Annotated in this window: 69 protein-coding genes (1 of these 69 cut by a window edge); 43 read left to right on the forward strand and 26 right to left on the reverse strand. The window is 55.3% G+C overall.

What is annotated here, in order from left to right; genetic code table 11:
* From M0R30_RS00300 to M0R30_RS00315, 4 genes are all read left to right on the forward strand, one after another.
* A protein-coding gene (locus M0R30_RS00300; protein WP_292542046.1) for a hypothetical protein crosses the window boundary here: on the forward strand, nt 1–465 show its 3' portion. It extends 90 nt beyond the left edge of the window; 465 of the gene's 555 nt are visible here — the last part of the coding sequence; the start codon falls outside the window, past its left edge; its stop codon occupies nt 463–465.
* Between the two features lie 104 nt (nt 466–569).
* Nucleotides 570–842, forward strand: a complete 273-nt coding sequence (locus M0R30_RS00305) for an AN1-type zinc finger domain-containing protein (protein WP_292542048.1) — start codon at nt 570–572, stop codon at nt 840–842.
* A 58-nt stretch (nt 843–900) separates the two neighbouring features.
* Complete coding sequence (locus tag M0R30_RS00310) at nt 901–1,503, forward strand: hypothetical protein (RefSeq protein ID WP_292542049.1); 603 nt, start codon at nt 901–903, stop codon at nt 1,501–1,503.
* A 130-nt stretch (nt 1,504–1,633) separates the two neighbouring features.
* Entirely contained in the window at nt 1,634–2,290 is a 657-nt protein-coding gene (locus M0R30_RS00315; RefSeq protein WP_292542051.1) for a DUF4013 domain-containing protein, read from the forward strand.
* A gap of 97 nt (nt 2,291–2,387) precedes the next feature.
* Here M0R30_RS00315 and M0R30_RS00320 read toward each other — a convergent pair whose 3' ends face one another.
* Nucleotides 2,388–2,582, reverse strand: a complete 195-nt coding sequence (locus tag M0R30_RS00320) for a hypothetical protein (protein WP_292542052.1) — start codon at nt 2,580–2,582, stop codon at nt 2,388–2,390.
* 153 nt (nt 2,583–2,735) lie between these two features.
* On the opposite strand from M0R30_RS00320, the gene M0R30_RS00325 reads away from it, so the two are divergent.
* Complete coding sequence (locus tag M0R30_RS00325) at nt 2,736–3,014, forward strand: hypothetical protein (RefSeq protein ID WP_292542053.1); 279 nt, start codon at nt 2,736–2,738, stop codon at nt 3,012–3,014.
* 33 nt (nt 3,015–3,047) lie between these two features.
* Here the strand turns inward: M0R30_RS00325 and hisI are convergent, their stop codons facing one another.
* Nucleotides 3,048–3,416 carry a phosphoribosyl-AMP cyclohydrolase gene (hisI, locus tag M0R30_RS00330; RefSeq protein WP_292542054.1) on the reverse strand — a complete coding sequence of 123 codons (369 nt, stop codon included), beginning with the start codon at nt 3,414–3,416 and terminating at the stop codon, nt 3,048–3,050.
* Between the two features lies 1 nt (nt 3,417).
* Nucleotides 3,418–4,635: an A24 family peptidase C-terminal domain-containing protein gene (locus tag M0R30_RS00335; protein WP_292542055.1), complete on the reverse strand. Its 1,218-nt coding sequence runs from the start codon at nt 4,633–4,635 to the stop codon at nt 3,418–3,420.
* Nucleotides 4,636–4,653: 18 nt separating this feature from the next.
* Between M0R30_RS00335 and M0R30_RS00340 the strand changes: the two genes are divergently transcribed.
* From M0R30_RS00340 to M0R30_RS00355, 4 genes are all read left to right on the forward strand, one after another.
* On the forward strand, nt 4,654–4,782 hold the full coding sequence (locus M0R30_RS00340; RefSeq protein WP_292542057.1) for a hypothetical protein: 129 nt from the start codon (nt 4,654–4,656) through the stop codon (nt 4,780–4,782).
* Nucleotides 4,779–5,390, forward strand: coding sequence for a hypothetical protein (locus M0R30_RS00345; RefSeq protein WP_292542058.1), 612 nt, complete (start codon nt 4,779–4,781; stop codon nt 5,388–5,390). Before M0R30_RS00340 ends, M0R30_RS00345 begins: the two co-directional genes overlap by 4 nt.
* A 101-nt stretch (nt 5,391–5,491) precedes the next feature.
* Nucleotides 5,492–6,601 (forward strand): V4R domain-containing protein, encoded by a 1,110-nt coding sequence (locus M0R30_RS00350; protein WP_292542060.1) that lies wholly within the window; start codon nt 5,492–5,494, stop codon nt 6,599–6,601.
* Nucleotides 6,602–6,705: 104 nt separating this feature from the next.
* A complete protein-coding gene (locus M0R30_RS00355) occupies nt 6,706–7,479 on the forward strand; it encodes a response regulator (RefSeq protein WP_292542061.1) in 774 nt (257 codons plus the stop codon).
* Between the two features lie 67 nt (nt 7,480–7,546).
* On the opposite strand, the gene minD is transcribed toward M0R30_RS00355, so the two are convergent.
* The 3 genes from minD to M0R30_RS00370 form a co-directional block, all read right to left on the reverse strand.
* On the reverse strand, nt 7,547–8,341 hold the full coding sequence (minD, locus tag M0R30_RS00360) for a cell division ATPase MinD (protein WP_292542062.1): 795 nt from the start codon (nt 8,339–8,341) through the stop codon (nt 7,547–7,549).
* Nucleotides 8,342–8,412: 71 nt separating this feature from the next.
* The gene (locus M0R30_RS00365; protein WP_292542064.1) at nt 8,413–8,943 is read right to left on the reverse strand and encodes a hypothetical protein; all 531 of its coding nucleotides are present in this window, start codon (nt 8,941–8,943) and stop codon (nt 8,413–8,415) included.
* 77 nt (nt 8,944–9,020) lie between these two features.
* Nucleotides 9,021–9,626, reverse strand: coding sequence for a hypothetical protein (locus M0R30_RS00370; RefSeq protein ID WP_292542066.1), 606 nt, complete (start codon nt 9,624–9,626; stop codon nt 9,021–9,023).
* 257 nt (nt 9,627–9,883) lie between these two features.
* Here M0R30_RS00370 and M0R30_RS00375 point away from each other — a divergent pair, with 257 nt between their 5' ends.
* The 5 genes from M0R30_RS00375 to M0R30_RS00395 all read left to right on the forward strand — a co-directional run bounded on the left by M0R30_RS00375 (nt 9,884) and on the right by M0R30_RS00395 (nt 15,514).
* Nucleotides 9,884–10,231: a roadblock/LC7 domain-containing protein gene (locus M0R30_RS00375; protein WP_292542068.1), complete on the forward strand. Its 348-nt coding sequence runs from the start codon at nt 9,884–9,886 to the stop codon at nt 10,229–10,231.
* A 16-nt stretch (nt 10,232–10,247) separates the two neighbouring features.
* Complete coding sequence (locus M0R30_RS00380) at nt 10,248–11,009, forward strand: roadblock/LC7 domain-containing protein (RefSeq protein WP_292542069.1); 762 nt, start codon at nt 10,248–10,250, stop codon at nt 11,007–11,009.
* A 188-nt stretch (nt 11,010–11,197) separates the two neighbouring features.
* Nucleotides 11,198–13,543, forward strand: coding sequence for an ATPase, T2SS/T4P/T4SS family (locus M0R30_RS00385; protein WP_292542071.1), 2,346 nt, complete (start codon nt 11,198–11,200; stop codon nt 13,541–13,543).
* Nucleotides 13,536–14,459, forward strand: coding sequence for a type II secretion system F family protein (locus M0R30_RS00390; RefSeq protein ID WP_292542073.1), 924 nt, complete (start codon nt 13,536–13,538; stop codon nt 14,457–14,459). The genes M0R30_RS00385 and M0R30_RS00390 overlap by 8 nt, the downstream gene beginning before the upstream one ends.
* A gap of 2 nt (nt 14,460–14,461) precedes the next feature.
* On the forward strand, nt 14,462–15,514 hold the full coding sequence (locus tag M0R30_RS00395; RefSeq protein WP_292542075.1) for a type II secretion system F family protein: 1,053 nt from the start codon (nt 14,462–14,464) through the stop codon (nt 15,512–15,514).
* A gap of 93 nt (nt 15,515–15,607) precedes the next feature.
* Here M0R30_RS00395 and yciH read toward each other — a convergent pair whose 3' ends face one another.
* A complete protein-coding gene (yciH, locus tag M0R30_RS00400) occupies nt 15,608–15,913 on the reverse strand; it encodes a stress response translation initiation inhibitor YciH (protein WP_292542077.1) in 306 nt (101 codons plus the stop codon).
* A gap of 180 nt (nt 15,914–16,093) precedes the next feature.
* Between yciH and M0R30_RS00405 the strand changes: the two genes are divergently transcribed.
* Nucleotides 16,094–17,542: a cobyric acid synthase gene (locus M0R30_RS00405; RefSeq protein ID WP_292542078.1), complete on the forward strand. Its 1,449-nt coding sequence runs from the start codon at nt 16,094–16,096 to the stop codon at nt 17,540–17,542.
* Nucleotides 17,543–17,663: 121 nt separating this feature from the next.
* On the opposite strand, the gene M0R30_RS00410 is transcribed toward M0R30_RS00405, so the two are convergent.
* The 3 genes from M0R30_RS00410 to M0R30_RS00420 form a co-directional block, all read right to left on the reverse strand.
* Nucleotides 17,664–18,932 (reverse strand): cation:proton antiporter, encoded by a 1,269-nt coding sequence (locus M0R30_RS00410; protein WP_292542080.1) that lies wholly within the window; start codon nt 18,930–18,932, stop codon nt 17,664–17,666.
* A 171-nt stretch (nt 18,933–19,103) separates the two neighbouring features.
* On the reverse strand, nt 19,104–20,042 hold the full coding sequence (locus tag M0R30_RS00415; protein ID WP_292542082.1) for a radical SAM protein: 939 nt from the start codon (nt 20,040–20,042) through the stop codon (nt 19,104–19,106).
* 142 nt (nt 20,043–20,184) lie between these two features.
* Nucleotides 20,185–20,451, reverse strand: coding sequence for a hypothetical protein (locus M0R30_RS00420; protein ID WP_292542084.1), 267 nt, complete (start codon nt 20,449–20,451; stop codon nt 20,185–20,187).
* A gap of 108 nt (nt 20,452–20,559) precedes the next feature.
* Here M0R30_RS00420 and M0R30_RS00425 point away from each other — a divergent pair, with 108 nt between their 5' ends.
* On the forward strand, nt 20,560–21,738 hold the full coding sequence (locus M0R30_RS00425) for an NDP-sugar synthase (protein WP_292542085.1): 1,179 nt from the start codon (nt 20,560–20,562) through the stop codon (nt 21,736–21,738).
* Nucleotides 21,739–22,309: 571 nt separating this feature from the next.
* On the opposite strand, the gene M0R30_RS00430 is transcribed toward M0R30_RS00425, so the two are convergent.
* Both M0R30_RS00430 and M0R30_RS00435 read right to left on the reverse strand, forming a co-directional pair.
* Complete coding sequence (locus tag M0R30_RS00430; protein WP_292542087.1) at nt 22,310–23,095, reverse strand: CBS domain-containing protein; 786 nt, start codon at nt 23,093–23,095, stop codon at nt 22,310–22,312.
* Between the two features lie 70 nt (nt 23,096–23,165).
* Nucleotides 23,166–23,639, reverse strand: coding sequence for an Hsp20/alpha crystallin family protein (locus tag M0R30_RS00435; protein ID WP_292542089.1), 474 nt, complete (start codon nt 23,637–23,639; stop codon nt 23,166–23,168).
* Nucleotides 23,640–23,789: 150 nt separating this feature from the next.
* Between M0R30_RS00435 and M0R30_RS00440 the strand changes: the two genes are divergently transcribed.
* Together M0R30_RS00440 and M0R30_RS00445 are read left to right on the forward strand one after the other, a co-directional pair.
* On the forward strand, nt 23,790–24,482 hold the full coding sequence (locus M0R30_RS00440) for a hypothetical protein (protein ID WP_292542090.1): 693 nt from the start codon (nt 23,790–23,792) through the stop codon (nt 24,480–24,482).
* A gap of 43 nt (nt 24,483–24,525) precedes the next feature.
* Nucleotides 24,526–24,786, forward strand: a complete 261-nt coding sequence (locus M0R30_RS00445) for a thioredoxin family protein (RefSeq protein ID WP_292542091.1) — start codon at nt 24,526–24,528, stop codon at nt 24,784–24,786.
* A 6-nt stretch (nt 24,787–24,792) separates the two neighbouring features.
* Here M0R30_RS00445 and M0R30_RS00450 read toward each other — a convergent pair whose 3' ends face one another.
* Nucleotides 24,793–25,368 carry an HVO_0476 family zinc finger protein gene (locus M0R30_RS00450; protein WP_292542092.1) on the reverse strand — a complete coding sequence of 192 codons (576 nt, stop codon included), beginning with the start codon at nt 25,366–25,368 and terminating at the stop codon, nt 24,793–24,795.
* 33 nt (nt 25,369–25,401) lie between these two features.
* On the opposite strand from M0R30_RS00450, the gene M0R30_RS00455 reads away from it, so the two are divergent.
* Nucleotides 25,402–25,830, forward strand: a complete 429-nt coding sequence (locus M0R30_RS00455; protein WP_292542093.1) for a DUF371 domain-containing protein — start codon at nt 25,402–25,404, stop codon at nt 25,828–25,830.
* Here M0R30_RS00455 and xseB read toward each other — a convergent pair.
* Both xseB and xseA read right to left on the reverse strand, forming a co-directional pair.
* Complete coding sequence (gene xseB / locus M0R30_RS00460; RefSeq protein ID WP_292542095.1) at nt 25,814–25,999, reverse strand: exodeoxyribonuclease VII small subunit; 186 nt, start codon at nt 25,997–25,999, stop codon at nt 25,814–25,816. The genes M0R30_RS00455 and xseB overlap by 17 nt on opposite strands.
* Complete coding sequence (gene xseA, locus M0R30_RS00465) at nt 25,983–27,233, reverse strand: exodeoxyribonuclease VII large subunit (protein WP_292542096.1); 1,251 nt, start codon at nt 27,231–27,233, stop codon at nt 25,983–25,985. The genes xseB and xseA overlap by 17 nt, the downstream gene beginning before the upstream one ends.
* A 42-nt stretch (nt 27,234–27,275) precedes the next feature.
* On the opposite strand from xseA, the gene M0R30_RS00470 reads away from it, so the two are divergent.
* From M0R30_RS00470 to M0R30_RS00535, 14 genes are all read left to right on the forward strand, one after another.
* A complete protein-coding gene (locus M0R30_RS00470; protein ID WP_292542097.1) occupies nt 27,276–28,097 on the forward strand; it encodes a sugar phosphate isomerase/epimerase family protein in 822 nt (273 codons plus the stop codon).
* 88 nt (nt 28,098–28,185) lie between these two features.
* A complete protein-coding gene (locus M0R30_RS00475) occupies nt 28,186–29,493 on the forward strand; it encodes a hemolysin family protein (RefSeq protein WP_292542098.1) in 1,308 nt (435 codons plus the stop codon).
* A complete protein-coding gene (gene purN, locus M0R30_RS00480) occupies nt 29,490–30,095 on the forward strand; it encodes a phosphoribosylglycinamide formyltransferase (protein ID WP_292542099.1) in 606 nt (201 codons plus the stop codon). Before M0R30_RS00475 ends, purN begins: the two co-directional genes overlap by 4 nt.
* A 110-nt stretch (nt 30,096–30,205) precedes the next feature.
* The gene (locus tag M0R30_RS00485; protein ID WP_292542100.1) at nt 30,206–30,535 is read left to right on the forward strand and encodes a ribonuclease P protein component 4; all 330 of its coding nucleotides are present in this window, start codon (nt 30,206–30,208) and stop codon (nt 30,533–30,535) included.
* Nucleotides 30,516–30,935, forward strand: a complete 420-nt coding sequence (locus M0R30_RS14730) for a YhbY family RNA-binding protein (protein ID WP_366513068.1) — start codon at nt 30,516–30,518, stop codon at nt 30,933–30,935. Before M0R30_RS00485 ends, M0R30_RS14730 begins: the two co-directional genes overlap by 20 nt.
* A gap of 227 nt (nt 30,936–31,162) precedes the next feature.
* The gene (locus tag M0R30_RS00495; RefSeq protein WP_292542101.1) at nt 31,163–31,753 is read left to right on the forward strand and encodes a 30S ribosomal protein S19e; all 591 of its coding nucleotides are present in this window, start codon (nt 31,163–31,165) and stop codon (nt 31,751–31,753) included.
* A 9-nt stretch (nt 31,754–31,762) separates the two neighbouring features.
* Nucleotides 31,763–32,101 carry a DNA-binding protein gene (locus M0R30_RS00500; protein ID WP_292542102.1) on the forward strand — a complete coding sequence of 113 codons (339 nt, stop codon included), beginning with the start codon at nt 31,763–31,765 and terminating at the stop codon, nt 32,099–32,101.
* Complete coding sequence (locus M0R30_RS00505; RefSeq protein ID WP_292542103.1) at nt 32,101–32,691, forward strand: alpha hydrolase; 591 nt, start codon at nt 32,101–32,103, stop codon at nt 32,689–32,691. Before M0R30_RS00500 ends, M0R30_RS00505 begins: the two co-directional genes overlap by 1 nt.
* A 14-nt stretch (nt 32,692–32,705) precedes the next feature.
* Nucleotides 32,706–32,858, forward strand: coding sequence for a 50S ribosomal protein L39e (locus M0R30_RS00510; RefSeq protein ID WP_292542105.1), 153 nt, complete (start codon nt 32,706–32,708; stop codon nt 32,856–32,858).
* 3 nt (nt 32,859–32,861) lie between these two features.
* Nucleotides 32,862–33,128 (forward strand): 50S ribosomal protein L31e, encoded by a 267-nt coding sequence (locus tag M0R30_RS00515; protein WP_292542106.1) that lies wholly within the window; start codon nt 32,862–32,864, stop codon nt 33,126–33,128.
* A gap of 1 nt (nt 33,129) precedes the next feature.
* Nucleotides 33,130–33,792, forward strand: a complete 663-nt coding sequence (locus tag M0R30_RS00520; protein ID WP_292542107.1) for a translation initiation factor IF-6 — start codon at nt 33,130–33,132, stop codon at nt 33,790–33,792.
* Nucleotides 33,793–33,799: 7 nt separating this feature from the next.
* Complete coding sequence (gene rpl18a, locus M0R30_RS00525) at nt 33,800–33,991, forward strand: 50S ribosomal protein L18Ae (RefSeq protein WP_292542109.1); 192 nt, start codon at nt 33,800–33,802, stop codon at nt 33,989–33,991.
* 64 nt (nt 33,992–34,055) lie between these two features.
* Nucleotides 34,056–34,970: a hypothetical protein gene (locus M0R30_RS00530; protein ID WP_292542111.1), complete on the forward strand. Its 915-nt coding sequence runs from the start codon at nt 34,056–34,058 to the stop codon at nt 34,968–34,970.
* A 142-nt stretch (nt 34,971–35,112) separates the two neighbouring features.
* The gene (locus tag M0R30_RS00535; protein ID WP_292542112.1) at nt 35,113–35,862 is read left to right on the forward strand and encodes a hypothetical protein; all 750 of its coding nucleotides are present in this window, start codon (nt 35,113–35,115) and stop codon (nt 35,860–35,862) included.
* Between the two features lie 329 nt (nt 35,863–36,191).
* Here the strand turns inward: M0R30_RS00535 and M0R30_RS00540 are convergent, their stop codons facing one another.
* From M0R30_RS00540 to M0R30_RS00555, 4 genes are all read right to left on the reverse strand, one after another.
* Nucleotides 36,192–36,539, reverse strand: coding sequence for a hypothetical protein (locus tag M0R30_RS00540; protein ID WP_292542114.1), 348 nt, complete (start codon nt 36,537–36,539; stop codon nt 36,192–36,194).
* The gene (locus M0R30_RS00545) at nt 36,536–36,955 is read right to left on the reverse strand and encodes a hypothetical protein (RefSeq protein WP_292542116.1); all 420 of its coding nucleotides are present in this window, start codon (nt 36,953–36,955) and stop codon (nt 36,536–36,538) included. Before M0R30_RS00545 ends, M0R30_RS00540 begins: the two co-directional genes overlap by 4 nt.
* Complete coding sequence (locus M0R30_RS00550) at nt 36,952–37,848, reverse strand: hypothetical protein (RefSeq protein ID WP_292542117.1); 897 nt, start codon at nt 37,846–37,848, stop codon at nt 36,952–36,954. Before M0R30_RS00550 ends, M0R30_RS00545 begins: the two co-directional genes overlap by 4 nt.
* 212 nt (nt 37,849–38,060) lie before the next feature.
* Entirely contained in the window at nt 38,061–38,309 is a 249-nt protein-coding gene (locus tag M0R30_RS00555; protein ID WP_292542119.1) for a U32 family peptidase C-terminal domain-containing protein, read from the reverse strand.
* Between the two features lie 214 nt (nt 38,310–38,523).
* Here M0R30_RS00555 and M0R30_RS00560 point away from each other — a divergent pair, with 214 nt between their 5' ends.
* Entirely contained in the window at nt 38,524–39,375 is an 852-nt protein-coding gene (locus M0R30_RS00560; protein ID WP_292542120.1) for a UbiA family prenyltransferase, read from the forward strand.
* Here the strand turns inward: M0R30_RS00560 and M0R30_RS00565 are convergent.
* The 6 genes from M0R30_RS00565 to M0R30_RS00590 all read right to left on the reverse strand — a co-directional run bounded on the left by M0R30_RS00565 (nt 39,372) and on the right by M0R30_RS00590 (nt 44,355).
* The gene (locus M0R30_RS00565; RefSeq protein WP_292542121.1) at nt 39,372–40,151 is read right to left on the reverse strand and encodes a winged helix-turn-helix domain-containing protein; all 780 of its coding nucleotides are present in this window, start codon (nt 40,149–40,151) and stop codon (nt 39,372–39,374) included. The genes M0R30_RS00560 and M0R30_RS00565 overlap by 4 nt on opposite strands.
* Nucleotides 40,152–40,291: 140 nt before the next feature.
* Nucleotides 40,292–40,645 (reverse strand): hypothetical protein, encoded by a 354-nt coding sequence (locus M0R30_RS00570; RefSeq protein WP_292542123.1) that lies wholly within the window; start codon nt 40,643–40,645, stop codon nt 40,292–40,294.
* A gap of 146 nt (nt 40,646–40,791) precedes the next feature.
* The gene (locus M0R30_RS00575; protein ID WP_292542124.1) at nt 40,792–41,445 is read right to left on the reverse strand and encodes a type 1 glutamine amidotransferase family protein; all 654 of its coding nucleotides are present in this window, start codon (nt 41,443–41,445) and stop codon (nt 40,792–40,794) included.
* Between the two features lie 50 nt (nt 41,446–41,495).
* Nucleotides 41,496–42,719: a type III PLP-dependent enzyme gene (locus tag M0R30_RS00580; protein WP_292542126.1), complete on the reverse strand. Its 1,224-nt coding sequence runs from the start codon at nt 42,717–42,719 to the stop codon at nt 41,496–41,498.
* A 12-nt stretch (nt 42,720–42,731) separates the two neighbouring features.
* The gene (locus M0R30_RS00585) at nt 42,732–44,174 is read right to left on the reverse strand and encodes a saccharopine dehydrogenase C-terminal domain-containing protein (RefSeq protein WP_292542128.1); all 1,443 of its coding nucleotides are present in this window, start codon (nt 44,172–44,174) and stop codon (nt 42,732–42,734) included.
* Between the two features lies 1 nt (nt 44,175).
* Nucleotides 44,176–44,355 (reverse strand): hypothetical protein, encoded by a 180-nt coding sequence (locus M0R30_RS00590; RefSeq protein WP_292542130.1) that lies wholly within the window; start codon nt 44,353–44,355, stop codon nt 44,176–44,178.
* 100 nt (nt 44,356–44,455) lie between these two features.
* On the opposite strand from M0R30_RS00590, the gene pfdA reads away from it, so the two are divergent.
* From pfdA to rsmA, 9 genes are read left to right on the forward strand one after another with little or no spacing between them, the layout of a single operon-like run.
* On the forward strand, nt 44,456–44,908 hold the full coding sequence (pfdA, locus tag M0R30_RS00595; protein ID WP_366513070.1) for a prefoldin subunit alpha: 453 nt from the start codon (nt 44,456–44,458) through the stop codon (nt 44,906–44,908).
* 17 nt (nt 44,909–44,925) lie between these two features.
* Nucleotides 44,926–45,993, forward strand: a complete 1,068-nt coding sequence (ftsY, locus tag M0R30_RS00600; protein WP_292542131.1) for a signal recognition particle-docking protein FtsY — start codon at nt 44,926–44,928, stop codon at nt 45,991–45,993.
* Complete coding sequence (locus M0R30_RS00605) at nt 45,993–47,318, forward strand: signal recognition particle protein Srp54 (protein WP_292542132.1); 1,326 nt, start codon at nt 45,993–45,995, stop codon at nt 47,316–47,318. The genes ftsY and M0R30_RS00605 overlap by 1 nt, the downstream gene beginning before the upstream one ends.
* 12 nt (nt 47,319–47,330) lie before the next feature.
* Nucleotides 47,331–47,909: a tRNA (pseudouridine(54)-N(1))-methyltransferase TrmY gene (gene trmY, locus M0R30_RS00610; protein ID WP_292542133.1), complete on the forward strand. Its 579-nt coding sequence runs from the start codon at nt 47,331–47,333 to the stop codon at nt 47,907–47,909.
* A complete protein-coding gene (locus tag M0R30_RS00615) occupies nt 47,900–49,132 on the forward strand; it encodes a tRNA pseudouridine(54/55) synthase Pus10 (RefSeq protein WP_292542135.1) in 1,233 nt (410 codons plus the stop codon). Before trmY ends, M0R30_RS00615 begins: the two co-directional genes overlap by 10 nt.
* A gap of 1 nt (nt 49,133) precedes the next feature.
* Nucleotides 49,134–49,424, forward strand: coding sequence for a 50S ribosomal protein L21e (locus tag M0R30_RS00620; RefSeq protein WP_292542137.1), 291 nt, complete (start codon nt 49,134–49,136; stop codon nt 49,422–49,424).
* A 21-nt stretch (nt 49,425–49,445) separates the two neighbouring features.
* The gene (locus M0R30_RS00625) at nt 49,446–49,796 is read left to right on the forward strand and encodes an RNA polymerase Rpb4 family protein (protein ID WP_292542768.1); all 351 of its coding nucleotides are present in this window, start codon (nt 49,446–49,448) and stop codon (nt 49,794–49,796) included.
* A gap of 10 nt (nt 49,797–49,806) precedes the next feature.
* A complete protein-coding gene (locus M0R30_RS00630) occupies nt 49,807–50,370 on the forward strand; it encodes a DUF655 domain-containing protein (protein ID WP_292542139.1) in 564 nt (187 codons plus the stop codon).
* Nucleotides 50,367–51,134 carry a 16S rRNA (adenine(1518)-N(6)/adenine(1519)-N(6))-dimethyltransferase RsmA gene (gene rsmA, locus M0R30_RS00635; protein WP_292542140.1) on the forward strand — a complete coding sequence of 256 codons (768 nt, stop codon included), beginning with the start codon at nt 50,367–50,369 and terminating at the stop codon, nt 51,132–51,134. The genes M0R30_RS00630 and rsmA overlap by 4 nt, the downstream gene beginning before the upstream one ends.
* Nucleotides 51,135–51,151: 17 nt before the next feature.
* Here rsmA and thiC read toward each other — a convergent pair whose 3' ends face one another.
* A complete protein-coding gene (thiC, locus tag M0R30_RS00640) occupies nt 51,152–52,378 on the reverse strand; it encodes a phosphomethylpyrimidine synthase ThiC (protein ID WP_292542141.1) in 1,227 nt (408 codons plus the stop codon).
* Nucleotides 52,379–52,606: the final 228 nt, after the last annotated feature.

The raw sequence follows: 52,606 nt of genomic DNA on the forward strand, positions 1-52,606 counted from the left end.
ACAACCCCTACAGGCACTCCCACCGGGAATGTGCTCCCCATGAATACGCACACAACGCTGGGGTCCGGCAACAAGACGGTTGAGGTATACGTCCACAGCTTTGAGCTGGGCGAGGAGCGGAACGGTACGCGGGATGTCACGGTCTATGTGGCTGCCCGCAATACCGGCACCGAGCCCGTCATGATGGTCTGGTTCAGCAAACTGACCGACAATACCGGGACCTCGCATGGTGGCATCGGCCTGTCCCACGATGGAACCGGGGCCCGCAGCGGGTGGATCCTGCCGAACATGACCGAAGCGGCACGGGATTATGTCACCATCACGTCGAACCAGGACTTGCTCCAGCTCTCGAACGGAGCCGTGCTGGACGTGTACTTCATGGACAAGCCAACGGAAGACACGGTTGTGTCCAATATCCCGGACTACCATGTTACCTGGATGATTGATCCGGGTGCCATTTTCTGATTATTTCACCATCCAGATAACCACCAGAAAACGTGCGGGGATTTTCCCGCCCGATTCTTTTCCCATCGCAATTTATTTCGTCACCGACCCACGATGCACACGTGATGCGCTGGTGTCATTATTGCCAAAAGATCCTAAAGGAAGTCCCGTTCACGTGCCAGCGGTGCGGACACATCTTCTGCTTTGACCATTTCGTTCCGGAGAACCACCGCTGCTCACGGCTCCACCAGTATGACCATCAGCCCCATCTTAAAATCTGCCGGAACTGCAGGCGTGACCTGAAAGTGGGAGCGGTCCCCTGTCACCGGTGCGGCAGGCTCCTCTGCGATCACTGCCGGTTGCCGGAGAACCACGTGTGCCGGGATAAAACCGGGTAGTCATCCAGCCTATCTCAATTCAAAATTATTGTATATTATATGGATTATATACAGGAACATGTACGAGAACCTGATCTTTCCTCTCGTTGTTCTCATCTTCCTTGTTTTTGTCCTTATCATCCCGGTGCTCCTGTACAGGGGCCTGAAGAAGCTTGCAGATCCTGTGCCTCCCTGGATTCCTGTCGGTCTCGCGATCGTGACCTTGTTTTTACTTGCGGTTCTCCAGCGGGCTGACAAGGTACTTGACCTTGGTGCGCTGACCGGGACAACCGTCATGTTCGCTCTCATGTTCCTGCTCGTGTCGCTTGCCGTTGTCACCCCGTATTTTTATTTTGAGAAGAAGACCGGCACCGACGCGCCCTGGCTCATATTCTCCCTGTTATCCTTCGTCGGGTGTTGCCTGTTCTTTTATACGACCATGGCCGAGTTATTGCATGGAATGCCGCTCCCCCTGTTCAACTCCCGGATGCCGGGGTCGGGGTGGTTTCTCGACACGATCATCTCTGCCCTTTCGCTGAATGAATTCGTGTATGCTTTCGAGTCCCCGGTCTATCTCATCGGTCTCGCAATTTGTTTGTACCTTGATGTGCTTGTCATCGCCGCGATGTACTATGCAGTCCTGAATATGGCGACCGCCATGAGCCAACAGAAAAACAGGTAAATCGGGGAGATGCTCAAGCCTGTGGCATAACTGCTGTTCCGACAGCCCGAAAAGATCAATCCTGCCGGATTTTTATAAGATCATGCCTCACCGGGAATACGCCGGACAATACGGTAACAGGTGAAAAAAGATGGATATTGGAAACATGATTGGCGACTCCTTTGCCTATGCAAAGGATTCAGTAACAGGCAAATGGATGCAGTGGCTGCTGCTCATCATCGCAACCGTCCTCCTTACCCTGCCGCTTCTCGGCTACTCGCTCAAGATGCTCCGCGGCGAGAAGCCGGCACCGGAAGTAAATGACTGGGGCACCCTCTTCGTTGACGGTATCAAGTACTTTATCGTTACGCTCATCTGGTGTATCCCGGCGATTATCGTCCTCGTTTTCACGATTGGCATAGGAGCTGTAGCACTGGTAAGTCAACCTGAAGCAGCGATCGGCGCCATCGGCGGCATGCTCGTCGGGCTCCTCATCGTTGCGATCGTTGCGATCATCACGGGGCTTCTCGGCACCATCGGCATCATCCGGTTCGCACGGACCGGCAGCATGGGAGAGGCGTTCAACTTCAGCGCGATCCTCGAGACCATCGGCAAGATCGGCTGGGTCAGTTACATTATCGCCGTGATCGTCATAATGATCATCCAGGTCATTTTCTTCGCCGTTATCGGTATCCTGTCAGTGGTCCCCTACCTGGACATCGTCCTGGAACTCCTCCTCCTTGCTCCGCTGACCATCTTCGAGTCCCGGTACCTCTGCCTGGTCTACGATGCGGCCGGTACGGCATAATACCAAAACCCTGTCAGATTTTTTTTTTACACCGTCATGGAGGACCTGAGGAAATTCTCCAGCCCGTTTTATATCATGGCCCATTACAGCCCCGCTCTTATCCGGTCCTGAGCAGGTACATGATCCCGAGATTTGCAATCCCAAGGCCGCAGATCAGGAAAAATTTGAGCCAGGTCCAGTCCTCAAAGAACGGGGCCGTGAAGACAATGACCAGCAGGACCGCGAGGAGAAGAGTGAAACCTGCCACGTACTTCCCGGACCGGGATGGTTTTTTCTGACGGGTTTTTATCACACAGGACGGTTCTGTTCCGGAAGATAATGAGCATTTTGACGGGATTGCAGGACATCGCCGGCCGGCAGGAGAACCTGCCTGACCGTCCCACTTTCACACCCCGCCTGCCAGCAGTTCATCCTCACGGACTGCCAACGGAGATGCGGTGATGACATGCGAAGAACGGAACTGGACCCGCTGATCTTCCGGTGGAAGAAGACCACCCGTGCGCTGAAACTCCATGAACAGCCGTACGGGAAGTACATCACGGACATCCTTGAACGGCGGACCGATGCGGAACTGGCACGTTTCTCCGACCCGGTCGAGGCGGCGGCATTTTTCTGCCTGCTCGACCTCGTGAGGAGGAGCTGGCCGCCGGGAGCGTTCCCTGTCGGCAATCCGGCGGGCATACCGGGACAATCCACGCTCGTACCCGGGTATTCCGGTCCGTGACAGTAATAAGAGCGTTAAAAAAAAAGTGCTGGGTTAGTGCCCGGGCTTCTTGTACACTTTTTCCGGGTCAAAGACTTTCGTGCCGATCACGGTACCGTCAAGCGTACGGTAGAAACAGGTCCGGTATCCTGTGTGGCAGGCAGCGCCGGTCTGCTCTACTTCGTAGACAAGGCAGTCCTCGTCGCAGTCTGCAAGGACCCTCACCACTTTCTGGAAGTGGCCGCTCTCCTCGCCCTTCTTCCAGAGCTTCTTCCTGCTCCTGCTGTAGTAGTGGGCAAAGCCGGTCTCCTGCGTGAGGCGGACCGCCTCGTCATTCGCATACGCCATCATCAGCACGTCCCGGCTTGTCGCGTCCTGCACGATGACCGGGATCAGCCCGTCGACAAATTTCAGGTTAAGCATATCAGTATCCTCCGGCAAGCAGTTTCATGACCGCGAACAGGAAATCCCCGAAGATAATGGCGGTGATGAACCCGGCCGTGATGGGGATGATGAACGGGACGGCATAGGATATCCAGACCGTGCCGGCTTTCTTATACATTGAGAGTTCATGTGTAAATTCTTCCGGGTGCTCCCGGAGGTCTTTTGTGTAGACCCGGCCTTCTGCCGCATACATCCGCCGGATCGAATCGAAGAACCCGATGAACCTGCGGCTGACGGCACCGTCCTTTTCCTCGAAGTCCTCCATAACAAAACCCCATTCCTTTTGGATCTCGTCACCTTTGACGGGGAACCCGAAGAAGAGGTACATGAGCGGTGCCCGGTTGCCCCGGAGGATATTGATGAGAAAGATCCCCACGGGTGCAACAAGGTTGAGCAGGAGGGCGTTGATCAACACCGAGAATGCGAGGAACCCGAGCGGGGAGACACCGAGAAGGGGGGTGAACGGGAAGACCGGGACACAGAACGCGATAAAGATGAGCGCCCATGCATCTGCCCCTCCGAAGAGGTGCATCCTGCCGAAGGTGTAGAAGACGCCGCAGAAGACAGACAGGAGGAGGACGACAAGGGCCGGTGTGCCCCACCCGCCGGCGCTCATGAGCAGCATGGTCGATGCGCTCACAAAGATCAGGATGATCAGGACAAAATACCACCGGCCCAGCATGTCACTGACATTCGGTTCGCGGGCAGCCTGCTTCTGTTTCCCCTTCTTCTTTTGTTCCGGTGCCGGCCAGCCCCGGTATTCCATCCACGTGATGTAGCCGAAGATCCCGGCGAACATCGCGTACCAGGGAACGAGCTGGACGGAGTATGCCGGGGCAAGGACGAACCATGACAGTGCGGGCAGGACGAGGACGGGAACAAAGTACCAGAAGATCCGGGACTCTGCGTAATACCCGGTGAGACCGAGCGAGTCCGTCCGTCCCCGGTTGTCAAGGTAGTCTGCATACAGGAAACTTGCGACAAGGGCAAGGTAGCCGGTGACAAGGCTTACGTTTGCCGTCATCTGCCAGAGGAGTACGGACGTACAGGTGACCCCCACGGCGAGCATGGGGAGCCAGTGGATGAACGGCACACGACGGTCCCGTATATCCAGGTATGATGTATAGATCAGGGTGACGAGGACCGCGACCGCCGAGATCACCATCGGGTAGAAGAGTTCCATAATCCGGTATACCATCTTTTTCTTGGTGCACTTATGCATGACGATAAAAACAGCCGTTCCCGGCAAGTCCGTACCTATTTATTGCCCGATGCCGCATATTCCCTTGAGAAGACCACGGTTAATCTCAATCCCCGGATCGACCGGGTCGAGGATCGTTCATGAAAATCCAGGACATTATTGAGGCCATGCTCAGGGACGCCAAGGAGCTTGGTACCTTCACGCTCCCGGCGCTCCTCAGTACTGCCACTGATGGTGGAAAGAGCGGCCTTGCCATTGTCCGGGAGCCAGACTCCCTCTCCTGTCTTGCCATCGTGAAGGGAGAACCCGAAGGCGCGATCTTTACCGATGAACACGGGGAACGGTTCGGGGACACGGCGGTCATGCTCATCGCGGGCAAGGAACTCTTCGGGTTCTGGGAGGTACCGCAGGACATGGTCGAAGCGCTGGTGATGGGGTGCCGGATCTTCGAGAAGAACCGGTTGAAACAGGGCCTGGCACGGGACGTACCTGAGTTCGGCAGGAAGAGCGATGGCGTCGGCCACCTCACCGTCACCGTCATGCGGGGTCCGGCGCTGGAGAAAGGCATCCGTGTCTCCCTCCGGAAAGACGGCAAGATCGTGGGCAGCGATTTCACCGCGGAGGATGGCAGTTCCGGGTTCCGCATGATGCACGGGGATTATGACTGCATTGTGCAGGACCGGAGCCAGCAGATCAGGACATTTGCGGTGCACTTCACGGAACCCGACCAGAAGATCCTTCTTAAACTTTAATATTTGGTAATTTTTTTACGAAAATTGCGCCAAATCCGGGCTTTTTTCACGCCATAAATCGGCCGAAATCCTTTAATTGCATAGAAACAGAACTTTGCACTATGAAGATCGGGCGTGAAGATTTCGAAGCGCTTATCAAGGGCGAAAAGACCATCGCCCCCTATATCGAGCTCGACTGCCTTGCCGGCTCGTACTCGGTTTTTGGAGTCAGGACAGCAGGAAACCCGAACTATCTTATCCGGGCCATTTACGAGATGTACGAGGCAAATCTCAACAAAAAACTTGCCATAAAGGCGGTCCGCAAACTCTTCCGTTCCGTAGGCCAGGGATCGGTGGGCTTAAACAACCTGTTGAAGAAACTCGGCATGGACTTAACGCCGTCGGAGTTCCTGGTGCTCGTGTTCCGGCTCCAGCACCAGCAGGGGTGGGGTGCCCCGTTCGAGCTTGTCGAGGCAGGGGAGAAACGAATCGTGCTCCGGACAAAACACACCTTCGAGTCCGAGGTGCTCAAGGACTGGAACATGCCGGTCTGCGGTATCCACCAGGGATGGATTGAAGGCGTGCTCAAGGCGGTCACCGGCAAGACCTGGTTCTGCCTTGAGAAGACCTGCCATGCAAAAGGCGACGAGTACTGCGAGTTTGTCTGTGACCAGGTCGAGCCGAGCTGGAAGTTCAAGGCGGAAGCCGTGGTGAAGGGAGAGTCCGCCATTACCGAGTTCATCGAGCACAAGCCGCTCGAGGGTAAAATCCAGCTGATTGATGAGCCGGTCGTCATGATGCCCCGGTTCATCTTCACGTCCATGACCACCTCCCTGAAAAAGACAATGGGGGAGGCCCCGGCAAGTGGTGTCAACTACCGTGCCTACATGGACATGGGTAAGGAGAATGTGGAGCACTACAAGAAGATGGGAATTACGAACCCCAGGACCCTCTCCGACATGGCCTTTACCTTCTACTCCCAGATGGGCTGGTTCAATGTGATTAAAGAGGAATGGGACGAAGGGACCAAGACCAAGATGATCACCCTCTCCCACACGGTGGAGTCGGAGTCCTTTGGAAGCACGGGGAAGAATGTCTGCTTCTGCACGGCCGGTCTCCTCGCAGGTATCATCGAGGGGTCCTTTGGGATCCGGGTGCAGGCTAAAGAGATCAAGTGCAAGTCAAAAGGCGACGAGCACTGCGTCTTCACGATCACCAACAAACCGTCGTAATAACCGGCAAATCTCCCCATCTGAATCAATTTTTATAAATAACATCTCGACTAATCTTGAATGAATTATATACCGTGTTTTCCATGGCCGCATCACACCGTATTATGATCGTGGAGGATGATGAGATCATCTGCAACCTCATCACGACCCTGCTGGAACGGAAGGGATACGTTATTGCCGGGCAGACCGGCTCCGGTGAGGAGGCCATCATGATGGCGGCGGATCTGGAACCTGATCTCGTGCTGATGGATATCGGCCTTTACGGGAAGATGGATGGTGTCGCATCGGCCCGGTTTATCTTCCAGCTCTTCCACATCCCCATTGTCTTTTTAACAGCCCACTGCGACGACTCCCTGATCGAACGGGCAAAAACCGCCCAGCCCCTCGGGTATATCCTCAAGCCGTTCACGGATAAGGACCTCACCTCGAATGTGGAGCTTGCCATCTACAATCACGGCGTCCGCAAAAAATTCCTCGACATCTGCCCGATCGGCGAACCTAAGAAGATCCTGGCGCTCCGCGACCTTGTCATGGCACTCGACTTCGATGGCCATATTGTGTTTTTCAACCCGTATGCAACAAAGATGCTGGAACTCACCGAAGATGAGATCCTGATGCACCACTGGCACGACGTGATGAAGCTCATCAACACCCAGACCCGGAAGGAGATCCCGGACCCTGTTCCGGAGATTGTCCGGGACAAGCTGGTCATCAAGCATGAATTCAATACCTCCCTGATCACAAAGTCCGGCGAGATCAAATCCGTGAGTGTCGCGGTGCGTCCCATCAAGGACGACAAGCTCGAACTGGTCGGTGTTTTCATGTTCATCCATGAAAACGCCCCCGGCCAGATCAAGATAACGCCATTAAAGAAGTGAATGTACACGCGGTGAACCGCAACCGTGTCACCTGCACTAAAAACATCGGGACCGCGTCCCGGCAGGATCACTTCCCGGTCTTCTTCTTGAAAAGCACCCGTGAGAACCGGTCGATGAACCCTTCCCTGACTGCCTGTGCCTTCTCCTCTGTGTAAGCAACGCCGGCCAGGTCGGATGCGATCCGTTTTATTGCCTTTGATGCCGGGGATGCCGGGAACTTGATCACGATCGGGGTCTTGGCGGATGAGGCACGCCGGATATTTGCATCTTCCGGGATGATGCCGATCACGGTAACCCCGAGGACCTTCTCCATCTTCTTCGTGATGACATCGGTCTTCTCCTGGTCGACACGGTTGATGATGCAGCCAAGGACATGCCCGCCAACGACTTCGGTGAGGATCTTGGTCTTGAGGGCATCGACAATGGAGGAGAGTTCCGGGTTGACCACCAGGATCACTTCATCAGCAACCGCAAGAGGCACGACGCCGTCCTTGCTGATACCGGCCGGGGCATCGATCAAGAGGAACTCGCAGTGCTTGACCAGTTCGCCCATGACATCCCGGATCTTTTCGGGGTCTGCCTGCTGGAACCCCTGGAGGGAGATGCCGCTCGGGATCACCTTAAGGCCGCCCGGACCGTTGTAGATCGCATCGTTGATCGTTGCGGTCCCTGCCAGGACTTCATGCAGGGTGACGGGTACATCCTGGAGACCAAGGAGGAGTCCGACATTGGCCATGCCAATGTCGGCATCCATGAGGTATGTCTCTTTCCCGAGCTGGGCCAGCATCGTCCCCAGGTTGACGGAAACCGTTGTTTTTCCTGTACCGCCTTTACCGGAAGCAATTGTGTAAACCTTGACCATAAGAGGACCTGTTGTCGGGAGTATTGTCGGTAACCGGCGTTACGGATTACCGGGTTCTTCGTATATTCGTGTTATATCCACCAGTTTAAAATATCTTGGGTGTCCTGCTCGATCATACGGCGGACATCTGCGGGTATCCGGAGGTTGGTGCGGATGATCCCGATGAGGTCCGATCCTTTGTGGGTGAACCCGAACAGGGTGACCCCGGGTGTAACAGCATCAGGATCGGTCCCGTACTGCCCGCCATAGTGTGCGGCATCCTCTTGTGCGGATTCCCCTCCACTCGATGCAAAGACAAGCCCGTCGGATGTGGCGATGGTGAACTGGTCAAGCGAATACTTATCAACGAGTGCACGGAGACTTCCGGAGATATCCGTCATCTCCTCTACCACAGTGGTGGTTTTCGGCTGGGGCAGAACAGCTGGTTTCCGGGCCGGATGTGGCACAGCCTTTTTGATAATCGGGGAAATGGGTTTTGCATCGGGCTTGTAGCCGAGGTTCTGCCGGGGGTGTGCCGGGGTATTTTCAGTCCCCGGACCGCTCTTCTTTCGCCGGGTCCGGGTAAGGAGGAATGCTGCGGCAGCTGCAACAGCAAGTGCCACTACAACTCCAATAACCAGCAGGGGACCGGGGACAGGAAATATATCGGGAATAATTTATCCTCTCCTGAAAGGGGGGGTCAGCGTTCCATGAGGTGCTCAAGGTTGAGCTGTTTGACAAGCATCATGCAATCGCTGCGGATACGGGCGGTCACGTGATCGAGGTCCATGGAGTCCAGTGCATCGAGATCGCTCTCGATCGTCTCTTCCTCTGGTACGGGGGGCGTCTGCACCGGTACGCGGGGAGCTGCTGGTGATGTGAGTGCCTTGTGTCGGATCGCGGGGACCGGCAACTCAGCCGTTATCACCAGGCGTTTTGGGGCAGGACTGACCGGTGCAACGGGGGGAGCGGCCGGGTGTGCAGACGGGACTTTTCCTCCTTTCACGATTTTACATGCAGGATTGAACTCAAGGGAGAGCTTGATCTGGGTCTCGTCCAGTGTTGAGAGTATAACATCGAAAGATTCCCCCGCGGATTTCTGCATCTCATCCCAGCCGGCATCCCCGGGTTTCCCCCGGAACTTGGCGAGGATACACGCCCCTTCCCGGAAGACAAATGTTCCCGTTGCAGGCCCGGCAAAGATACTACAGGTACCGGTAAACCGGGTCTGTTCGAGTTCGGAAAGCAACCTTCCGATTGTCGCCTTCTTTCGGATTTCCCGGAATGTCCCCCGCGGGAGTTGCATGATGTGTAGTGTTACGATATCCTGCTATTTAGTTTCTTTTTGTTCTACTTACCGGCGAGGGGAAAGAAAAACCGGTCATGAATCCGGCACGTTCCGGCTGCGATTTGCAGAAACGGTGTGCAGAATGCCCGATAGACCGGAACTGGTGCAGTATTACGCGTATTTTATCGCCCCCGCCACGCAATTTGACGAAATTCAAAGCCCAATCTTTTAATAGGAAAAAAGCAAGAAAGATCCATTTATATTCAGGTGCAGATATGCTGAAGCCATTGCTCGAAGAATTTCTCAAGGTGGAAGGGGTATCAGCTGCGGTGGTCGTGGGACGGGATGGATTTGTCATCGAGAGTGCGGTCTCGGGAAAAGTGGATATCGAGGCTCTTGGGGCTATGGCCTCAACCGGCCTTGGTACTTCCGAAGCAATGGGCACTACCCTTGGTAAAGGAGAACTCTCCCAGATGCTCGTAGAACTGGAAAAAGGCCCGATCCTCCTCTCCCCGCTATCCGCTGACGAACTGATCGCGATTGTGGCAGACACCACGGCAAACGTTGGAAGGATCCGATATGAACTGAAGAAGAATAAAGAGCGGATCGTCGCGGCACTCTGATCACCTTCATCCTTTTATGAAATTCCCCAAAGGAACCGATGGAGGCACCATTTCCAACCCCCAGGATGAGGGAGTTGCCCGGGAACTGATGTCCTTTGTCGGCGCAATCGAGATCGAGACCGGGTCCGGGCATGGTTTCATGCTGGCCGATCAGGGGACGCTGATCGCCGCCTATTTCCGCTCTGACAAGGGGGAGTTCAGGGCAAAGGAAGCCCTCTCGCAGATGGCGGCTGAAACGGAAAGGGATGACGAGCAGTGCTTCAGCCTGCGGATCTACTCTCCTGCGGAATTTTCCCAGGCGGTCCGGATCTCGGAGGCGGAAAGCCTGCTCCTTGCCGGGGGAGAACCGGCTCCGGAGCGCGGCGAGGATGTACCGGACATATCCCCCACACCCCCTCCAGATGCACCGGAAAAGACCGACCCTGCACTGTCGGCGTCCCCACGGCTGCTCGATGAAGCCCGTCTCCGGAAGATCATGAACCAGCCCGGCGTGATTGCCGTATCGGCATTCTTCGAAGGCTTCCCGGTCCAGTCCCTTGGGGACGAGGACTTCGAGCACGTGGCTGCCTCGGCAGAGGACTTCATGAGGGCGGGATCGAAGATTGCCCATGAGATGAAGATCGGGGACCTTGACCAGATGATCCTTGAGACGGCGGAGAACAAGTTCATCATCGCACCCTGCGGCGATCTCTATCTCTGCATATTTACTACGGCAGACGCCCAGCTCGGCCTCATCCGGGTGGTACTCAGGAGCATCCAGAAAGAAATCAACAGTTAGCGGAGGAGAGACGATTCACTTATTTGACATGACCGGTTGCGTGTGGCGGACGGGTGATCTGGATACCCGCAGGCTTTCCTGTCAGGAGAGTAAATATACTCAGAGGCAGAGTATTTTTTATCCGGCCAGATCAGGAAAACCCGGTATGCCTGCAGGGCGCCCAATACTTCAGCACGGGGAGATCCAGAATGGGTAACGAAGAGGAAGATTCGTTTGACGATGTAAGCTCGCTCATGGAGAAGATCGGCGGGAAAAAGAAGGAGGCTGCTTCTGATGGCCAGAAAAATGGTCCGGATTCGCCGGTCGCACCTGCACATCCGGAGCAACCGGCCAAACCCACTTCCGGTGGAGGGGATTTCTCCCAGCTCATGAAAAAACTGGGTATGGCAAACCGCAAGAATACTGTATCCCCATCCGCCCCGGACACCCCGACCATTTCCCTGACACCGGCCGAACCGGAACCTGCACCCGCATATGTGCCAGAACCTGGGCCTGTCAGCCCTCCAATATCGAGTCTTGATGACCTGCTCGAGGATGAAACCCCTCCGTCCCCGGTCACTGCCCCCGTAGAGGCAGGACCCGAGCCGGTCATGGAGATCATTGAAGAAGACACCCGGCCCTCTATCCGGAAAGGTCTCCCGGCAAAAAAAGCAAAAATCCTCCCCAAACAAAAATCCCCCTCTGAACCGGAGACGGACGAGGATGAGAAGATCATCACTGTCGACCAGATCTCCGACATTTCCGGCCTGATCCTCCCCAAGGGGGCAACATTCCAGGTTGACGAACTCAACCTGCACGGCCGTGTCAGTGCATTCGAAGGCACGGGTATCGGTGCCCTTCCTGATGAGTTTGCCGAGATCTGGAAGAAGGAATTCTCAAAAGCCGGCTTCAAGGACCTCGACCTCGGGGATGCGGTGATCGCAGAGAAGGAAAATGCCCTGCCTGCTGCAAAAAAATTTAGTATCTCCGGCCTGTTTGCGGCGATCCGTACCGAAGAAGAGGAGTACGATGCAAAGAAACACGGGCCGCTTGTCGACCTTTCTTTCAGCCCGAAGTCGGGAATCGAGGAGATGGAGATGTACCCGGTCAACGAACCGTATGCCTACATTCGGATCATCTACGACCACTCCACCCACGAATACACCTACCAGGTGCTTGAACCGGTACTCACGGAACCGGAAAAGGATCTCTTAAAAGAGCTCAAGGAGCGCCTGTTCGACACACTCGATATCAATACAAAAGACCTCACCCGTGATGAAGCACGGCTTAAACTCCGGGCTGCGACAAACGATATCATGCAGGATTTCGGTATCCGGCTCAGCCCGTCCGTGAAAGAGAAGATCCACTATAACATGCACAAGGATTTCCTTGGCGACGGCCTGATCGATCCCATCATGCACGACAAGTATATCGAGGATATCTCGTGCGATGGTGTTCATACCCCGATCTTTGCATTCCACTCCAGTTACGAATCGATGAAGACCTCTCTCGCGTACCATAAGGCGGAGGATCTCGACTCATTTGTCACCAAGCTTGCCCAACGGGCAGGGAAGTACATCTCGATCGCGGAACCCATCCTCGATGCGTCCATGCAGGACGGCTCACGTATCCAGATGACGCTCGGGACAGAAGTCACGGCGCACGGCTCCACGTTCACCATCCGTAAGTTCAAGGACGAGCCGATCACGCCCACGGACCTGATCGAATGGCATACGTTTGCCCCGCTCTCGATCGCCTATATCTGGCTTGCCGTGGAGAACGGCAAGTCCGCGATCTTTGCCGGGGGAACTGCATCCGGTAAGACCACGGCGCTGAACGCGATCTCGCTGTTTATCCCGCCGATGGCAAAGATCGTCTCCCTTGAAGATACCCGTGAAGTGAAACTCCCCCACCCGAACTGGATCCCGAGCGTCACCCGTGATTCATTCGATACCTCCGGGAGGGGCGAGATCAACATGTACGAACTCCTGCGGGCTGCGATGCGTCAGCGTCCCGAATACATCATCGTTGGTGAGGTCCGTGGCAAGGAATGCCAGACCCTCTTCCAGGCGATGAGCACGGGCCATGTCACGTATTCGACAACACATGCCGATTCGGTGGCGAGTGTCGTGCACCGTATCGAGAACCCGCCCATGGACGTGCCCCGGAACATGCTCTCGGCACTCGATTTCATCTGTATCCAGGTGCAGGCACGGGTCGGGGGCAAGCGCATCCGGCGTAACAAGCAGATCGTTGAGATCCTGGATATCGACCCGAGGACCAATGAACTGATCACGAACGAGGTGTTCAAGTGGCGGTCTGCAACCGATGAACATTCCTATTCCGGCAAGTCCTATGTCCTCGAAGAGATCATGGAGGCCAAGGGCTGGAACGAGAACCGGATGCGGGAGGAGCTGAAACGGCGGCAGGAAGTGCTCGAGTGGATGCGCATCAAGAAGATCCGCCACTACAAGGATGTGGCCAAGATCCTGATCTCCTACTACCGCGACCCCGAGGTAGTCATCGAGCGGGTGAGGAAGGACCTCTATGAATAGTTTCGAGCGGTTCAGCTTCAACCTTCTCGGCAACAAGATGAAGGGAAAACGGGACGAGTACGCCCAGCTCAGGAACGACCTGATATCGGCCCGGTTCAAGACCCCCTTTGAAGTCTACCTCTCGACAGCAGTGGTCAGTTCAATCGTCGTCGGGTTCGGGATGGCAGTGGTGATCGGGCTCATCACCTGGGTCCTGAAACTCCCGACGCTGATCCAGTACCGGGGAGCGGTCCCCGGGTTCCTCGTGGCCCTGTCTGCCCACAGCCTTGTTATCGGCACGGTCGTCATCACGATCTTCTCCCTGCTGGTGTTCGGCGGCCTTACGTATGTGGCGTTCCTCCTCTACCCGAGCATCGAGGCAAGTAACCGGTGCCGCAACATCGATGCCAGCCTGCCATATGCAATTAACTATGTCACCTCGATGTCCACGGCCGGTATCACGCCGGCGGAGGTATTCCGCCTCCTTGGCGACAGCCCGATTTATGGAGAGAGTTCTGTTGAGGCGCGGTATATTGCCCGTGAGATCGACATATTCGGCAGGGACCTTATCGATGCCCTGCGGCTCGTGTCTTCAAGCACCCCGAGCAAACGGATGAAAGAATTTCTGCAGGGCGCGATGGCGAGCATTTCGAGCGGCGGCAACCTGACCGAATATTTCCGCACCAAGGCCGACCAGTACGCGCTTGAGAACCGGCAGACGCAGAAACAGTTCCTTGAGATGCTGGCGCTGATCTCCGAGTCATATGTCACCGCCATGGTCGCCGGGACACTGTTCCTGATCATCCTGCAGTCCATCATGTCGGTGCTCTCCGGGGATAACCGGCCGATGTTCCTCTATGCGATTGTGTACATCATGATACCGCTTGGAAGCATAGCGTTCGTGGTCATGATCAGCACCATGACACCGGAGTCCTGATCATGGGCCTGAACGATATTCTCAAAAAAGTGTCAGGGAAAGGTCCCGGTTCTTCCGGTCGGGACATATCCGCTCAACCGGGTAATGCCGATCTCGATGCCGTTGAAGTGGAAGAGCTGAACGAGATCACGGTAAAACTCGAGCACGAACGGCAGAGCCGCGAGGGACTGGGGAAGTTCCTGAAACATCCGGTCCAGGTTCTCACGGAACGGCCAGAGAATATCCTCATTGTGTGTATCCCGCTGGCGCTCCTGTTCTTTTTCGGGGGTTTCATCTTCATGGTCCAGAGCTATGGCATGAATGTCATCTTCAATTCAACATCGGTTGATGACTTCCTCGTCTTCGCGGTCCTGATCGCTATCGTCCCGGTCGCACTCCTTGACCTTAAGGAGCAGATGCGGGTCACGAACCTGGAAAATGCCCTGCCCAACTTCTTCCGTGACCTTGCCGGCATGAACGATTCCGGTATGACCCTCCCCACCGCCATCCACCTGGTCGCAGCTGCGGAATACGGAACGCTCACGCCACATATCCGGAAGCTGGACAACGAGATGTCATGGGGGGCCGGGTTTGTCGAGGCGCTCTACCGGTTCGGGAAAGGGCTTGGCACCACGCTTGCGGACCGGAGCGTTGACCTGATCGCAAAGGCGAGCAAGGCGGGAGGTGATGTCAGCGAGGTGCTGCGGGCCGCTGCAAAGGATACCTTTGAGGTCGTGAACCTCCAGCAGGAGCGGGCCAACAACATGCTGATCTACGTGATCATTGTGCTCGTTGCATTTGCGGTCTTCCTCTTTGTCATCGCCATCCTTGTCTCCTCGTTCCTGACCACGATGGCCACTGCGGGTGCAACCGCAACCGCTTCCGGTGCAAAAGGCTTCGGTGGAGTGATTGATATCTTCATCTACAAGCGGCTCTTCTCCCATGCAGCAATGCTTCAGGGTTTCTTCTCCGGCCTTGTCGCCGGCCAGATGGGGGAAGGACGGTTTGTTGCAGGCCTGAAATATTCAGCGCTCATGCTCCTCATCGCGTGGATCACGTTCAGGTTCTTCATCTGAGAACCCTTTTTTGCACCCGTTCTGGAATGCAATGCCTAAAAACAATACTCGTAAACACGATATCCGCTGTTTTTAAAAAAAGAATATGAATGTTCAGGAAATATTTTCCAGGTTGTACCCCTTGAGAGTCAGGAGTTCCTTGACCCTGTCCCGGTGATTTCCCTGCAGCTCGATGGAATTTCCTTTCACGGTTCCACCGCAGGCAAGCTTGCTTTTCATGAATTTTGAAAGTTCTTCAAGATCGATATCAGTCGGATCAAGTCCCTCGATAACGGTCACTTCTTTCCCGTACCGGCGTTTGTTCACTTTGACATTGATCCTCTGCTGTTCCTTTGCTACCTCCTCACAAATACAAAGTTCCTTAGGTAGTCCACACGTCGGGCAAATCCCACCAATCATTACCAGTATTTTTAAGTTTCTCTTTATTTATTACCTTGCATTGCAACGGGGAAAATTGGGGAGAATATATCAGAAAGTGGCAGATAACGGCCAAATTCCGCCGTTTTTTCCAAACATCATCAGCCCGGAATAAATGGGCACCTGTTTTTATGATCCATGCATACATTGTACGGGAAATTTATGTCGCTCTTCGTGGTGGGTTCTGCATCCCACGTGGGAAAAAGTGTCACGGTCGCCGCCATCTGCCGGTGCCTTGTCCGCCGCGGGTGCCCGGTTGCCCCGTTCAAGTCCCAGAACATGAGCCTGAACTCGTACGTAACACCGGATGGCGGGGAGATCGGCATGGCACAGGCAATGCAGGCCGCTGCCGCAATGCTGGTACCCCATGCCGACATGAACCCCGTACTCCTGAAACCCAAGGGCGACTGCGTCTCGCAGGTGGTGCTGAATGGCAGGCCCTATAAGGATGTCCCGATCACGGAATATTACAAGGAGACACCAAAACTCCTTGAACAGGCACTGGCGGCATATGACCGGCTGAAAACAGAATATGGCCAGGTAGTGGTGGAGGGTGCCGGCGGGGCAGCGGAACTGAACCTCTACGACCGGGACATTGCCAATACCCTGCTTGCCCGGAGACTCCGGATCCCGCTCATTCTGGTGGCCGATATCGAACGCGGTGGCGTGTTTGCACAGGTTTATGGTACGGTCCAGCTCCTTCCGCCCGATATCCGCCCGCTGGTCCGGGGGATCATCATCAACAAGTTCCGCGGTGACCCGGCGATTTTTACTCCGGGAATTACGATGATCGAGGATCTCTGTGGGATCCCGGTGCTGGGCGTTGTCCCGTATTTCACCCTGCCGCTGCCGAGCGAGGACTCTCTTTCCATCGGTGACAAGAGCGCCGGCAACGGGAAGGTGCGGATTGGTGTCATTCGACTTCCCCGCATTGCCAATTTTACGGATTTTGAGCTCCTTGAACACTATGCTGCCGTCGATTATGTGCGTCCAGGTGCCCCGCTTGATGCCTATGACTGTATCATCATCCCCGGGACGAAGAACACCATCGATGACCTCAGCGTCCTGAAGGAGAGTGGCACGGACCGGGAGCTCCACCGTGCCCGTGCCCGGGGGATCCCGATCATCGGGATCTGCGGCGGGTACCAGATGCTCGGTGCGACCCTGGTCGATGCCGGGTTCGAGTCTGTTGCCGGGACATACCCGGGACTTGGCCTGCTCGACTGCGTCACGCGCTTTACATCGTACGAGAAGAACACCACGCAGGTTACGCGAGAGGCAAGGGACATTCCCCCGATCCTCTCCGCGATGGGGACGGTCACCGGGTACGAGATCCACATGGGATCAACAGAAGCTGGCAGCAACCGCGAGGCGTTCGGTGGGGATGGCAGGGTCAGCGATGACGGCCTTGTCTTTGGTACCTATATGCACGGGCTCTTCCAGAACCCGTCCGCAATAAATGCACTGCTCTTATTCCTGCATGACAAGAAAGGGCTGCTGTTTGAACCGGTCCCGGCAACCGATGCCGATCCCTATGAGACGCTCGCAGACTTGTTCGAGGAACATGTCGATATGGATGCGGTAGAAGCGATGGTTAAAATGAACTCCTGAATGCTGCCGGTGTTCTCCTGGATTTCTTTGAACCGTGAAAAAAACCCGGGTTGGGTACTATCTCTTACGTGACTCCAGGCCCGGGTCGGTCTTTCACTATCCCCTCCATATGCCCTTTCCGCTATGTGGACATGTTCCGGGAATTTACAGATTCTGAAGGATTTTTGAATTTTGAAAAAATCCTCCGGTAAATCCTTGAGAACGCGGTCTTGTCAAGAAGGATGATCAGCAGGGAATTGATAATTATACTGAACAGGACGATGGCATAGGTCGCATTCTGGATGAACATCCCTTCGGGATATGCCTGCTGGAGCGGTATGGAGGCAAGTACTGCAGTCGCAAGCCCTTTTGGGATCATGACGGCCATCACGCTGGCATCCCATACCGGTGTTGAACGGGGAATAGAGAACAAGACTGCCGGGATCCTCACCAGGTAAAGGAGCAGTGTCACCAGCAGGCCGAGGATAAAGATCTCCCGGTTATTGAACTGGATGGAGAGCCCGATATAGATGAAAAAGAATGTCCGCAGCAAAAAGACAATCTCTCCGAAAAATGCTTTCTCGGTCTCGGTCAGCTCGATCTTTCTTACGTCCAGTTCGAAAACCGGAGAGAAGATGCCCTTAAAATAGCCAAGGTTACCGATAGTGATGCCAAATACCAGTGCCGCAACCGCCCCCGAAAACCCTATCATCTCGATAAAGCCGTACAGGATGAAAATAATCGCAGGGATTGCAAAAATCCTGTTGAAGAACGCAAACTTCTTCCGGATCACCGACCATGCAATTCCCCCGGCAATTCCCACGAGGATGGCAACCACGAACGACCCGACCAGCGTCTCGCTTGCCTGCCAGAAACTGAATTTATGGAGCTGGTATGCCTGCAGTGCGATGAGGAGCAGGACAATACTCAGTACATCGGTCAGGGCGGATTCGATAGAGAGAATGGTCTGGCTCTTCTCCGTCAGTCCCAGCTGACGGATGAGTGGAATGACCACGGACGGGCTCGTCCCCGCAACGATGATGGCAAGCATGAGCGCGGTCAGTGGATCGGTTCCCGCAAGGACCAGGACCACCAGGGTCGCGATGCCGATAGCGCCGCAGAAATTCAGAAGGGTCAGGTGCGAGCATTCCTTAAACGTGCTCCGTATTGCCTCGATCCTGAGGTTGAGCCCTCCCTCGAAGAGGATGACAATGAGCGATATGGTCGAGAAGATCGGGCCGAGGATCCCGAACATCTCCGTTGTTACGAGCCCGAACACCGGCCCAAGGACCAGACCGATGATAAGCAAAAAGAGGAGATCGGGAATTTTTGTTCGCGTGAATACCTCGCTCAAGATATGGCCGAGAATGATCAGGATGCCGATAAAAAAAACAAGAAATGAAATATCCATTCTGCTTCCAGTAGTGACATTACGGTGAGATTTTTTTTATCCCTTTCGATCTCTCTATCCGCCATCCCGGTATGTGCGGGATGGACATGGTGCATTTACCCGGCTCGCGGAACGGACATGCTCCCTGGAGCTATGCCCTAAACATTATCCTGTAACGAGAGCGGCGGATTGTTAATCCCGGAAATAATAAAAGATCCCCCGCCCTTCCGGTTTTTCCTGCAGGTCCTTTGTTCTGGCCATTTCCTGCAGGACCTTGTGGACTTGGGTCAGGTGCATACCGGTTGCGGATGCAATGTCATCCGCTGTGCAGGGTCGTCTCCGGAGCAGCTCGTATACCTGTTCGAGTGGATCCTCAGCATACTGTGAAGGGATGTCAGCAGAACAGGAAGAGTCCACCGTTTCCGTGCCGGCATAGTCAAGTACCTGCGCTATCCGTTCAAGTTCGGCTGGCGTTGCCGGGCGGACGAAGTCTTCCGTGCCCGGGCGGTCGAGCGTGTTCAGCTGGACGCGGTCGGGGTGGATACGATGGATTGCGTCATGCAGCCCGGCAAGTTCCTCGTCAGAGGTATTGATGCCCGGGATAATAAACACCTCAAGCCAGATCTGCCCGGTGTATTCCCTGCGGAACTGGAGAATCGCATCCAGGATCTCCTCTGCACCAATCCCGGGCACGGGCCGGTGTATCCTTCGGAATGTCTCTTCATTGATGGTTGAGAGCGTTGGAAGCACGACATCAGCCGGCAACAGATCCCTGCGCACCCCCGGATCTGAAAGAAGGCTGCCATTAGTGAGAACGGCAATACGGTACCTGGGAAACCGTTCTTTTAAAAAACGGATCACCCTGCCAATGGAGAGCGAGAGCGTTGGTTCACCGGAACCTGAGAACGTGATATAATCAAGGGAAGGCGATTGGGACAAATAGAGCGAGAGTTCGCCAATCACTTCATCAGCAGGGAAGAATTCCTGTCTCTGTATGGTTTCAACAGTAGTGGCCCCGCACTCGCAGTACACGCAGTCATACGTGCATGTCTTGAACGGGACAAGATCAATGCCAAGAGACCGTCCAAGCCGCCGTGAACTCACCGGGCCGAACAGGTGTGCGTAATGCATGGTGTATTGTCCGATAGTCCCGCGCAACAGATAAAATCGCTGATAGGTGTGATAGGGAGGGGATGCTTACATGCCAGCCAGTACAGGATCCCTGCCGAAGAACGCAGGTTTCATCCCCTGGTATGACCAGATGCCAGAAAAATCAGCTGATGATGTTTGTAATGCTGTGGAAACCCTCACCCCGACGGTCAGCGCACTTCACGGCATCGGCTTTGGTAAAATCCACCCGCTCGGTTACCCGGCATTTCGTGCAGTACGCAAGTGAGGGTGATTTCACGAACTTCCCGCTGACCCGGAACTCACGGCAGTGGATGCAGAACCCGCAGTTTTCGAGCGGTTCTCTTTTTTCAGGAAGGCACTGGACGTGCCCCCTCACTGCCGGTAATAGGCGAAAATCCTCTTCAGTCATGGTGCTCCGCGCTGGCGTACGATGTATTTTACCCGTGACCATATAAAACCGGAGAACGGGGACTCAAAAAACATCAGCCTTAAACCATACCGGCACGAAAACTCATGCATGAAGGTGTGTATCATGTGCGGGGGGGAAGGCACCCGCCTCCGTCCCCTCACATTCGAACGGCCCAAGCCCTGTATTCCCATCGTCAACCGTCCTTCCATCCAGCACCTGGTCGCACACCTCACGAACCTCGGGTTCCGGGAAGTGGTGCTCACCCTCGGCTACATGGGGAATGCGATCGAGGAAGCACTCGGCGACGGCTCGCTCTTTGGCGCCGAGATCACCTATGTCCACGAGACGACCAAGCTCGGGACGGCAGGCAGTGTGAAGAACGCCCAGAAGTATCTTGACGGGCAGGACTTCCTCATTGTTGGTGGCGATCATGTCACTGACCTCAATGTGCTGGAATTTTACCGGGCACACCAGAAAGAGAAGGCAACGGTGAGTATCGGGCTCATCTCCATCGATGACCCCGGGGAATATGGTATTGCCGAGATCGATGTCGGGTACGAGATAAAACGGTTCAAGGAAAAGCCTGCACCCGGAGAGATCTTCTCCAATCTTGCAAGCACCGGTATGTACGTCTGCAGTCCCGATGTCTTCGACTACATCCCTGCAGGTGTTAAATATGATTTCGCCCGCGACCTGTTCCCCCGGCTGATGCAGGAAGGACATTCCCTCAAAGGCTGGCTTGCGAGGGGGAACTGGACTGATGTCGGGAGCCCCCATTCCCTGCGCCAGGCAGAACGGTGGAAACTCCAGGGGATCGATTTTACCGACATCATCGGCGACCTCTCGATGCATGGCGCACAGGTCCAGGGACCCGTCCAGCTCGGGGGCTCGATCACGCTCGGCAAGAACACCCGGGTCATCGGCCCGGTGGCAATCGGCCCCGGGACAACAATCGGGGACAATGTCCTGATCGGCCCGTACACCAGTATCGGGGAAAAATGCATCCTCCGAAACAACGTGAAGGTCTTCTCGTCATCTCTCTACAACCGGGTGATTATCGGGGCAAACAGCACGATCTCCGGGTGCATCATGGACAACGACACCCATATCGGGGAGGACTGCAGCATCGAGAACGACACCGTGATCGGTCCCCGTGTCGTCCTGCGGGACCATGTGGTGGTACACTCCAAGACCCGGCTCTGGCCGGAAGTCGTCATACCTGATGGCACTGTTGTAAAAGAGCATGTGCTCAACGAGAAGTTCGACCTGCGGTACGAAGGTTCGTAGTTTTTTTTAGAAAAATAAAAATTCCCTTTTTCATAACCTTTGAAAAATTTGCTTTGCAGATAACCTTTTTTGATATGACCTCCCTCGCTCGCTCCATTTGTACACCGCCCGACCCCCGTCCCTCACGGAGCCAGGACAATCCCTTCATTCACCCCGTAAAACTGCACGAATCCGGCCCGGAAATGGTAGGGGCCCTGCGGGGGTCGGGCGGTGTACTTTAATATTTAATCGCCCGCGACCAACCGGTCCGGGGGTGAATTTCCGAGGGTACTTTCCTGAATCTCATTGGTTTGTTTGCACAGGAAGTACACCGCCCGACCCCCGCTTCAACGAGTACAATGTACGCCCGGGAGCTAGCATCTTGAAATGTTTCTACAGAGCAGAAAAAATAATCAAATTATCAGACTCGTTTGACCTACGAACAGGTCATCAGACCTGTGAATAAAGAAGAGAGTCGTCAGACTCTCTTAGCCAACGAACAGGACATCAGTCCTGTGAGTGGGAGAACGGACTCTCAAATCCGTTCGAGCTGCGAACAGGACATCAGTCCTGTGAGTGGTTTAACGTGTCATCAGACACGTTTAACCAGGCGGTGCGTGATCGCAACAAGCGGGTGACGGGCGTAGTCGAGCACCTGCACATCGTCAAGGGTCTTTAAGTTCATCGCCAGTGCTGTCCGTTCCATGCCCAGCTCGATATCTTCCTTGATCTCGATGATGTATGCATCGAGCGCGGTGATCCCAAGTTTCTTTGCCGCTATCGCCCGGTGGTGACCGTCGACGAGGATGATGCGTCCCGGGCGTTTTACAACAATGATCGGCTCGGCCAGCCCCTTCTTGATCTCATAGATCCGGCCCTCCAGTTCGTCCTCGTAGACCTTCGACTGGGTGGGAAGGAGTTCCTTGACCGGTATCGTCCCCCGGTCGAGCGTGGGATCAACGTTGTAGAGTTTCTTGAGCGTGGTCATGAAATTGAAGACCTTCTCAGGAGACACGTGCTCGATCTGGGAACGGATCACGTCCGAATTTGAGATGATGCCCAGCAGGTTGTTCTTCTCGTCAACAACCGGTAGTTTCTGGATACCGCTCCGGAAGATGACACGGGCTGCATCGTTGATGTCCATGTCGGGATCTGCGACAATGAGGTTTGAGGACATGACCTTTTCGACCGGTGTTTCCGGCTGGACGAAGAGCAGGTCACGGGCCGATATATAGCCGATGACCATGTTCTCCTTTACGACCGGAAACCCGTCATGATGGGTCTTCTGGATCCGGTCGATGACGTCTTTAGCCGTGCCGTTGAAGTCCACGCTGACAACATCATAGGTCATATAGTCCTTGACCTTTTTTTTGTCCATCAGTACAGCTTTACAGCGTCCGGCACGTTAAAACATTGGTAAAAAAGGAAAAATCCACCATCACCGGTGGTTACTCGATCTCGATACGGGATTTTTTTACCGGGATTGTCTTCTTCAGGGTTACTTCCAGGACCCCGTTCCTGAAACTCGCTTTTGCATTGTTTTCGGTGACATCTGCCGGCAGGATGACTGCCCGGCTCATGGAACCGGACCTGCGTTCCCGCATGTAGAATCCTCCGGATGTCTCCTCTTTTTCATCGGTGCGTTCGCAGGATATCTCCAGGGTCCTGGGATTCAGCAGCTGCAGGGCAACGGCCTCTTTGTCGACTCCCGGAAGGTCAGCGACGACAATGATCTCGTCACCGTGTTCCCGGACATCCACGCGGAATTCGCCGTAGATTGCCGGAAGCATGCGGTCGCTCCTCCCTGCGGCCGGCAGGAGCCTGTTGCCCGCTGACGCCAGGTGGAACATGTGGTCCAGTTCCGCCTGCATGTCTTCCATCTCCTGCCAGATGGAATCACGTGGATACCTTCTCCATGCCATAACCATTCCTCCTTTTCATGGTACCCATTCTATCAAAAATGGGTTAACCTATCGTTACTACATATATTTAATAAACATTGTTATTGTGCCATTACGTATCGGAATAGTTTATAGCGTGTGGTTACGATGTAGTAAGGAGGATCGTTACGTATGGGTAAACAAAAGCAAAAAGAAGCAGCACAATCCAAGTGGAAAAAGGTACTTTTTGTCATTGCCGCCGTGCTGTTTGTTTTCATCATGGTGGTCTCATCCATGGGAATGAACTGGATTACCGGCATTGCCCCGATTAAGGCAGGAGACCAGGTCGTGATCGATTATACGCTCTATGATACCGCAGGTAATCCCTTCATGACCTCAAACGAGCAGTTGTATAAACAGCAGATCACCAGCGGGAGTGGAATCCTGTACACCCAGCAACTCACTCTTACAGCAAACAAATCCCTGAACCAGGCAATCTACCCGGTACCGGTCTATATCGCGAGCAACGGCGGGAGCATGGAAGGATTTGCACTGTACAACCCGGAGTATAATGCGATCAGTAATGCGGTTGTGGGTATGAGGACCGGTGAGAAGAAAAAGGTGGAGCTGACAACTGGTACTACCATGAGTACCATCTTCTCGTCTGATGACCTGCAGAGAGTTAATGTGAATATGAGCGAGCTTCAGGTTGGGGAATCGTTGGTGATGGGCGTATCAGAAACCCCGAATGCAACCGCATCCAATACGACTGAGATCACCTATCTCCGGCTCGGGCAGGTCACCCGGATCACCTCTGCCGGTGCCGTGGTTGATTTCGGCTATCCGTATGCCGAGATCACGGTGAGTTCCTCTACCAAGCAGTAATCCCGATCCATACTCTTTTTATCGCAGGGAATGATTCCTGTTCATGGCTCTTCGTGTACTTTGCTTTTTCCAGCCGGGATGCATGGGCTGCATGGAACAGGCGCCGATCAATGCCGAAGTGACAAAGAAACTCGGTATCCCTATCGAGGAGATCGACGCGATCAAGAACCCGGGATATGTTGCAGAATTTCACCTGAAAGCAACGCCGACCATCATTGTCATCGTGGACGGTGCTGAAAAGGAGCGGTTTGAAGGGGTCGTCCACGTTGAACAGATGGAGTCCACCCTGAAAAAATACCTATGAAACGGACTATGTCCGGACACCGTAGATCCGCTTGATCCGGTGTGCGACGGTCTTCCAGCCCTCTTTCCTCATGAGCGGGCCGTCCCTGAGCTTGAGGTGCGAGATCCGGAACCGTTTCCCTGAGGCCACATACCTGTCCCCCACAACAAACGGCTGTTCGCCATCGCACTCCATGTAGACCGGGATCGTCCTCCTGCCATCATGGATGGAGACCTTGACCACGACATTCTCGATCGTCCGGGTCCACAGGGTCGTGATATCGGAAGCCCTGGCACGGTTCACCCGCTTGTCGCCACATTCGATTGAGGTCACTTCGACACCGAACGCATCGTCGCCGCACTCGGCAACAAGGTGGTCCTCAACGTTACATTCGTCCTCTTCCGCAAGTTCGATCCCGCAGACTTTCGAGGTCCCTTCGCGTGATACGATTGCCTTGATCATGAGCGCCTGCGGCTCCCTCTCCTTCGGGAGGCGCTGGTGATGGCCGCAGGTCGTGCACCGGACGAGCATGTCGCGGGAATCCGCAAGTACCTCGTGCTCGGTCTCATCGTTGCACTCGGGGCAGTTGGCGGTGATAAACATTGAATATCAATGGCAACCCTCACATGATAAAGCATGGAGGCGCAGGAACAGATCCGGTGCCGGGGACACCCGCTTGTCCTCAGCACCCATCCGACAACCTTTGAGGTGACGTGCGAGGACCACCTGACCGAAAACGGTAATTGCATTATCGGGATCGGTGCGGAGAAGGGTTGTGCCGGGCTGTCCGCAGAGTTTAAACGAATCATGGCCCGCGACGATACCGACCTGCTGACACGGCTGGAATGCGGGGGTGTGGTTGCAGAGATTACATCCCGGGGCTCTTCCCGGATGACGCTTGACCACCCGACAGACCTGGTCTGGCGCAGGAGCACGTTTGTCTGCGGGCGTACGATCGGAATTCTTTCCGACAAAGTAGCAGCAACACTGCCGGCAGACCTGATAAAAAATCTCGTATCGGGAAAAGAGATGTTCGTGACCCTGACCGCTACTTGTCCCGGCTGAGTGTCGTGATTTTCACTTCTGCTTCGGCAAGCATACTCTCGCACTGTTTCACGAGCGCTGCACCCTGCTCGTAGAGTTTCATGCTCTCGTCAAGGCCCGTGTTCCCGTCTTCGATCTTCTCGATGATCTTCTTCAGCTGTTCGATCTTTGCTTCATATGTTTCCGTCATGGTCCACACGTTCCACGTTCACGAGACTGCTCCCGTCATAAAACTGAATTTTCATGCGATCCCCCGGAGCGATAGCACCCACGCCCCGGATCACCATACCGTCTCTCTCAGCAACGCAGTATCCCCGGGCAAGGAGCGCACGCGGGCTTCTCCCGGCGAGTGCCGTCCGCATCCCGTCAAGGAGGAGGCGTTCGCGTTCGAGCCGGGTAAAAAGTCCCCGTTCGAGCCGGTCCGCGATATCGGCCACATCGGTCTTCCGCTCGTCCAGTATACGGAGGAACCGTTGTGGCCGGAGCCGGTCGCGGAGGCCGGTAACATCTTCCTTTGCCCGTACAATCCTCCCGAGCAGGGAGGAGCCTGTCTGTACCTTAAGTTCCTGCAGCTGTAGCAAGAGAATATTCCGGTCTGGCACGACCAGTTCGGCAGCTGCGGAGGGGGTCGGTGCCCGGACATCCGCCGCAAGATCGGCGAGCGTCACATCCACTTCGTGGCCGATGGCACTGACGACCGGTACCGGGCAGGCTGCGATCGCTTTCACCACGTCCGGGTGGTTGAACGGGAAGAGGTCTTCGAAGCTTCCCCCACCCCGGGCAACGATCACGACATCCACCAGCCCGGTAAGGCGGCGGATTGCTCCGGCAATCTCCGTGTGTGCCTCCTCACCCTGGACTGCCGTTGGCGAGATGATGATCTCCACCGGAAATCTCCGCCCGATGACGTTCCGGATATCGTGGATCACGGCACCGGTCTCGGACGTGACGACCCCGACCCGTGCGGGAAATACAGGAAGCGGCCGTTTCCGTTCAGCGGCAAACAGGCCCAGAGCCGAGAGTTCCTTCTTCCACTGCTCGACAAGCAGGTATTTTTCGCCAAGGCCGGCCTTCTCTATTGCCCGGACCTGCATCTGATAGGCGCCGTGAGGGGCATACACAACGACCGACCCGGAGACCACCACCTCCATCCCTTCAGCCGGGGTGAACACGAGCCGGTCGGCATCTGACCGCCACATCACGCACTTGATCACCGCTGCGGTTGAGCCGCCCCCTTTTTCAGAGAGCGAGAAGTACCGGTGTCCCCGTCCATGGTGCTTGTAGTTGGTGACTTCGCCCCGGACCCGGATGTCCTGCAGCCGCGGGTCGTCGAGAAGCCCGGCAATGATTGCCGAGAGCTCCGAGACCAGCAGAGGCGCATTCGTTACGGCGGGAGGTTCATCCGGGGTATTGAACCAGTCCATCAACAACTATTAGGCTAAAACCGCATATCAAATAGTACTACCATGGTGTCGTTCTCCGTAGCGAGCATGTTTTTCCACGAGTATACCCTGCCCGAGATCTTCTCGTTTGTTTCCCGGTCCGGCCTCAACGGTATCGAGTTCTGGCTGGAGACTCCCCATTTCTGGCTCAGGGACATGCCGGTGGATGAGGTGATCGCCTGCCGCAGGCAGCACCCGGAACTGACAACCTTCACCGTGCACACTCCCATTCTCGACCTCAACCCGTGCTCCATCAACCCGGACGTGGCCGATGTCTCGGTTGAATATGCGGTCAGGTCGCTTGAGATTGCCGGGCAGATGGGTGCCGGTGTCTTCACCGTCCACCCGGGACGGAGGACAGCAAAACGCCCGCCGGGCGAGGCAGACTTCACCCGGTTCAGCCATTATGTCCGCGTCCTCCGCGAAACGGCAATACGGGACTCGATCAAGGTCTGCATGGAGAATATGGAACCCATGGTCAACTCCCTGCTCTGCACTCCTGAACGGATGCGGGAACTCCTTGATGACGAACCGTGGCTCTTCTTCACGCTCGATGTGGCCCATGCACTCTCGAAATCGGAAGAGGAGCCGATACGGTATATCGAACTCTGCCATGACCGGCTCGCCAACGTGCACATCAGCCGGGTGGAGGGCAATAAGCTGCACTTCCCCCTTGCAAAAAGCCCGGTCATGGCAAAGGTCATGGGCTCGCTCCGCGACTACGGGTACGACGGCAGCCTCACGCTCGAGATCGAGGACCTGAACCTTGGCCGGCCCTACTCCTCCGGTGAGAAGATCGCCCTGCTTGCACAGGACTGCGCCTTCATGCACAACTGTATGGACTAATCGCTGGTTTTATTAAATTCGCTCCCGAATATACTGGTACACTTTCAGGCGAAGTTGTAATTCGTGCACCAGCACGTTGTGAAACACAATGATAGAAAACGCACTTGAAATCTTTCTTTTCATCATCTGCATCATCCTTTCTGCGTTTTTTTCCAGTTCGGAAGTCGCGCTCATCTCCATGACCCGTGCAAGAGTCAGGACACTCGATAACGAGAACCGGGTAGGATCGCATGCCCTTGTCGCGCTCAAGGAATCTCCCGAACATCTCCTGACAACGATCCTTATAGGGAACAATATTGTCAATGTCGCCGCCGCAGCGCTTGCGACCGCGATCGCCATCCAGTGGTTCGGGGATATCGGCGTCGGCATAGCAACCGGGTTTGTCGTCATTATCCTCCTGGTGTTTGGCGAGATCGCTCCGAAGATCTATGCGACACGGGCGCCGGACTCGTTTGCCCTTACAATAGCTCCGATCATCCTCTTCCTCTCGAAAGTATTCACCCCTGTCCTATGGCTGGTAGAGCGCATGACCCCGAAGCTTGGGCTCGGGAAGGATGGGGCGGAACCTTCTGTTACCGAGGAGGAGATCAAGGAATGGATCGATGTCGGCAAAGAAGAAGGTACGATCGAACAGGATGAGCAGGACATGCTCTACTCGGTGCTCGAGTTCGGTGACACCACCGCCCGCGAGATCATGACACCAAGGGTCGATGTGGTCCTGATGGAAGACACCGTGACGTTCGATGACGCAATCCGGATCTTCAACGAGACCGGGTTCTCCCGCATACCGGTATACCACGACCAGATCGATAATATCACCGGCATCCTGAACGTCAAGGATGTCTTTGCCGCCATGGTATCACGGCGGAAGAATGCAAACATCAGTGAAGTGATGTACGATCCCCTTTTCGTCCCCGAGACCAAGAAGATCGACGACCTGTTGAAGGAGCTGCAGGTCCACCGTGTCCAGATGGCGGTGGTCATTGACGAGTACAGCAGTTTTGTCGGGATCGTGACCGTGGAGGACATCCTTGAAGAGCTGGTCGGGGATATCATGGATGAGTACGATAAGGAGGACCCCGTTGTCCAGGAGATTGCGCCGGGTGTCTTTGTCGTGGATGCCCAGATGTGGATCGATGACGCGAACGACCGGATGGGGATCAACCTTCCGGAGGATGAGTCATACGAGACCATCGGGGGCTTACTCATCGACCGGCTCGGCCACCTGCCCCTTCACCCCGGTGAGAAAGCCGAGCTCCAGGAGCAGAATATCACGCTCTCGGTGATGCAGATGCACGGCCGACGGATCGTGAAAGTGAAGGTACTCGTCCATGCGGCCCACGGGAATGGCAAAAAGGCAGCGGACAATGAATCCCCTGAGGAGAAGTCATCATGAAACGGATCGCGGTGCTGGCTTCCGGCCGGGGCTCGAACTTCCAGGCCGTGATCGATGCGATCGCCTCAGGGAAGATCCCCGCCGCCTGTGTGGTGCTCATCACGGACAACCCGGGTGCATATGCAATTGAGCGGGCAGGAAAGGCCGGTATTCCGGTTAAGATCATTGATTTTGCATCATTTCCCACGCGGGAGGCTTACGAACAGGCCCTGCTGGCAGCAATGGAGGAAGCCCGTGCCGATCTCTACGTCCTTGCCGGCTACATGCGCATCCTTGGGTCCGAGGTTGTGCGTGCATTCCCCGGGAAGATGGTGAACATCCACCCGGCCCTCCTCCCGAGTTTCACCGGCCTGCATGCCCAGCGTCAGGCGGTGCTCCATGGCGTGAAAGTCGCGGGGTGCACGGTGCACTTCGTGGATGACAGCCTGGATGGAGGGCCTATCATCCTCCAGAAGTGCGTCCCGGTCATGGATGATGATGGTGAGGACGATCTCGCCGATCGCATCCTCGAACAGGAACATATCGCGTTTCCGGAAGCGATCCGTCTCTTCTGCGAAAACCGGCTTGAGATTGTGGGAAGGAAAGTCCGGGTCCGGAAATAAATCCTCCGACATTTTTTTATGATATCATCGTGTCCGGTTCCAGTAGACCCTGAAGATTATTATCCAAGACGCCGATAGTATACCAGAACCGGGAGCCGGAACAAGGGACAATGAAGCAGAAATCAAAGAACCCGGCGACAAAAAAGATTGCCCGGGAACGCATCAGTGTGCTTTTCGAACAGGCACGGCAGGCATTCACCGCACACCCGGAACGGAGCAACCATTATGTGGAACTCGCCCGGAAGATCGCAATGCGCCAGCGGGTCCGGATCGACCGCGACCTCCGTCGCCAGTACTGCCACCACTGCTATGCGTTCCTTGTCCCGGGCAGTAATATGCGGGTGCGGGTGCACCGGGGCAATGTCGTGGTCACCTGTGGCTCCTGCAACAAGAAGACACGATACCGAGTGGTGAGACCGGATGCCGGAACCGAACAATAACTCAATGCAGGACCTCAAACCGACCGTCTGGATCGGGAAACAGGGGTGCACGGGAACGATGATCGATGAGATCGTATCCCAGCTCAAGAAGCGCAAGCTGATCAAGGTCAAGTGGCTCCAGAACACGGATGTTGACCCGGAGGCGATTGCTGCACAGGCAAAGGCCCGGCTCGTTGAAGTAAGGGGCCGGACCATGGTGCTCGCGGACAAGGGAAGGGGACAGGGGACCCCGGCAACACCCGTGAAGACCCCCGCGAAAGTCACGGCAAAGGCAACCGCCCGGGCTTCCGTCAGATCGATGGCAAAATCTTCGGAGAAGGCCTCCGTAAAAGATATTGCGAAGGATACGAAACCTTCAAAGCCACGAAGAATCGGTATGATGAGCCGGGCAAAGAAGTGAGAACTTACGTGGTCTCTCCCCCGGACCTCAATTCGTGATAACGGCTCGTTGTGATGGATACCCGAGCAAATTATTTCTGATGATCTTTCCGATCAACCGGGATATTCATTATGAGGCCTTAATCTTTTTTTCTGATCCGTCGGGGCTTCTGACCTTGGAAACGTATAAGAACCTTCCTCACAAATAACATAAGACTGTTATTTCATTATTCAACAGTGAGGTAGTAGATGACAACAGTATACGATGTCCCCGCTGACCACATCATCCGGAGGGTCGCCGAGGAGCTCAAGAAGAAGAAGGAGATCACTCCTCCCGCCTGGGCAGCCTTCGCTAAGACCGGCGTGCACAAAGAGATGCCGCCGGAAGATCCCGACTGGTGGTTCATACGGGTAGCAGCAGTGTTGAGACGCGTCTATGTCGACGGCCCCATGGGTGTCGAGAGGATGCGAAGCTTTTATGGCGGTAACAAGAACCGCGGCTCAAGGCCCAATGCGTTCCGCAAGGGCTCAGGGTCGGTCCTGCGCAAGTCTGTCCAGCAGCTCGAAGCAGCGGGTCTCGTCATCCACGACAAGACCGGTCGCCGGGTATCCCCCGAAGGCATGAAGTTCCTGGACAACCTCTCGCAGGAAGTCTCAAAGAACCCGCCAGCACCCGTCCCGAAACGTGTCAAGCCGGTTGTCGAAGAGCCCAAGAAGGCCGACGGCAAGGGCAAGAAGAAGGGTGGTGCCAAGGAACCGGCAGCCGAAGGCGCTGACGGAGCCAAGGCTGAGAAGAAGCCGGCAAAGAAGAAAGCCGAGAAGACTGAAGCACCACAGTGAGGTGTACTTATGGGAGACGACGAGCTTAACGAACTCCGCAAACGCAGGATGGCGCAGCTGCAGCAGCAGGCTGGCGATCAACAGGGTATGCAGGAAGAGCTCGAACGCCAGCAGCGTCAGAAGTCTCAGATCCAGATGATACTCATGCAGATTCTCGAACCGGATGCACGGGAACGCCTGAATACCATCAAGCTGACCAAGCCGGATTTCGCCGGCGCGGTCGAGCAGCAGCTCATCCAGCTCGCACAGAGCGGACGGCTGCAGAAGAAGATTACCGATGCACAGTTCAAGGAGCTGCTCAGGCAGCTCGCGCCTGCCAAGCGGGATTACTCCATAACAAGGAAATAATGAAAGCCGGAGTGCTGTACAGCGGCGGTAAGGACAGTTCCCTTGCAGCAATAATGCTGGGTACGTATTACCAGGTCGAACTCAACACGTTCGTGTTCGACCCGGACCGCCTAATCCCCTCGGTTGAGGCTGCGGCAAAAGCGCTGGGATTTCCCATAAGAAAACGAGTATTCGAGAAAGGATTGCTGAACGAAATGGTCGATCTGGTCATAGAGAAGGGGTATCCGAACGATGCCATCAACCGCGTGCACCAGACGGCCGTGGAATCGCTTGCAGGAGAGTATAACGTGGTCGGGGACGGCACACGGTTTAATGACCGGGTCCCGATGCTCTCCCGTGCAGCGGTCCAGAGCCTGGGTAACCGGACAGGGTGCTCGTACGTGCGGCCCCTGCTTGGCTATGTCAGGCCCGAAGTCGACCGTCTGGTGGACCGGTTTCTTATCGTGGAATACGGGGAAACGGGGTCAATCCAGAACGGCGATTACGAGGCAGAGATCCGGGAGGCGTTCCGGGCCCGCGGGCTCGATTGTGCCTCCATGTTCCCAGAGCACCACGACCAGTCGCTCGTGGTGGGCAGGAAAGATAATTAACAGGAGAATTCAAGATGAGCAAACTAAGCAAAGGCAGGAAAATCCGGCTTGCGAAGGCATGCGACCAGAACCGGCGCGTGCCCCAGTGGGTGATGGTCAGGACCAAACGCGCGGTTGTTGCGCACCCGAAAAGGCGCAACTGGCGCAAGAGCACGCTGAAGGTGTAGACAATGGCTGAGAATATGGAAGAGCACGTCTATGTCATCCCCCTCAGGGATGCACGCCGCATGCCCCGCTGGAAGCGGAGCAATGGGGCAATCAAGGATATCAGGAAGTACCTGTCCAAGCACATGAAGAGCGAAGATGTCAAGCTCGACCAGGGCATCAACGAGAAGGTATGGAGCCGGGGCAGCTCAAAGCCGCCATCAAAGATCCGGGTCCGTGCCATGAAGCTGGAGGACGGGCAGGTTCAGGCAGAACTTGCACCGGAATCGTAAGATGGAAAGGACGATCACGTTTGACGGCGATCCGAACATCGGGGTTTTTGCCCGGGTGATCGGGGACATTGCCATCATACCTCCGGAATCCACGGAGGAGTTTAAAGCGGCAGTGAAAGCAGCTCTCCAGGTGGAGCTGGTAGAGACTACGATCCAGGGGAGCGCCATCATCGGCTCGCTCGTTGCCGGTAACAGCCGGGGGATTGTTGTATCCGGCCTCGCCACTGAAGAGGAAGTCAGTAAACTGGAGAAGCACCGCGAGGTGCTGCTCCTGAACGAATCAATGAATGCCGCGGGCAACGTGATCATGGTGAACGATACCTTTGCCGCAGTCCACCCGGACATGCCGGTCGACATGATGCATGCGATCGGGGAGTTCCTTGGCGTTGAGGTCATCACTCTCGTGCTCGGCGGTGTCAAGACCGTTGGCATGGCGGGCGTTGCAACGAACAAGGGCGTGATCGTGCACCCGCGGGCGACCGACCAGCAGATCGCACGGATCGAAGCGGTCGCGAAGGTCCCGGTTGGCACGGGCTCGATCAACATGGGTACCGGCCTTGTGGGTACCGGGCTTCTCGTGAACGAGAACGGGTACATCGCGGGCAATGCCACGAGCGGGTTTGAACTGGGCAGGATTGAGGACGTATTTGGTTTTCTGGAGTGAATGAATTATGGCAGATCAGAAGTTTGAAGTGAAAGGCTCGTTCCTGATGGGCGAGGACTGGATGCCCTACACGAAAGTGATCGAGGCACCAAACGAGAAGCAGGCCGAGGAACGCACCTTTGCGACGATCGGCAGCAAACACAAGCTGAAACGCCGCTACATCAAGGTAGACGGTGTCAAGCCGGCCAAGGCAGAGTAAGACAAAATCTCATCCTTTTCTCACGGGATCTTTGATCTCTTCCCGAGAAGATTATCGTGTCTGAATGGTTATCCGGACATGTAATATCCGGTTTTTCGGCATATCAGACAGTATCTTCAAAAAAACCAGAAAGTATATTGCAGCTCCCTTCCTTGTCAGGCACATGAAGGCAAACGCGAGGCTCAGGGCAGGGCTTGTCCTGATCATCATTCTTCTGGTTTTTATTCCTGCGGTGACTGCGCAAGCCGGCCAGACTACCTTCCTTACCGTCCAGACGAGCGACACAATCCTTGGCCGCGTGGTCTCAATCACCGCAACGGATGCCGGTTCATATTCGGTCACGATAACACGGAACATGAACGTAATCCCGGCAAAGATCGGTGACACGCTGCTTGACGGGGACATTGTCACGCTCGTTCCCGGTGCATTTGCCAACATCCAGCTTGTTGACCAGCCCGATGTGACCATGCTCGGCGGGGGCACGAGCGGCCTTGCTGCACGGATCTCCCGGGTCGGGGGAGCGTCCGTGACCTCGAAGGCAACCATTGCAGCAACGGGATCTGATAAACCGGTGATAAAAACCTGCATGAAAACCGGAGAAGTTGGGCGCATCACGTATATTCAGGGGCGTTATTACATCCATCGGAATGCACGGATCATACCCGCAACAGTGTCGGAGTCGCTGATGGCCGATGACCTCATTTATGGTGACGACCCGGACGGTGAAATTATCATCCAGCTGGATTATTCCGATCATCCCGATGCCGGAGGATATACCCTCACCGGAAGAACGCGATACTCGCTGACCCCCTACTGCCCGGAACCCGTGCGGTCAGAGGGAATGATGGGCGAGGTCGAGGGTGTAATTGAGACGGTCTCCACAACAATTGATGACCTCTGGAGTAAGTTGAAGGAAATTCTCAGAGGAGAGTCGTTTGGAGTTAAGACGCCAACCGCAACTGCCGGGGTCCGTGGGTGATACGATCCTCTTTTTTAAGCACCTTTTGTCGTAACTACCGTTCACGGTGTGGTCTGGCTGCCCGGTTATTGTGTCGGTAATTACTGGCATGACACTGATATGACCAGTATTTTTATCCCCTATCCAGCATGATATGTCCGGTATGAAGGAAGAGACCCGCTGGATAGTGCTCGTGGGTACCGCGCTCGTGGGTATCGCGATCTTTCTTACGGTGCTCCATTACCTGATCTTCCAGGACCTGCATCACATTGCCATTTACTTCCTCGGGGACCTTGCATTCATTCCGGTTGAGGTCCTGTGCGTGACGCTGATCATCGACCAGCTGCTGGAGTCCAGGGAGAAAAAGCAGCGGATGGAGAAGCTGAACATGGTGATCGGGATCTTCTTCTCCCGGGTCGGCACCCCGCTCATGGCCCGGCTTGCAACTGCCGATACCTGTGTTATGCCCCTCCGGAATGAGCTGGCGATCCGTCCCGGTGACTGGACTGCTGACCGGTTCCGTGCCGCACAGGCCGGTCTTTCCGACTGGCACTGTAAAGTTGATCCGGCACATGTTGACCGTGAAGCCCTGCGGGAGTTCTTACAAAGCAACGAGGATTTCCTCCTCCGGATCATGGAGAACCCGACCATCTTCGAGCACGAGTCGTTCACGGACCTGATGTTCGCGGTTACGCACCTTGAGGAGGAGCTGAGCGCCCGGGGCGATCTCTCCAATCTGCCGCCAACTGACCTCGCCCACCTTGAGACTGACATGGAACGGGTCTATTCACAGCTTGTGCCCGAGTGGCTGAAGTACATGGAATACCTGCGGAACCATTACCCTTACCTGTTCAGCCTCGCGATGCGGCAGAACCCGTTCGATAAGATGGCGAGCGTGGTTGTTATGGGATAAGTAAGAACTGTACATTCCCAATTCCACTATTTCTTGTGGAACCCATAATGTCGCATTCCCCGGACCCTGTGCCCTACAGGGCATTCCCTTATTTTTCCTCCATCCAAATGTGGCTAAATATGACCTCCAACTCCCCGACGTAAAAATGGTAAAATCCTGCGAAACACACCCTCGTTTTCACGAAATATGACCTCAGGTCCGGTAAAAACAGGCAATCCCGGCTCTGTATGGGCCCGGTTTAGTCCTCCCCCTGTTTCTCTCAACCCAATCTGGTAATGTGGCACCGGGACCACGGTGACTCATCAATATTCCGTATACAAAAGATCCTTTTACCGGATCCCGGATAAGAACACACATATCCATACTATGGCAAACACGATCGAGATCTGGAGGTCCCTCCGGTTCCCGTACGAAGCGAAAAGGCCTGCAAGCCCCCCGGTGACCGCAAGACCCGCGTGCCAGAGAACTGCATCACGGAGCCACTCCTCGCTCTGCACACCCTGCCCGGTTGCGATCATACCCACGACCATCAGCAGGGGGAAGAGCAATGCGCCGGTTGCGACTGCGGCAATACGGTTCCGCGTGTACCAGCCGATCAGGATTGCCGCGACAGGAAAACCACCTGCCAGAACGAGAGCGGATGCGAACCCGGTGATGAATAATGCGAGTCCAGTCATTCCGGAATCCCTGCACTACTTCCCTTCGCGGTAACGAGACGGAAAACGAAGAACGCAACCGCCACGATAAGGAATCCGGCAAGCACCGGAGAAAACAATGACTGGCCCCCGGTATTTTTCTGTATCGTGAATGCAGAGTTGAGGAATATGAACCCGAAGTACACGACGCTGATGCCGGCAAAGAGCGTTGTGTGTTTCGGGTACTGCACGATGAGACCGGCAAGTGCCCCGGCTCCCAGTGCCCTGGCAAGCAGGAACAGCCCGGCCGGCAGTCCGTCAAGTTTTATCGTAAAGAACCAGTCCTCCCAGTTGAGGATGAAGACGAACAGGAATGTAAGCGTGGCAAGGACAAGGATTCCCAGCACGCAGCATTTTAACAGCGTATCGATGGTTTTTATGACCTGTTTAAACATCATGATTCACCAGGAGCCCCGAATATGAATCCTGCCCCGCGATCCTCCGGGTAAACGGTCGTCCAGTTCGCGGGCAGCGACCAGTTTGTGCAGCTGGATCCCCAGAAGGTATGTGAGCAGGACTGGCCGGTGATGTTCCCGTGCGGGCACCGGTCCGCAAGCGGGACGGCCTGTGTCCCTTCCGGTCTGTAGATGATATCCGCTGAACGGATCTGGCTGTCCGGGAAGACGATGATGAGGCCCGCTGAATCACAGAACCTTCCGATCTCTTTTGTCTGGTAACAGTACTCAGGGATTACGCTCCAGTGATCCGCGATCTGTGTAGTGTCATTCAGTCTTATCTTATCAAGCGGGATGAACTTCCGGTCTTTCAGCAGGAAGAGATCCAGACAGGCATTTGCTTCATATCCGAAATTCATATCACGGATATGACGGGATACACCGGTGATTATGCGGACAGACCGGTTGCGGACACCGAGACTGGCAGCACTGAATTGATCCATGTTCGCAAGGATCACCCGGGGGGACTGGCGATTCTGCAGAACAATGTCATTTGCCGGTGTTCGTGTGGTGGTAATACGGAGCCTTCCACATGTGCCGGGGAAATACGTAAGATCTGCGGTATAACCGGTGACCTTCCCTTCGTGTTCTGTATAAAACTCTAATGTCATTGAATCGAGGGTCTCATCCGGTGTGATGTGAAGCGTGAGATCTTCAAACACTGCTTCGGTCTCGTTGATCCCGGTCCTTTGGAGGATCGTATCCCATGTATTCTCGAGAGTCCTGCCGCCAGCTGAGGGATAAAGGCAGATATCGGAGCCGTCAGGAAGATGCAACGATCCCGGCAGGAGAAATCCCCATGGCAGTGAAAGAGCCAGAAGCACAATGAAAACCATAAGGATAGCGATACCGGAAATGATCATCAAAGATGGGATCTGTCGGGAAGGATTCACGTAAAATGCCCCTCATATTCTTGGATAAGAAGTGTTTAATTTTTTTACATTTATTCATATTTATTTGATATTGTGCATCGATCCCGGAAAACACATCCTATCCGGACAGAATTAAACCTAAAATGAGAAAAGAAGAAATTTACCGGGCAGCTTCGTCAGCTCTCCCGGCACACCAGGTCCCCTTCGTGCACCCGTTCGTTCACCCGGATGCCGATGTCCTGCCCCGGGTCTGCTTCCTGGATTGGCTCGTGGTCGTACTCCATCGAGGTCACGGTCTGGTGGATGTCATCATGCGGCCCATGGATGTGGATCCGGTCGCCTTTGGCAATATGGTCCGAAAGGACGATTGCGGCGACACCAATTTTCGGGTAATAGTGGGATACCTTCCCAATCATGGTCTCCATCGTCTTCTCCCTCCCAACATGAGACTAATATCCGGTTCAGGAAATAAAGATTACCCTTGGCGGGATCATTCCTGATCAGTTCCTGTTCGATATTTATCTCAGGAGACCAGAGCAAAACGGGGAGGCATTTCGATATCACCGAATCGGGAATTTTAACGGTCTTATAATTTTTCAAGGGGTTGTAATAAAAAACCCGGTGAAAATTTTTTTTAATATGATACAATTTTACATGCCAACCCTGCGGCTGCTGAACTCATCCACCGTAGTTGCAATCTCCGCAGGATTCCGGCTCCATATTGCCTTCCTGCTTGCAGGTATCGCAACCCGGTTTATCCCCTATTTTGCATTTGCCCTGATAATGTACGCAACCTATACGCTTGATCGTGCTCTTGACTGCAAAGAAGATGCCATCAACAAGAGCGAGCTGTGCGGGGCGAACAGGACGATAGGACTGGCTGCATGCGTAACAGCGTTCTGCGGAGGTACAATACTTCTCTTCCTTGAGGGGGTCTTTCTGGCCCCGTTCCTGCCATTTGTTATCGGGTATTTCTATTCCCGGGGATTCCGGATTGGATCATTTAAACTCAAGCTCAAAGGAAGCCTGGGGGGGAAAAATATTATTGTCGGGATAACATGGGCCGGAACCATTGCCCTTATCGTAGGCCAGTGGTGCACCAGCATGCTGACTATTGGAATTATCTTCCTGTTTTTCGGCCTGAAAATATTCATCACGTCCTGTGTGAACGATTTCAAGGATGTCAAGGGGGATATCGTTGCCGGAGTCAGGACCCTCCCCGCATATCTTGGGGAAAAGCTTACCAAGAAAGTCCTCATCCTCATTCTCGCCATGATGTATATGATCATGGTCTATGCGATATTTTTCACTATTATCCGGGATGAATGGGTGATCCTTCTCTTCAGTCTGGTCATCACCATCGTATTCCTGATCATATATTCACCTTCTTTTGAGACCAGCCCCTCGGTCTTCTATCGGAAGATGCGGGAATTCGTGATCTCCTGGGAATCGCTGGTATCCCTGGGACTCAGGGCGTGTGTCACGGGTTAATCCGGACGTTCAATTTTTTCAGAATGTTCCAGAAGGAACCGGTAGATCCGCTCCCCCCATGCAAGTGCTGACGGATCGCGACTGGCCACATCGTTTTTGGAATCAAAAAAACCGGTATTGTAAAACAAAGAGATTGAAAAATAAGAGTCGGTGACCGTATACGAGAACTTGAAATCCTTTTTTGTTACATAGATGCTGGTATTGTACCCAAGGAACTCCCTGACCCATCCTGGATATTTATCGTTCAGCATCTTGAGTACGCCCGGGGTAAATACCAGCGAAGTCTCTACACCCTTCCTGGCAAGGTTCAGGAAAAAATCCGGGTACATGGGATGAACGGTATGGGACAACCCCTTCAGGGTCTTTGCCGTGGAGATATTTTTCAGGAATGTGTTAACATCAAAGATTTCCTCATCGGAATTCTCGATAATCTTGTAATTGCCCAGACTCCTGATATCGACAAGGATATCGAGCGGCAGCACACCGATGTTATGCTCAGACCAGAATTTCATATTCTTATCAAAGATTTCCATAGTCCTGATCAGGGGCTCCATCTGGGTAGCCAGCACTTTCCCAATGGGGGTTAACGAGGATTTCCGCCCGTCCCGGTCGATAAGGTGATTCTCTTCAAGGATCTTTATCTGGGGGAGCATTCCTGTTGATGTGACGTTGAGCAGCGTCTTTATCTCATCCCATTCCCTGGGCCCGTTGTTGAGGAGGATTAGGAGCTTTCTCCGCTTATCCGATGCAGAGATAACACTAAGAAGTTCGTTCATAACCCACCCGAATATACAATATAGAGATTGTTACTTTATAAAAAAAGCCTTCAATTTGAATCTATTATGTTTGTTTACGAATAATTCGTGGGAACGGAATGGGCTTTTTTAGATCATGACAGGTATTACCTTACCCTGTATCATGGATCCCGCTTACTCGCGAGTTCTTCTGTTGAGATGCCGAAAGCAGATGAGGGAATTGTATAAAAGAGATCGTTTTTAAGTGTGTCCCGCCGGATATCAGGATCTCGTATGAAAAAGAGGAATATAATGAGATTAAATTTTTTAATGGTCTTGAAATCGTCAGACGGATAGTAATATACTACTTCTATCCTGATCATATCACGGGATATCGATTCGCGCATGAGCATCACATCCCCCCTAACCGGGCCGGATCGATCACTCCCGGTATATTTACCGGGGTATTCTCCTGACGAACAAACAGAAGAGACCCGCAGGTATGATGAGTCTTCCTGTTCCTTGCACACTTTCACCAGGAGATCCCCCGGTGCTTTCTCTCTCCCTTTCTATTTTGTATGGTGATGATGAGATCTTTTTTGTGGACCTCTGCAGGATACATCTTCAGCGATAGGGTCTTGCAATTACTCCGGCATCATCTTTCCGCGAGGCCATCCCTCCCTTACTGGCTTCTGCCATGAGAGGTATCCCGGTGAGCCAGTGATGTCATGAGCGCGTAAAAAAACTCCGGTTCGCGTGTTGTAAAGAGATTGTGCCACGCATCGAGCGCTGCCGGTGACATAACATCAAGTCTTCTGAAGATATGATATGCGAATTCGACTGGTGCAAGTCCGCTTGCGGTGATGAGGTTGCCATCAGTTACGGCAGGCTCGTTCACGTAGAACCGCTCGCCATGGTAGCCCGGGCAGAACATCTTCAGCGCTGCGGGATCATTGCTCGTGTGCGGACGGTCGTCCAGCAGGCCGGCATTCGCAAGGCCAAGGGTGGCACCGCAGATCGCTGCAACTACCGCTTCGCTTGCCAGTACCTCCTTGACCTTTGCGATTACCGGGGCCTGTGCCGGGTCGAGCCAGGTATCTGCACCGGGCAGGAGGAGCAGGTCGCCGGTGCCCGGGTGAATATTTGCTATCAGTTCATCCGGCTTCAGGTGCAACCCTCCCATGGTAGTGATTGTATCCATCGTACGGCCGCACAGCCTGACATCGTACCGTAGCGATTGATCTTTCAGGTAACGGCCGGACCGGAGTTCGGCAAGGATATGGCCCGGCTCCCAGTCGGAGAGCGTATCATTGACATAAAGGTACAGAGCTGGCATGGTGATCGTGGCACTCCTTCATATTTCTCTTGCGGGAGAGCAGAAAAAAATTACTTGTTGATATGCACAACTTTGGCGGGCGGGAACCCGTTGAAGTACGTGGATGAGGCATGGGAGTAGGCCCCGATGTTCTCGGAATAGACAAGGTCGCCGATATCGAGGTCCGGCAACTCTGCGGAGAGCGTGATCGTGTCGAATGCATCGCAGGTGGGCCCGAAAACTGCAGATATCTGTGTCTCCCCTTTCTTGAACGAGAGTACCGGGTAATTGATATGATCGAATACCTGCCCTGAATAGGTGTGGTAGACCCCGTCGTTGATGTAATAGCAGGGCTTGCCGTCGCGGATCGCCTTTCCCACGACCTTGGCAACGAGCGTGCAGGTGTTTGCCACAAGGAACCTGCCAGGCTCGGCCAGGATCTGCATGTCGCTTGGGAACAGCCGCTTTATCTCGGCGTTCAGTTTCCGTGCAAGCGTCCGGATGGACCGGATCCCCGGGTGGTACTTCACCGGGAACCCCCCTCCGATATCGAGGATCCGGATCTTCCGGCCGGTCCGTTCTTCAACTTCCTTGATGATGCTCGCCGATATCTGGAGTGCCTGCATGTAGTTCTCGAAGTTGGTACACTGGCTGCCGACATGGAAGCTCAGGCCCTCCACGACAAGCCCGTTCTCGAATGCCTCAATGATCAGGTCCACCGCTTCGCCGGGATGGGCGCCGAACTTGCTGGAGAGCTCGACCATGGAGCCGGTGTTCGGGACACGGAGACGCAGGACGAGCCCCGCATGGGGGGCATGGTCGCGGATCTTCAGGATCTCGTAGTGGTTGTCGAAGGTAACGAGCGGTTTGTACTTGTCCAGCGCCTTGAGGGTCTCGATCGGCTTGATGGTGTTGGCGTAGATAATCTTGTCCCAGATGAAGTCCTGCTGCTCCTTTTTTGGCAGGTGCTTGAAGTTCTCGTGCACGATCATGAATTCGGGCATGGATGCAACATCGAAACTGCAGCCGATGTCGTACAGGGTCTTGACGATCTCGGGATTGGAGTTGGCCTTGACCGCAAAATAGACCTGCACGTCCGGCAGGTGCTTCCGGAATTCCCGGTAATTCTGACGGATCTTTTCATGATTGATAACAAAAACAGGAGTACCCTGCTCTGCAGCAAGGTCCAGCAGGTGTCTCTTCCCGCTGTGTCCGATATGGTGGACGGGTGTGGGGGTCTCTCCAGTCCCTTTTTTCTTCCGCCGCTTTTTTGAGTCAACCGCGACTTTTGTCATTATATGATTGATTTATTGCACGAATAAGAAGTTTTTGAATTGCCAGATGTCTTCGCGGTCGTAATTGTTCTCCGGGTTCTCCTTAAAGTAGACCACGCGGTTCTTCAGTGGCGTCCAGTCGGAGGGCCCCGACTTGAACTCGCCGAGGTAAGGTTTTGCAATGTCGAGCACGAACTCGTGTGGCAGGTCATCGGGAAGGCAGAAGCCCTCCTTCGGGTTCTTGATCATCCACATCACCGCGCTGACAACCCCGAGCGCGACCTGGATCGTTGTCGCGTTCTGGCCGGGTGCTAACTTCTTTGCCTCGTCAATGGTAAGGATGCTGCCGGTCCACCACGACTTGTAGGGGTGTCCCATCAGGAGCGCACCAAGGATGTCCGCTCCCGTGACGATCTCGCGGTCGCTCATGATCCGGATCTTGGGCTGGAGCACGTAGTTCCGCGCCCTGAGCTCGTGGAGGGAAGCAATCGTTGCATCGCAGGGCATGTAGGCGTAGAGGACGGTCGGGCGGTAGATCGCTTCGCCGTCCTTCCAGACGGTCCACCGGTCCGAGATACCGAATGCCTCCCCGTGCCGGATCACCATGCCGATGATCTCCTGCTTGGGGATCCAGGACCTCACCCAGGTATTGATCCCCATCTTCGGGAGGAGGATCCCGTTCTTCGGGCCAACGGGAGGGACGATTGCCATGGGGGGGAGAGTCTTCTCGTGCGTGCCCCAGCCGATCTCGGCAGGCGCGGTACCCTCTTCCCGGAGCCCCTCTATGCACCAGGTACCGACAAACTCGCCAACTTTTTTCGGGGTGCGGGAGATCTGGGTATCGTGTTCCGAGCAGTGGATCACCTTGACACCGACTTCCATCGCCAGCTCGGCAAAATTCTGCTCGCGGATCAGTGTCCTGATACGCCCGGGGTCCTTTGCGATCTTGTCGGTAATCATCCGGTTGGCGATATCCACGAGGCCGTGTTTGGCAAAATGCGAGATGAGGCCGGGGTTGGCACCATGGTCGACAACACAGGTTGTGGCATCTTTCCAGTCTTTCGTCAGCTCGATAAGTTTCATCTGCCGGAAGTACAGGGTCTTCTCGTAGGGGGTAGCAGTCTGGGTCTCGGCATCCGGGTCCCACGCCTCGACCGAGGTGTTGGCATAGAGGACTTCGTGCTCGTGGCACCACTGGACGATCTCGCAGCAGTCGATATTCCATGCTTCATCGATCAGGAGGCTGCCGGGCGAGAGGTATTCCGCGAGGGTCTCCGCGATATTCTCCTGCGTGATCCGCTTCTTGACGAACCGCAGTCCCCCGGCAGTCCATGCCTTCAGGTCCGCCGACTTGTCCTTGAAATCGATGATCGTGATGTTCTCAAGGGGGATATTCACATGTCGGAGCAGGATCGGGAACATGCACCGGCACACGGCGCCATACCCGATGATCAGGACGTTGTTTTTGAATTCCATCTCAACCCTCCCGGCTCTCTTTGATATCGATGAGCCTGTCTATGTGTATGTCCCCGTTCTTTAATAACTTCATGAAGACGGATGTCATCCCTGAATATGGGAAAAATCCCTTATTCAAAAATGGTCCTGGAGACGACACCGGATCAAGGGTGGCCAGCGATGCCTGAGGGAGCTTGTCCATGCCCCGTCGCCCGCACAATGATGTATTTATTGTGGTGGAGAACATACATATCCGGAGCACAACACTCATCGAATCAAATATTTTTACGGGGTGACGGATTTTGGCAGATAAAAATACACCAATGGACCAGCGCGAACTGATGACCCTCCAGAACTACCTGCAGGAGTACGGGCAGCAGGCTGAAATCTTTGTCAACCAGTTGCAGCTGCTGGAGAATGGGAGACTGGAGGCGCACGCCGCAATCGAGTCACTCGAAGAGATGCTCACAACGGAAAACGGTACCGTGCTCCTCCAGATAGGCGGCGGGGCCAGTGTCCGGGCAAAAGTCATGGAGCCGGAGAAAGTCCTCCTTGCGATCGGTTCGGAGGTCGTTGTCGAGCGTTCCAACAAGGATGCAGTCGAGTTTTTAAAAGAACGGATCATCGAGATGGAGGCCTCGCAGAAGAAGGTGGCCGATGCGCTCGACCGTCTCCGGGCCCAGATGAACGAGATCAATAAGCGGATCGAGTCGGGATACCAGCAGGCAATGGCATCCGGACAGAATCCCGGTTAAGCGGAGTCATTGTATCCATGTTCGGGGGACTGCGGGAGAAACTGAAGGCGGCACGGGACCGGCTCGGCGGCAGCATCGAGGCAGCAGCAGCCAGGGCGGAGCCAGTGGAGGAGACCGTTCCGGCAGCAGCTGCTCCCGCAACCCAGCCGGTCTCTGATCCGGGCCCGGCGACCGCAACGACCGCCCCGGCTTCCCCGTCATTTGTCCAGAAGGTCAAGACCCTCATTATCGAGCGGGAACTGATCGTCTCCGAGAAAGACCTTGATGATGCCCTCTCCGAACTGGAGATGACACTTCTCGAGAGCGATGTCGCCCTTCCTGCCACGGATGCGATCATCGGCAGCGTGGAGAAGAACCTTGTCGGCAGACACCGGAAGATCGGGGAATCCGTCGACGACCTCGTAGTACATGCCCTGAAGACGGCCCTGCTGGACGTGCTGGGCAACGGTTTTGATCTCAGGGAATACATAACGAAGCACGACCGGCCGGTGAAGATCCTCTTTACCGGTGTGAACGGTACCGGAAAGACCACGACCGTTGCAAAGATCGGTGCATACCTCAAGAAGGAGGGGTTCACGGTCGTGATCGGTGCCGGCGACACATACCGGGCCGGTGCAATCGAGCAGATCGCCGTTCATGCCGAACGCATCGGGATCCGGGTCATCCAGCACCAGGAGGGAGCCGACCCCTCGGCCGTGCTGTTCGATGCAGTGGAGTATGCCCGTTCGCACAAGATCGATGTGGTCCTTGCCGATACGGCAGGGCGGTTCCATAACAAGGCGAACCTGATGAGCCAGCTCGAGAAGATAAAGCGGGTCATGAAGCCCGACCTCGTGGTATATGTCGACGAAGCCGTGGCCGGTAATGATGCCGTGACCCGGGCCTTTGAGTTTGACAAAACCGTAGGGGCGGATGCAGTTGTTCTGACAAAGGCCGACATGGACTCGCGGGGTGGCGCCGCAATCTCGATTGCCCACACGATCGGAAAACCGCTGATGTTCCTCGGTGTCGGGCAGGCATATGAGGATATCCTGCCATTCGAACCCGCAAAAGTCGTCGACGAATTGCTGGATGGGGGTGCGTGATGCTCGACGGACTTTCGACATCCCTCAAGGATGCACTCAAGAAACTGGCCGGCAAGACCGTGGTCGACAAGGCAGCTGTCGACGAGCTGGTGAAAGACCTCCAGCGGGCGCTCATCTCATCGGATGTCAACGTCAAGCTCGTGATGGAGCTCAGCAAGGCGATCCGCACCCGCTCGCTTGAGGAGGAGCCGCCCAAGGGCATGAACGTCCGCGAGCACGTGCTCCGCATCGTGTACCAGGAGCTCGTCCGCCTTGTCTGGGCCTCGACCGAGGTCCGGCTCGAACCCCAGACGATCCTCATGGCCGGCCTGCAGGGAAGCGGCAAGACCACGACAACGGCGAAGCTCGCCCGCTACTTCCAGAAGAAGGGCATGAAAGTCGGGGTGATCTGTGCCGATACGTTCCGGCCCGGTGCCTTCGACCAGATCTCTACGCTCTGTGCGAAGATCAATGTCCCCTGCTTTGGCAATGCGCAGGAGAAGGATGCCCTGAAGCTCACCCGCGAGGGTCTTGCATCTCTGAAGGAGCAGGAACTGATCATCGTGGATACCCAGGGCCGCCACGCGCTTGAAGCCGATCTCATCAGGGAGATCATCGACCTCAATGTGCTGACGAAAGCGACCCACCGCTGGCTCGTGATCGATGCGGCGCTGGGCCAGCAGGCAAGCGAGCAGGCACGGCGGTTCCACGAAGCGATCGGGATCGACGGGGTCATCATCACGAAGATGGACGGCACCGCAAAAGGTGGCGGTGCCATGTCGGCTGTTGCCGAGACGAAGAGCGGTATCGCCTTCATCGGGAGCGGCGAGACGATCGAGGACCTCGAACGGTTTGACCCCGACGGGTTCATCTCCCGTCTCCTCGGCATGGGGGACTTAAAGGCGCTTGTCGAGCGGGCGAACGAGACCCTCACCCCGGATGACGTGGATGTCAATGCGATGATGAAGGGGAAGTTCACCCTCCGCGATATGTACAAGCAGCTCGAGGCCCTGAACAAGATGGGCCCCTTAAAACAGATCATGGGCATGCTCCCGCTTGGGAACATGCAGCTGCCCGAAGGCGTGTATGACGTCACCAGCACGAAGATGGTCCGGTACCGGATCATCATGGACTCGATGAACCCGGCCGAGCTTGATGAACCCTCGCTCATCAACAGCTCCCGCATGCAGCGGATCGCCCACGGGGCCGGGGCAACCCCCGACGAGGTCCGGGAACTGCTCAAGTACTACAAGATGATGCAGCGGACCCTCAAGGGCCTCAAGGGCAGCGGCGGCGGAAAGTTCAACATGCAGCGCCTGATGAAACGGTTCTCCGGGATGCAGTGAGATCTTCGTGCAATGACTTCTTTTGCGATTGTCGGGCACCTTGCCCGGACGGACGGGAGTTTCTCACTCAACGACCTGCCGGGAAGCGGCGGAAGGATGGATATCCTCTGCCGGTGCGTGAACGCATCGCTCTTTCTCTCGCACGACTTAAGAAGGGACGTGGACTGTTACCTCGTCCTGCTGGGGGCCCCATCGGGGCCGAAGACCGTGAAGTTTTCGGGGGAATCCGTCCGCTCGCTCTCGCCCGACGAACGGAGTGCGGGTGCCCTGATCAAGAAGGTGATCGACATCCCCTGCGGCAGCGAGTTCCGCGAGGCGGCGGACGGTGTCTCCATCCGAAAGGGCGGCCTTGAACGGCTGATTTCGGACCTGCAATTTGCCGTCCTTGATGAGACGGGTAATGATATCCGGAAGGAACAGGACCTGCCCGGGGCATATCTCCTGTCCGATCACATGAACTTCACGGACGCGGAGAATGAACAGATCCGTGAATGCCCGAGATATTCGGTGGGGCCAAAGTGCCTGCATGCGGATCATACGATAACTGTATTGCACAATGAACTGGACCGGAGGACACGTGGATGGAGATGAATGAACAGGTAAAGGCGATCCTTGCCTATGGGGAAACATGCGACCACTGCCTCGGGCGGTTCTTTGGCAAACGCTCGCACGGGCTCTCGAACGATGAACGGGGAAAAGGGCTGAAAGTCGCCATCGCCCTTTTCGAGAACCAGCCCTATAAGAAATTCGATGGCACCTGCTGGGTCTGTGGTAATTTCTTCGATGACGTACCGCTGTGGGCAGAGCGGGTGATCGAGGCAACGAAGGACCTCGAGTACTCAACGTTCCTTGTCGGCTGCCGGGTGCCCCCGCTCATTGCCGAGAATGAGGAGATGGTCTGGAGCGACCTCTCGCTTGCCGAGCCCGAGCCCTTCAAGTCAGAAGTGAACCGGGAGGTCGGGAAGGCAGTATCGGCACGGATCGGCAAGGTAGTGGACTTCAAGAAGCCCGAAGTTGTTGCAATCCTCGACCCCGCAACGGGCACGGTTGAGATCCAGGTAAACTCGGTCTTCTTCTACGGCCGCTACCAGAAGTTCGAGCGGGGCATCCCGCAGACCCACTGGGACTGCCGGGTCTGCAGGGGGGCGGGTTGCGAGATATGCAACTTCACCGGCGCCCAGTACCTGGACTCCGTGGAAGAACTGATCGGGAGGCCGGTAATCGAGGCTTTTTCTGCAGAGAATGCGGTCCTTCATGGCGCGGGCCGCGAAGACATCGATGCCCGCATGGTGGGAACCGGTCGCCCATTCATTCTCGAAGTAGTGTCCCCAAAGAAGCGTTCCATCGACCTTGCGGAACTGGAAAAAACCATCAACAGCACTGCGGACGGCAGGGTCTCCGTTGCGATCAGGCGCTGGGCTGACCGTGCGGAGGTGGAAACCCTTAAATCAAACAAAGCGCATAAAAAATACAGGATCCTGGTCGAGGTTGACGGCGAATTATCTGCGGACGAGTTCGCAAAAGCCGTAAAAACCCTTTCGGGCGTCACAATACATCAGCGCACGCCCGAAAGGGTTGCTCACCGCAGGGCCGACAAGGTCCGCGAGAGAACAGTCCTCGATATCGAGTATGCAGGGCAACAGGACGGCAAATTTGTTGTTGAAGTCCTGGGCGAAGCCGGCCTCTACATCAAGGAACTCGTATCCGGGGACTCGGGGCGAACCCGTCCAAGTCTTACCGAGATCCTGAAACGAACGGCTCACGTCACCAGCCTCGACGTCACGCAGGTGGAAGGAGCAAAGGAGGGAGAATAAATTGGCACATCACAATGGTCCACGAAAGAAGACACGATATAAGTTCAAGAAAGATTTGAGAAAGCGCGGCCTGCCGCCGGTAACCTCAGTCATCCAGAGATTTGAGATCGGGGACCGGGTCCACGTTGTTGTCAACCCGAGTATCCAGAAGGGGATGCCCCACCGTCGCTTCCACGGGAAGACCGGCACTGTCCTCGGCCAGCGTGGCCGTGCATGGATGCTCACTATCCGCGATGGTGACGCCGATAAGGTCGTCATCGCAAGACCACAACATCTAAAAGCACAAAAGTAAATTCACTGTCAGGTGATTGGCATCAAAGTAAAGGGTATAATTAGCGAAGAGAAGGTCACGCTCCCCGAGATGCGCAGCGTCCTCTTACGGGTAGAGTCCGAGAGGCTTGCTGCCGAGAAGGAGATGTCCTACGAGTTCAGGCGCAGTATCGAGCATGCCAATCAGCTTGCAAAAACTGACCCCGAAAAGTCCCGCGATCTTGTGACTGAGCTCACCAAAATGGAAAAGATGAAGCCTGAGATTGCGTACCGTATTGCCAATATCATGCCAAAGTCCCGGGACGAAGTCCGGGCGATCTTTGCAAAAGAGCGGTTTACGTTATCTCCTGAAGAGATTGATTCCATTATCGAGCTGGTAACAACACACTTCTGAGGTGTTGCACATGAAGGCGGAGAAAAAAGAGGTCAACGCGATCGTACTGGACGTGCTTATGAAAGGGCACTCGGACGATCCGCGCCCCACTTTTAAGAGAGAGCCGATCGTCCAGGCGATGGGCCTTGAGCAGTTCAAGCTCCTCGAGCTTGTGCCAAAACCAACGGCTGTGATTAACCTCTATGACAAGGTCTATATCGGCGATGCCGAACGCGACAAAGTGGAACGGGTCAAGCGCCGTATCGGTTATGAAGAACTGACCCCGACCGCAAAAGGGGAACTCCCGTTCATCATCGAGAAGGTTGTCAGGGAGCGTGAGGCGGATTTCGTCCAGTTCTTCAACAAGTCGATTTCGATCACGCCCAAGCTCCATATGCTCCACCTCCTCCCGGGCATCGGCAAGAAGCTGATGTGGGAGATATTAGAGTCCCGGAACAGGAAACCGTTCGAGAGTTTCGCTGACATCTCCGCACGGATCAAGGCGATCCCCCACCCGGAGAAGATGATCCAGGCGCGGATCCTTGAGGAGCTCGAGGATAAAGACACCAAGTACCACGTCTTTACCACGAAATGAAAGCGCACCACGACCAGCACTTCCTCATCGACCCCCATGCGGTGAACCGCATAGCAGACCTTGAGGATGTGCAGGGAAAGAAGGTGCTTGAGATCGGGCCGGGCAATGGTGTCCTCACCCGTGCCCTGCTCGACCGCGGCGCCATCGTGCACGCAATCGAACTCGACGGGCTGCTCTGCGAGCAGCTCGAAGTCACGTTTTCTGAAGAGATTGCCAGCGGCCGGCTCACGCTCCAGCACGGCGATGCGACCCGCTGCGAGATCCCGCCCTTTGAGATTACTGTCTCGAACCTTCCCTACTCCGCCTCATCGAAGATCACATTCCGGCTGCTGGATGAGGGATTCCGGGTTGCCGTGCTGATGTACCAGGCCGAGTTTGCCGAGCGGATGGTGGCAAAGGCCGGTACCAAGGACTGCGGGCGGCTCTCGATCATGGTGCAGACGTATGCGGCGGTACAGCAGTGCTTCCGGCTCCCGCCGCAGTGCTTCTCGCCCAAACCGCAGGTCCATTCCATGGTCGTGAAGATCTTCCCCCGGGACCCGATCTTTTACATCCAGGACCGTCGCCTGTATGCCGATGTGGTCCGGGCGCTCTTCTCGCACCGGCGCAAGACCGTGCGCAATTGCCTGCGGGGATCCGTGGGCAGCATGCTTGGCGAGGAGTGGGTGAAACGCGTGATCGCGACACTCCCGGAAGAGATCCTGCAGAGCCGTCCCGAGGCATTATACCTCGAGGATTTCGCTACGATTGCAAATATTGAGTGAACCGGTTACGGTGCTTCTTAATATTCCCGCATGATTTTTATTGCGCAGAACTTCCCGCACATTGTGCATTCGGTTTCCCCGTCCGTCAGTTCCCGTGCCCTGTCAGGGTCAATGGCACACCGGATCTGCCCGTTGCGGTCGAGTGCTGCCCGGAGTACCGCCACTTCCCTGTCCTGTGCATCCCGTCCGTACTTGACCGTATCCCCGATATGTGCTGCGATCCGGAATGCTATCAGTCCCTCTTTTACTGCATCCGGGCCCGGGAGACCCAGGTGTTCTGCCGGCGTGATGTAACAGAGATAATCTGCACCGGCAGCACTTGCCGTGCTCCCCCCGACTGCGCCGGCAATGTGATCGTATCCGGCAGCAATATCCGTAGGCAGCGGTCCGGCCACGAAGAGCGGGAACGGTGACTGCTTCTTGTAATAACGGATCGAGGGCGCGATCCGGTCGTTCCTGATGTGACCTCCCGCCCCCTCGATGATCACCTGGACCCCGGCTGCCAGCGCCCGACGGGCGAGCTGCACGTTCTGCCGAATCTCTTCCTTCTGCATTGCATCCATCCGGTCATGGATGCACCCGCTCCGGGCCGTGTTGCCAAGCGAGAGGACAATATCATGCTCCCGGCAGATTGAGAGTACCTCCTCAAACTGTTCCACAAACGGGTTTTCGCACCCGTGTATGAGCATGAACGCACTGGTGATTGAGCCTCCCTTGGAGACCATACCGAGTACCCGTTTCTTTTTCCGGAACCCGTCGAGCATTGCACGGTTCACGCAGTGGATGACAACAGAACTGATCCCCTCGTGTGCCTGCATCCGGAGGGTGGTGAGGATATCCTCCGGGTTCATCTCCTCAAGCCCGTTCTCTACGACAGTCTGGTATACCGGGACGGTCGTGATCGGGAGCGTCGTGTGTGCAAAAATTTCCTTACGGATCGCATTGATATCACCCCCCATCGAAAGGTCGCTGATCGTATCGGCTCCGAACTCCTCGGCAATCCGGGCTTTCCGTATCTCCTCCCTGACATCCGCTTTCCCGGTTGATGTGCCGAGATTGACATTGATCTTGGTACGGAGCCCCCTGCCAATGCCGGTTGCCCGTGTTCCCCGCTGCATGATCACCGCACTGCCTTCCGCGACCTGCTTGCTGAGACTGGCGGGATCGATACCCTCCTCTTTGGCAACTGCCTTCATCTGGCGTGTGATGATTCCTTCCTGTGCATAATCGGCCTGTGTCTTCATGGATGCAGCAACGCTCCCCGTGCCGGTAACCTTGGTGTTCCCGGCATATGGATACCTCCATTTTGAGTCCGGTTGGGATATCAGGGTCTGACAGCGAAGGGAAAAAAGGGTATCCGGATCACTAATAAACTACCGGTGGGTTTATAATCAACCATATCCTCAGGATTTACTCTACAGGGAAAACCGGGGCAGCATCGGCTGCCGATTACCCGGCATATCGCTGATGCC

The organism is Methanoregula sp., from assembly GCF_023227875.1.
GTDB lineage: Archaea > Halobacteriota > Methanomicrobia > Methanomicrobiales > Methanospirillaceae > Methanoregula.

What these genes read in the sequence shown, in the direction of transcription:
- M0R30_RS00305 (WP_292542048.1), top strand. Translation starts at nt 570, where the DNA reads ATGCGCTGGTGTCATTATTGCCAAAAGATCCTAAAGGAAGTCCCGTTC.
- M0R30_RS00310 (WP_292542049.1), top strand. Translation starts at nt 901, where the DNA reads ATGTACGAGAACCTGATCTTTCCTCTCGTTGTTCTCATCTTCCTTGTT.
- M0R30_RS00315 (WP_292542051.1), top strand. Translation starts at nt 1,634, where the DNA reads ATGGATATTGGAAACATGATTGGCGACTCCTTTGCCTATGCAAAGGAT.
- M0R30_RS00325 (WP_292542053.1), top strand. Translation starts at nt 2,736, where the DNA reads ATGCGAAGAACGGAACTGGACCCGCTGATCTTCCGGTGGAAGAAGACC.
- hisI (WP_292542054.1), bottom strand. Translation starts at nt 3,416, where the DNA reads ATGCTTAACCTGAAATTTGTCGACGGGCTGATCCCGGTCATCGTGCAG.
- M0R30_RS00335 (WP_292542055.1), bottom strand. Translation starts at nt 4,635, where the DNA reads ATGGTATACCGGATTATGGAACTCTTCTACCCGATGGTGATCTCGGCG.
- M0R30_RS00340 (WP_292542057.1), top strand. Translation starts at nt 4,654, where the DNA reads ATGCATGACGATAAAAACAGCCGTTCCCGGCAAGTCCGTACCTATTTA.
- M0R30_RS00345 (WP_292542058.1), top strand. Translation starts at nt 4,779, where the DNA reads ATGAAAATCCAGGACATTATTGAGGCCATGCTCAGGGACGCCAAGGAG.
- M0R30_RS00350 (WP_292542060.1), top strand. Translation starts at nt 5,492, where the DNA reads ATGAAGATCGGGCGTGAAGATTTCGAAGCGCTTATCAAGGGCGAAAAG.
- M0R30_RS00355 (WP_292542061.1), top strand. Translation starts at nt 6,706, where the DNA reads ATGATCGTGGAGGATGATGAGATCATCTGCAACCTCATCACGACCCTG.
- minD (WP_292542062.1), bottom strand. Translation starts at nt 8,341, where the DNA reads ATGGTCAAGGTTTACACAATTGCTTCCGGTAAAGGCGGTACAGGAAAA.
- M0R30_RS00370 (WP_292542066.1), bottom strand. Translation starts at nt 9,626, where the DNA reads ATGCAACTCCCGCGGGGGACATTCCGGGAAATCCGAAAGAAGGCGACA.
- M0R30_RS00375 (WP_292542068.1), top strand. Translation starts at nt 9,884, where the DNA reads ATGCTGAAGCCATTGCTCGAAGAATTTCTCAAGGTGGAAGGGGTATCA.
- M0R30_RS00380 (WP_292542069.1), top strand. Translation starts at nt 10,248, where the DNA reads ATGAAATTCCCCAAAGGAACCGATGGAGGCACCATTTCCAACCCCCAG.
- M0R30_RS00385 (WP_292542071.1), top strand. Translation starts at nt 11,198, where the DNA reads ATGGGTAACGAAGAGGAAGATTCGTTTGACGATGTAAGCTCGCTCATG.
- M0R30_RS00390 (WP_292542073.1), top strand. Translation starts at nt 13,536, where the DNA reads ATGAATAGTTTCGAGCGGTTCAGCTTCAACCTTCTCGGCAACAAGATG.
- M0R30_RS00395 (WP_292542075.1), top strand. Translation starts at nt 14,462, where the DNA reads ATGGGCCTGAACGATATTCTCAAAAAAGTGTCAGGGAAAGGTCCCGGT.
- yciH (WP_292542077.1), bottom strand. Translation starts at nt 15,913, where the DNA reads ATGATTGGTGGGATTTGCCCGACGTGTGGACTACCTAAGGAACTTTGT.
- M0R30_RS00405 (WP_292542078.1), top strand. Translation starts at nt 16,094, where the DNA reads ATGTCGCTCTTCGTGGTGGGTTCTGCATCCCACGTGGGAAAAAGTGTC.
- M0R30_RS00410 (WP_292542080.1), bottom strand. Translation starts at nt 18,932, where the DNA reads ATGGATATTTCATTTCTTGTTTTTTTTATCGGCATCCTGATCATTCTC.
- M0R30_RS00415 (WP_292542082.1), bottom strand. Translation starts at nt 20,042, where the DNA reads ATGCATTACGCACACCTGTTCGGCCCGGTGAGTTCACGGCGGCTTGGA.
- M0R30_RS00420 (WP_292542084.1), bottom strand. Translation starts at nt 20,451, where the DNA reads ATGACTGAAGAGGATTTTCGCCTATTACCGGCAGTGAGGGGGCACGTC.
- M0R30_RS00425 (WP_292542085.1), top strand. Translation starts at nt 20,560, where the DNA reads ATGAAGGTGTGTATCATGTGCGGGGGGGAAGGCACCCGCCTCCGTCCC.
- M0R30_RS00430 (WP_292542087.1), bottom strand. Translation starts at nt 23,095, where the DNA reads ATGGACAAAAAAAAGGTCAAGGACTATATGACCTATGATGTTGTCAGC.
- M0R30_RS00435 (WP_292542089.1), bottom strand. Translation starts at nt 23,639, where the DNA reads ATGGCATGGAGAAGGTATCCACGTGATTCCATCTGGCAGGAGATGGAA.
- M0R30_RS00440 (WP_292542090.1), top strand. Translation starts at nt 23,790, where the DNA reads ATGGGTAAACAAAAGCAAAAAGAAGCAGCACAATCCAAGTGGAAAAAG.
- M0R30_RS00445 (WP_292542091.1), top strand. Translation starts at nt 24,526, where the DNA reads ATGGCTCTTCGTGTACTTTGCTTTTTCCAGCCGGGATGCATGGGCTGC.
- M0R30_RS00450 (WP_292542092.1), bottom strand. Translation starts at nt 25,368, where the DNA reads ATGTTTATCACCGCCAACTGCCCCGAGTGCAACGATGAGACCGAGCAC.
- M0R30_RS00455 (WP_292542093.1), top strand. Translation starts at nt 25,402, where the DNA reads ATGGAGGCGCAGGAACAGATCCGGTGCCGGGGACACCCGCTTGTCCTC.
- xseB (WP_292542095.1), bottom strand. Translation starts at nt 25,999, where the DNA reads ATGACGGAAACATATGAAGCAAAGATCGAACAGCTGAAGAAGATCATC.
- xseA (WP_292542096.1), bottom strand. Translation starts at nt 27,233, where the DNA reads ATGGACTGGTTCAATACCCCGGATGAACCTCCCGCCGTAACGAATGCG.
- M0R30_RS00470 (WP_292542097.1), top strand. Translation starts at nt 27,276, where the DNA reads ATGGTGTCGTTCTCCGTAGCGAGCATGTTTTTCCACGAGTATACCCTG.
- M0R30_RS00475 (WP_292542098.1), top strand. Translation starts at nt 28,186, where the DNA reads ATGATAGAAAACGCACTTGAAATCTTTCTTTTCATCATCTGCATCATC.
- purN (WP_292542099.1), top strand. Translation starts at nt 29,490, where the DNA reads ATGAAACGGATCGCGGTGCTGGCTTCCGGCCGGGGCTCGAACTTCCAG.
- M0R30_RS00485 (WP_292542100.1), top strand. Translation starts at nt 30,206, where the DNA reads ATGAAGCAGAAATCAAAGAACCCGGCGACAAAAAAGATTGCCCGGGAA.
- M0R30_RS14730 (WP_366513068.1), top strand. Translation starts at nt 30,516, where the DNA reads ATGCCGGAACCGAACAATAACTCAATGCAGGACCTCAAACCGACCGTC.
- M0R30_RS00495 (WP_292542101.1), top strand. Translation starts at nt 31,163, where the DNA reads ATGACAACAGTATACGATGTCCCCGCTGACCACATCATCCGGAGGGTC.
- M0R30_RS00500 (WP_292542102.1), top strand. Translation starts at nt 31,763, where the DNA reads ATGGGAGACGACGAGCTTAACGAACTCCGCAAACGCAGGATGGCGCAG.
- M0R30_RS00505 (WP_292542103.1), top strand. Translation starts at nt 32,101, where the DNA reads ATGAAAGCCGGAGTGCTGTACAGCGGCGGTAAGGACAGTTCCCTTGCA.
- M0R30_RS00510 (WP_292542105.1), top strand. Translation starts at nt 32,706, where the DNA reads ATGAGCAAACTAAGCAAAGGCAGGAAAATCCGGCTTGCGAAGGCATGC.
- M0R30_RS00515 (WP_292542106.1), top strand. Translation starts at nt 32,862, where the DNA reads ATGGCTGAGAATATGGAAGAGCACGTCTATGTCATCCCCCTCAGGGAT.
- M0R30_RS00520 (WP_292542107.1), top strand. Translation starts at nt 33,130, where the DNA reads ATGGAAAGGACGATCACGTTTGACGGCGATCCGAACATCGGGGTTTTT.
- rpl18a (WP_292542109.1), top strand. Translation starts at nt 33,800, where the DNA reads ATGGCAGATCAGAAGTTTGAAGTGAAAGGCTCGTTCCTGATGGGCGAG.
- M0R30_RS00530 (WP_292542111.1), top strand. Translation starts at nt 34,056, where the DNA reads ATGGTTATCCGGACATGTAATATCCGGTTTTTCGGCATATCAGACAGT.
- M0R30_RS00535 (WP_292542112.1), top strand. Translation starts at nt 35,113, where the DNA reads ATGAAGGAAGAGACCCGCTGGATAGTGCTCGTGGGTACCGCGCTCGTG.
- M0R30_RS00540 (WP_292542114.1), bottom strand. Translation starts at nt 36,539, where the DNA reads ATGACTGGACTCGCATTATTCATCACCGGGTTCGCATCCGCTCTCGTT.
- M0R30_RS00545 (WP_292542116.1), bottom strand. Translation starts at nt 36,955, where the DNA reads ATGATGTTTAAACAGGTCATAAAAACCATCGATACGCTGTTAAAATGC.
- M0R30_RS00550 (WP_292542117.1), bottom strand. Translation starts at nt 37,848, where the DNA reads ATGGTTTTCATTGTGCTTCTGGCTCTTTCACTGCCATGGGGATTTCTC.
- M0R30_RS00555 (WP_292542119.1), bottom strand. Translation starts at nt 38,309, where the DNA reads ATGGAGACCATGATTGGGAAGGTATCCCACTATTACCCGAAAATTGGT.
- M0R30_RS00560 (WP_292542120.1), top strand. Translation starts at nt 38,524, where the DNA reads ATGATACAATTTTACATGCCAACCCTGCGGCTGCTGAACTCATCCACC.
- M0R30_RS00565 (WP_292542121.1), bottom strand. Translation starts at nt 40,151, where the DNA reads ATGAACGAACTTCTTAGTGTTATCTCTGCATCGGATAAGCGGAGAAAG.
- M0R30_RS00575 (WP_292542124.1), bottom strand. Translation starts at nt 41,445, where the DNA reads ATGCCAGCTCTGTACCTTTATGTCAATGATACGCTCTCCGACTGGGAG.
- M0R30_RS00580 (WP_292542126.1), bottom strand. Translation starts at nt 42,719, where the DNA reads ATGACAAAAGTCGCGGTTGACTCAAAAAAGCGGCGGAAGAAAAAAGGG.
- M0R30_RS00585 (WP_292542128.1), bottom strand. Translation starts at nt 44,174, where the DNA reads ATGGAATTCAAAAACAACGTCCTGATCATCGGGTATGGCGCCGTGTGC.
- M0R30_RS00590 (WP_292542130.1), bottom strand. Translation starts at nt 44,355, where the DNA reads ATGGACAAGCTCCCTCAGGCATCGCTGGCCACCCTTGATCCGGTGTCG.
- ftsY (WP_292542131.1), top strand. Translation starts at nt 44,926, where the DNA reads ATGTTCGGGGGACTGCGGGAGAAACTGAAGGCGGCACGGGACCGGCTC.
- M0R30_RS00605 (WP_292542132.1), top strand. Translation starts at nt 45,993, where the DNA reads ATGCTCGACGGACTTTCGACATCCCTCAAGGATGCACTCAAGAAACTG.
- trmY (WP_292542133.1), top strand. Translation starts at nt 47,331, where the DNA reads ATGACTTCTTTTGCGATTGTCGGGCACCTTGCCCGGACGGACGGGAGT.
- M0R30_RS00615 (WP_292542135.1), top strand. Translation starts at nt 47,900, where the DNA reads ATGGAGATGAATGAACAGGTAAAGGCGATCCTTGCCTATGGGGAAACA.
- M0R30_RS00630 (WP_292542139.1), top strand. Translation starts at nt 49,807, where the DNA reads ATGAAGGCGGAGAAAAAAGAGGTCAACGCGATCGTACTGGACGTGCTT.
- rsmA (WP_292542140.1), top strand. Translation starts at nt 50,367, where the DNA reads ATGAAAGCGCACCACGACCAGCACTTCCTCATCGACCCCCATGCGGTG.
- thiC (WP_292542141.1), bottom strand. Translation starts at nt 52,378, where the DNA reads ATGAAGACACAGGCCGATTATGCACAGGAAGGAATCATCACACGCCAG.